This is a genomic window from Flavobacterium cutihirudinis, from assembly GCF_003385895.1.
GTDB lineage: Bacteria > Bacteroidota > Bacteroidia > Flavobacteriales > Flavobacteriaceae > Flavobacterium > Flavobacterium cutihirudinis.
In genome coordinates, this window is the sequence record NZ_QRDQ01000007.1 from 1,038,087 (window position 1) to 1,095,757 (window position 57,671).

The following is a 57,671-nucleotide window of genomic DNA, read 5'->3' on the forward strand; positions in this document are numbered from 1 at the left end:
TGTGTTTCCTGACTGCAGCTGCCAGATCGTTTCTTTTGAGGAAAGCAGAAATACTTTTGCAATATCAGGCTCCAGCTTATAAATGGCACCTTCGTTGATGACGGCCGAGGCTGTATTTGCGGCTTCAGGATAGGATTTGTTGTAAAGATAAGCTCGGGAAAGAAGAGCTTTTACTGTGAACTTATTGGGTCTTACTCTTTCGCTGCCATTGTAATCCACAGGTAAAAGGGAGGCAGCATCTTCCAAATCATGTATAATGAATTCATAAATTTTCTGAACAGGTATTCTCGTTACAATACTATTCTGCTTAAAATCAGTCTGAGTAATGTAGGGAATATCCCCAAAGAGGTTTACAAGGTAAAAATGCAGAAGTGCACGAATAAAGAGTGCTTCGCCCTGCAGCTGCTGTTTCTGTTCGGTAGTCAGGTTTTTGCTTTTTTGGGCGCCTTCAATTATGGAATTTGCAGCATAGATCTGATTGTATGATGTATTCCAATATAGGGCGACAATAGAATTGGAAGGAAGAAGGGCGTTGTTATAGAAAAGCAGGCTGGCATTATTGGGTTTGTCCACGCTTATTATTTCGTCTGTATAATTGCCGAGCGTGTTGGAAATGCCGGTGCTGGCTCCTGTAAAGACTCCTTTGGTCCTAATATTGGAAAAGATATCTGTAAGTGCTGCACTTGCAGTGGCATAATCTTCAAAAACTGTTTCATTTATTAGCTGTGACTTTGGCAAGTCGACTTCTACGAATGAATCGCAGGACTCTGTCAGCAGCAGGACAAAAAAACAGATCAGTTTTATAGCTAAAGAATTTATTGTTTTCATTTCTCTTAAATTAAAATGTTAATTGAACTCCGGCCGTTATTACTTTGAGAGGGGGCAGAAAGCCGTATCTCTTGAATTCCGGATCTCCATCCTCGTATTTTGTGAATGTCAGCAGGTTTTGGCCCTGCAGCATAATTTTGCATTTGGTTTCCTTAAGATTCAAAGGGAGTTCATAGGAAAGTGCAATGTTCTTTAGTCGGATATAGGAAGCATCTACGATGGAAGCAGTACTCTGCGAGAAGAGATCGTATCCTGTCAGCGCAGTACCATTTGACCCCGTGGTATAAATTTGATACAGCCCAGGATCCTCAGCACTGATCCAGCTGTCTGTCATTCTTGCCTGCTGATTGGACATCATTCCTGCCGCTTCCATCGGATAGCTATAATTTTTTTGTTTCACGAACTGAAATAAAAAATCAAGTGCAAGGCCTTTATAACTAAGCTGGTTTTGGATTCCTCCGTAATATTTCGGATTCAGGTCTGCGATTATCTGCTGATCATCAGGAAAAGATATCTTTCCGTCTTTATTTATATCCTCAAAACTATAGACGCCATTTTGTGGATTCACACCATTGAAGCTGTACAGCAATTCAATATTGAGAGGCTGGCCAATTCTGTACTGCTGGCTGTATGAAGAGCCTTCAAGCCCAGGAAACTTTAGAAGAGTGTTGTGCTCAAAGGTCACATTTAAACTGGTACTCCAATTAAAAGAACCCTTGTTAAAATTCAGGGTACGCATGGTCAGTTCCAATCCTGTATTTTCGACTGTTGCATCCAAATTAGACTGTATGACTGTAAATCCCGTAGAGCCGGGAAGCGGAATTCCCACTAATTGGTTGGAAGAGCGGTTCTGGTACCATGCACCGGTCAAAAAAATGCGGTCTTGCAGAAAACCAAGCTCCAATGCGACTTCTAATTTCTTGTTGATTTCCCATCCAAAATCGGCATTATACAGCCGAGTTGGCTGCAATCCTGTATTTCCGGCATAAATGGCACTTGATACTGTATAAGTATCAAGAAACTGATAGTCCCCGATTTGGTCACTACCGGTTGTTCCGTAACTGGAGCGGATTTTTCCAAAACTTAGCCATGAATATTTTTTTAGGAAACTTTCATTGGAGAATACCCACGCAATTCCAGCTGCTCCGAAATTTGCAAATTGATTTCCGGGTCCAAACCTGCTGGATCCGTCTCTTCTTGCAGTAAGGTTTACAATATACTTCTGCTGCCAGTTATAGTTGAGCCTTCCAAAAAAGGCTTGATACTTATACAGACTTTCATCATTAAGAACAATTTTGACAGTTTTTGCCGCGGCGATATTGTATATCAGACTGTTTGATGTAAATCCAGTTGCCGACAGATACAATTTTTCAGTGGACTGATTTTGAAATGTGGATCCTAACAAGGCATCAAGTTTTCCGCCTCCAACTTCCTTGACCCAATTGATTTGAGGTTCTATAATCCAGGAATTGCGCTGCGTATTATTTAGATAAATGGCCGATGTTGCGCTGCTGACATTATAGATAGGATTAGAAATAGTGGAAGGCACGATTCGGGTTTCTTTTGTGTCCAAGTCAGTATATCCTAAACTGCTTTTGATTGTAAAACCTTGCCACAGCTCATAAGAAAGCACAGTATTGGCAAGCAGATCATTTGTTTTCGACTCAAATTTAGTGTTGAGATTTGCCAATGGGTTCTGCCATGTATCATTCTCCCAATTCAACTGGCCGTTGGAGTCATAAAGAGCCGGAGCATTCGGGGGAAGCGAGCGCGCGTCATAAGTAAAATCAAACGATGGCTGATTGTTGTCCTGAAAATTATATGAGCCTGAGAATGTCATTTTAAACTTATTGTCCATAGAACGATGATTCAGGCTTAGCTGGCTTCCTGCTTTTTTATAAAGAAAATCTCCCGGAAAGACTGTCGATTCTCTATGTGAATTCCCACTTATAAGAAACTGCGTATTATCAGATCCCCCTGATATAGTAGCCTGTATATCGGAAATCTGCGCTGTACCCCCAGTAAGTTCACGCTGCCAGTCGGTATATCGATTCTGGTCCCACGTACCGTTAACGTCATAATCGGCTTCACCATATTGGGTAATTCCATCGTTTATAAATGCCTGTCTTCGCATCGCAAGATACTGCTGGGTATTCATAAGTTTAAGGTGTCTGGTGACAGTTGCGGCACCCGTGGATGCATTCACACTGAAAGTGGTTTTGCCTCTCTTTCCCTTTTTTGTCGTAATTAATACCACGCCGTTCGCTCCTTTGGAGCCATAAATTGAAGTGGCATCGGCATCTTTTAATACCTCGATGCTTTCAATGTTTTCAGTATTGATATTATTAAGCGGACTAGCCACAGAGGGAAAAGCCGTAGCTGTCTGATAAGATCCGATAGGATCGGAAGCATACGGAACTCCGTCGATGATATATAGAGGTGCATTGGCATCTGTGCGTATGCTGTTCTGACCTCTTATCCTGATATCGAAACCGCCGCCGGGAATACCGGTCTGCTGCACTACATTAACCCCTGCCATACGGCCCTGCATCGTAGCCAATACGTTGGAAACTGGCTGTGTCTCAATATCTTTGGACGTAATCCGGGCAATACTTCCCGTACGCTCGCTTTCCTTCACCGAATAATATCCTGCATTTACCCGTACTTCCTGCAGTGTTGTGGTATCGTATTCAAGTTTGATATCAATAGTAGTCCGTCCTCCAATGGGAATCATTACAGTTTTAAATCCGAGAAAAGAAACAATTAGAACCTCATCACCCGCAGCAGAAATACTGTAATGACCATTATAATCAGAAATAGCGGCAACATGACTTTTGTTTTTAATGGAGACTGTAACACCTGGCAAGGGATTACTTCCATCGGTAACTGTACCCTGAATCTGCTGCTGCAGGATTGAAGAAAGATTCCGTCTGGGATCTTTAGCTTGAAGTGATGAAAAAGACAATATAAAGCCAAGAAAAATTAGGCAATAAAGAGTTCTTCCATCCTTGTAAAATGAAAAATTATTCATAATATTGGATTGGTTAGTTTAAACGTTAGTTTGATTGGCTAAGGTCCTCTATGTTAGTTTGGCGACGAGATAGAGGGCCATTTTTATGTATTAAGTAAACGACTTAATTACATAATTGAAAGTTTTTATTTAGGACATAGCTGATGATGTTTTAAAGATTCGATTTCTTTTGAATGCAAAACTTTAAAAATACTAAGCAGATTGGCTAAGAATGATAAGAGAGTTATAATAAAAAAGGCGCAGAACTCAGCTTATTGACTTGAGGTACTGGAAATACCGAGGAACAATAAGTGAGCCCACGCCATAGGCGTGAGCATCTTACTTATCCTCTCGTTCCTTTTAAATTTCCAGTTTTCAAGTCGAGATTCTAAGCGAATGCTTCAAATATTTTTTATGAAGAATCGCAAATGTATACAATTAGTTGCAAATATAACAAATTTATTCTTTGTGGTGTCAAAAACCCACACTTATTTTTTTGATTCTACTGAAATTGCTTTTACAAAAAAAAGTATGAGTAGTATTATAAAAAAAACGGACTTTCAAATATTCTTTGGAAAACAAGTTGAAAAGTTTAGAATAGAACAAAACTTCAGCTATAGACAATTAGCGCAGAGATGTGATATAGATCACAGTAATATTAGTAAGATTGAAAAAGGTGAAATAAATATTCAACTATCTACTATTTTGCAACTTTCTCAAGGCTTAAATATTCATCCAAAAGAATTGTTTGATTTTGATTTCGATTTAGAAAAATTAGATATTCACAGATAAGAGGCTTTTAGCATCTTTTTTTATGATCATAAATTTTAAAAACAGGTATATATACTGTAATGATTTCTATTTTAAAGAATTATTTTGCCTGTTTAAATCGTCAAATAAAATTTATGTCATTTTTCCCTCCACTATCAGTTGCCGACGCAATAGAAAAGATAGATTATAATCAATATTTATTGCCTGCTATTCAAAGAGATTTTGTTTGGTCTAGTTCAAAAATTGAGATGCTTTTTGATTCATTGATGCAAGGCTATCCAATTGGCTCAATGCTTTTATGGCGCGTAAACGGCAAAAATACCGAAAATCAAAGATTTTATGGAATTTTGAAAAAATATCGTGAACGTTATTTAATAAGGTCAGAGGAAGTTTCTACTAAAAATATACCAAGTTTTGAAGTAGTCTTAGATGGACAACAAAGGTTAACAGCTTTATATTTAGGATTAAAAGGATCATATGCTTTTAAAGGCTATAACTTGGCATGGAAAGATACGGAGTATTCAATACCAACTAGATATTTGTATTTAAATTTAAAATATAAAAAGAATAAACGAAATGACTTAAATGACAGTGATGATGACAGAATGTATGAATTTACGTTTTTAAAGCCTGAAGAAATATTAAATATTGATGAAGATAACAAATGGTTTAAGGTAGGAGATATTCTTGGAATAAAAGGCACATCACAATTAAATACATATTTCAAAAATAATAATATAATTTGTGATGAAGCTCAGGAAATATTAAGCAGACTTCATGATATTGTCCATTTAGAAAAATTAATTCACTATTATCTTGAGGAAAGTTCTGATTTCACTAGAGCTTTAAATATATTTATTAGAGTTAATTCAGGAGGGATTTCACTTAGTTATTCTGATTTAGTGATGTCTACTACGATTATGGGATGGCAGAATCTAGATGCAAAAAAAGAAATAAATGGACTAGTGGACGAATTGATAAAGGAATATGGTTATGCAGTAAATAAAGATTTTGTGCTACGCACTTATTTAGTACTTTACAGTGATGATATTAAATTTAGAGTTAAAAACTTTTCTATAAAAAATGCAAAAGAATTTGAAGAATATTGGAAAGAAATAAAAACTACTATTAAAGAAGTTTTTCAACTTGTAACTGACTTTGGTTATGCACCAAGTACTTTGACATCTCTAAATGCACTGCTTCCAATTGTATATTATTTGTACAAGACAGATAGGGTAGAAGGCTTTTGCCAGAAAGTTAAGTATAAAAAAGATAGAGAATTGATAAAAAGATGGTTGCATGTCGCTCTATTACATCAAATATTTGGCGGACAAGCAGAAGGCGTGTTAAAGGCAATTAGAGATACCGTGAAAAAAGACATTCAGAAAGGAGCTGAAATTTTCCCTGCACAATCAATAGCTAGCCGATTATCCAAAACTAATAAGTCAATTACAGTGGATGAAGAATTTATAGACTCACTTTTATTTACAAGTAAAGATAGTAGGTATGCGTTTCCCATCTTAGCTCTGCTATTTCCTCACCTGGATTACAAAAACAGAGATTTCCATTTAGATCATTGTCACCCTATTTCGCATTTTAATGAAAAAAAACTAAAATCAAAAGGTATTTTACTTACTGATAAAAATAAAGAATATTTTACGGAATCGGATTATTTTAACTCTATACTTAATTTGCAAATGCTTGATGGAAATGAGAACAAATCTAAAAATTCAAAGGATTTGAAAATATGGATTAACGAAAATAATATTTCTTTAAAAACATATCACTTACCAAAAGAAATAGATCTTGTTGACTTTCCAATTTTTTTAGAAAAAAGAGGTGAATTATTACGTAAAGTTTTGACTGAAGAATTGACATTTTAAATTTATATATAAAGCAATTTTTTCTAAAAAATAATTAAATGAATTCATCAGAAATAATTGAACAAATTAAAATTGGATTAACTAAAGGATATAATCAAAACTTACTTTTATTAAGTTCATACAGTGATTTTATCGAACAGGTTCGCGAATATTTACTGACAGTTAATGTTGCTCAGCAACTTTTAGAATGGAATAAATATCATAATTATAAAATCCAATTAGAATATCCCATTTTGCAATTTTATAATAATGCGTTTCTTACTCATGACTTAGACGTTACTGACATATTTAATATGGTGTTACTTCAGCGCCAAACTGGACATTCACCGACTAATAAATTAAATCAAAAAATTGATATTGCGATCACTCGAGAAGAAACAGATTTTCAAGCATTTTCACAGGACCGTACTATTTGCGGAATAGAATTAAAAGCGATTAATAAAACCGACAATGAAATCATAAATGATGCAAAGAGGATGGGTAGTGCAATGACACTTACAGACAATATTTCTTCAAACAGTATTCAATATTGTTTTTGTGGTTTTCTTCGAAGATTTGATAAGTGTGAGGAATTAGTGACAGACACTTTTATAAAAACTAAAATAATTCAAGAACAAAATCGCTGGGATAGTACCTGTGCCAACTTGTCAATAGAATTTCCTACACTTAATTTTTCTGTAGAAAAGTTTGATGTAGTTAATACTTCTCTGGAATTAATAGCTGATATTCATAATAAAATGGGTAGCGACTTTTCGGAAGTAGCAAATGCAACAGGAATTATTGTAGGTTATATTTTGACTATTAGCCGAAAATAAAAGGGGGGGGGGGTAAATTATCTAATACTCTCATCAACAATCTGTAGCTTAAATTATTTAATATAGAAACTGATAATACTTAAAACTTTAATAAAACTATATTTTATAAATCGGAAACAAGTTTCTTTTTTTCGTTATTTTGTATAATTAGAATAAATCCATATTAAATTTAAAATGATTGAAGAAAAACAAACTATAAAATTCACTTTTTCAGGACATGACACATTTCATTGTCGTCATTTATGGTTAAAGAAAGGATATGATTTTGTTAAGAATGGGAATAAATTTTCTCAATTAAACGCTGTTTTAGAATTGGGAGTGGGTAAAAATATGGTTTCTGCTATCAGTTTTTGGATGAAAGCATTTGGTTTATTAGACAATGAGGGGCATCTAACAGAGTTGGCGAACTATATTTTTGACGATGAAATGGGAAAAGACCCATACATTGAGGATGAAGGTACTTTATGGCTTTTACATTATATATTAGTAAAGAATGACAATGCATCCATTTATAATTTAATATATAATGATTTTAGACGTGAAAAAATTGAATTTTCGAAGGAACATTTTATTGCATATGTTTCAAGAAAAATTGATGAGAATAACTTAACTCAAATTAGTAAAAATACGATTGCTAGTGATTTTGAAGTATTTGTAAAAATGTATACAATACCGGAAAATATTAAAGATAAGGAAGAGAATCTGACAGGACTATTGGCAGAACTTAATTTGTTACACAAAGAAAAATTAACCTTTAGTGTAATCAACGATGAAAAAAATAATATTCCTGATGAAATATTACTCTTTTCTATTCTTGATAATGATGATTTTAGTAATTCGATCAATTTATACTCATTAGAGCATGAAAAAAATCAAATAGGTAGTGTCTTTGCAATTAATAGGGCAGGAATTGTAAATAAAATTGAAGGAATTGCTTCTGATATTAATTTTAAAAAGTATGGCATTACTTATAACGATCATGCTGGAATTAAGGAATTGCAATTTAGAGATAAACCAAACAAATACGAAGTATTAAACATATATTATGCTAAATAAATTTACAACATCTGTAAATATTATACGAGATGAGGAGAAGGAAATAAATTATATCCCAACTCATAATGCTATACGTTTAGCATCACAAATCGTAAGTGATTTTAAAAAAGGTATTCGTTCCTTCAATATTATTGGTTCTTACGGGACAGGTAAAAGTTCATTTTTGCTTGCTTTTCAAGAGAGCTTATCAAATAGAAAAAAATATTTTAATGTAGCTTTTCTACCAAATCAGGAATACGGTAAAATCAACATCATTGGAGAATACAGGTCTTTAATAGATGTTTTCATCGACTTATTTGACTTAGAGTCAAAAAACACTACTGCCGAAACTATATTTTCAGAAGTTTTTAATAGATATTATGCTTTAGGGCAAAATCCATTGTTAATCGTAACAATTGATGAGTTTGGTAAGTTTTTAGAATATGCTTCAAAAAACAACCCTGAAAAAGAATTATTTTTCTTGCAGCAGTTTTCAGAATTTGTAAATGATACTTCTCATAATATAGTTTTACTAACATCTGTACATCAAAATTTTGATGCTTATGCTTTTTCATTAGATTACACTCAAAAACAAGAATGGACAAAAGTTAAAGGCCGTTTTAAAGAAATTACTTTTAATGAGCCAATCGAACAATTATTGTTTTTAGCTGCAGAACATCTAAACAAACTGCCATCTTCAGACAGAGAAAATACACAAATTAAGGAAGCTAACAAGCTTTTGTATGATTCAAAAGCATTTAACTTTAATGAAGATTATATTAGCGAAATAGCAGAAAAATTGTATCCATTAGATGCAATTTCTGCTTACGTAATCACTCAATCTCTGCAAAAATATGGACAAAATGAGAGGTCTCTTTTTACATTTTTAGAGTCTACCGATTTTGCAGGTTTATTTCAGTTCAAGCAATTGAAAAAAGGTTTTTATTCATTGCCAGAGATTTATGATTATTTAACTTTTAATTTTTACTCTTTTCTTAATTCGAAGTACAATCCTGATTTTAATTCTTGGAAGTCTATAAAGAATGCGTTAGAAGTTGTCGAAACTTCATTCGAGACAAATTTAAGTGACTATTCAAAACTAATTAAAAGTATAGGAGTTTTAAATATTAATACCGGTGCCGGTGCTGTTTTAGACAGCGGTTTTTGGGAAAAATACTCGGAGAAAGTTTTATCAGTTAATAATTCAAAAGAGCTACTAAAGAATCTAGTTGATAAAAAAATAATAGTTTACAGAAATTATTTGAAGAGATTTATTCTTCATGAAGGTACAGATTTAGATATTGAGCTGGCATTGCTGCAGGCAGAAAATAAGGTTGATAATATCACTGATGTTGTTACTATGCTAAACAAGTATTATAACTTGCATCCTGTTCTAGCAAAGAAGGTAATGTTTGAAGTTGGAACTCCAAGATTATTTGAATATAAAATATCACATTTTCCTATTGATGAGATACCTCAAAATGAAATTGACGGATTTATTAATTTAGTTTTTAATGACAAAGATATTTTAGATGAAGTAAAAATAAAATCTGCCGAAAGCCAAGAAGCTATTTTATATTGTTATTATAAAAATGCTAAACAAATAAAAGAGCTTTTATTTGAAATTGAGAAAACGAGAAAAGTGATTGCAGAAAATGAAAATGATAAAGTTGCAACTAGAGAATTAAATAATATCGTTCAGCATCAAATTAATCTTTTAAATCATAAAATTCTAAATAACTTTTATGGAACAAATTCTGAGGTTGTTTGGTTTTATAAAGGGAGCCAATTAGAAATTAAAAGTAAAAAAGATTTAAACAGTAAGCTCTCTGAAATATCGGATGCAGTTTATTGCAACTCACCGATTTTTAAAAATGAGTTGGTAAATAAACATAAGATATCGACATCAATACATGTTGCAAAAAAAAATTACTTAAAAGCATTAGTTACTAATTGGAATAAATCACAATTAGGATTTCCAGAAGACAAATTTCCTGCAGAAAAAACAATTTATTTATCTCTGCTTGAAAATAATGATATATATCTATATTCTGATAAAATTAGTGATATAATAAAGCCTAACGAAAGAAATAGGTTCAATTTTTTATGGGACGAATCCCTTAATTTTCTTGAAAGTGCTAAAATCGGAAGAAGAAAAGTAAGTGAATTTGCTGATGTTTTAAGTAAAAGACCTTACAAACTAAAACAAGGTCTTATTGATTTATGGATTCCTACTTTTTTGTTTATTAAGCGTGACGATTTTGCGTTATTTAGCAATAACGGATATATTGCGAATCTTAGTGATGAAGTACTTGAGTTGTTAATAAAAAAACCAGAAGATTTTGAGATAAAAACATTTGCGATTGAAGGCGTTAAATTAGATATTTTTAATAGATACAGGATTTTTTTAGATCAGACAACAAAAGAGAAAATATCAAATGACAGTTTTATAGAAACTATAAAACCGTTTTTAACTTTCTATAGAGATTTACCTGATTATACAAAAAATACTAATCGTTTATCTAAAGAAGCTCTCGGAATTCGAAGCGCAATTTTTTTAGCAAAAGATCCTGAGCATACATTTTTTGAATCATTTCCTAATGCATTAAATTTTAAAATTCAACAGATTCAATCCTCTGCAGAGAAGTTACAATCCTTTTCGATCAAGCTGCAAGATTCAATTAAAGAAATAAGAAATTGTTACGATGAATTAATCAATAGAGTAGAAGATTTTATAAAAAGTGATATTGTAGGAGAAGATTTTGATTTTGAAGATTATAAAAACAGTCTACAAACTAGATATAAAAAATTGAGGCGACATTTATTATTGCCCAGCCAAAAAATATTTGTTCAACGATTGGATTCTCAAATTGATGATAAAAAAGCATGGCTTAATTCATTAGTCCAATCACTCATCGGTAAGACGTTAGATAAAACTACAGATGAAGATGAGCTTTTAATATATGATAAGTTTAAGTCTATGATTATGGAATTAGATAGTTTAACTTCACTTTCTAAATCTGATTTTAATGAAGAAAAGGAAGATGTTTATGATTTACAAATTAATACTTTTTTTAAAGGTATAAGTAAAAAAATTATTCGTTTACCTAAAGAAAAAAAAGAAGAAGTTTTTAAAATACAAAAAGAGTTAGAAAATGTTTTGTCAAGAGATAGTTCTTTAAATATTGCAGCATTGACTAACCTTTTAAAAGAAATGCTTAAAAATGAGTAAAGTAAGACATGTGTTAGGAATATCGGGAGGGAAGGACAGTGCTGCTTTGGCTATATATATGAAAAAAAATTATCCTGAATTGGATATAGAATATTATACTTCAGATACAGGCAAAGAATTACAAGAAACTTATGATTTAATCTCGAATTTGGAGACTTTTCTTGGAAAAAAAATAACTGTTTTAAAAGCGGTAAATGACAGTTCTGAAGATAATCCCTTCGATCATTTCATAAAATTATTTAAAGGATATTTACCATCATCAAACGCAAGATGGTGTACTAAAAAATTAAAGCTTGATCCTTTTGAAAATTTTGTAGGTGATGATCCAGTTATTTCGTATGTTGGGATTAGAGGAGATGAGGATAGGGAAGGCTATATTTCAAAGAAAAGTAATATTCAATCCATCTTTCCTTTTAGAAAAAGTATATGGAGTGAGGACGTTATTTCAAAAGTTCTTTCTAATAAGAATATATCATTTACCAGTAAAATACTATTATCGCAGCCAAAAAATGACAAAACCGAAAGAATTTTAGAGCTTATTAATACTGAAATTTCAACAAGTTTTTCTCAAAGTCAAAAACTTAATTCATTGTTAGATTTAGGAATAAAAGAATTTAACTCAATTGTTTTTGAATTCTTAAAGAGTACAGAATATCCTTTATCCACTGAAGAATTATTTCCATTAATTAATAATGAAGACATTCTCGTTCGAGATGATATATTTAAATTACTTGAAGATTCTGGAGTAGGAGTTCCAGCTTACTATAAAGAAGTAGAATTTGAAATCAATGGTGAAAAATCATCTTATGCAAGAAGTCGTTCAGGTTGTTTTTTCTGTTTCTATCAACAAAAGATCGAATGGATATGGTTATATGAACAACACCCGGATTTATTTTATAAAGCATTGGAGTATGAGAAAGATGGCTATACTTGGATGCAAGACGAAAGTTTAGAAGATATTATTAAACCAGAGCGTATAGCTAAAATTAAAGAAGATCACTTAAAAAGAACCAATAAAAAAGCACTAAATAAAAAATCTCCTTATCTTCTAGATTTACTAGATGATGCAGAAGGGGAAGGATGTGCATCTTGTTTTATATAAATATGAAGACTAAAGTATATTTAGCTGGTGGAATGAATGAATCAAACTGGCAAAAAAAAGTAATTGAAACGATTAATAGTGAAAATTTTGTGTTCTATAATCCAAGAGAACATGAGTTAACCAATAGTGCTGAGTATACATTTTGGGACTTGTTTTATGTAAAACAATCTGATATTCTGTTTGCTTATATGCAAAACGATAATCCGTCAGGAATTGGACTAACCTTAGAGGTTGGCTATGCTAGAGCTCTCGACAAATCAATAATTTTAATTGATGAAAGATCAAAAAATGATGAGATATTTGCTAATAGATTTAAAATTGTTAGGGAAAGCTCAACTATAGTTTTTGATAACCTGGAAGAAGGTATTAACTTTTTAAAAAAGATCAAGAATGGTATTATTAACGTGTGATCACATAGTTAATTTTTTTACTGAAAAAAAAGAAACGTCTTTAGATTGGCTAACTATTTTTACAACTGTCAGTCCAATTATTATTGGATTAGTAGCACTTTTGCTTTCATATTTTCAAATGGTAAAAACACTCAATGCTAAAAAGGAAGATGAAGAAAGAGCTGAAATAAGAAAAAAATTAGATGAGTTTTACGGACCTATATTGCAATTAAGAATGAAAAGTAATTTACTTTATCAAAAGTTCAACGAGGAATACAGAGCAGTAGATTCTAACTTTTCAACACTGATATACCTCTTAAATAGTCATGTATTTTCTGGAAATAATAAAATATTGCTAGAAGAGATCATTAAAATTGGTGAGTTAACAGAAAAATTAATTCATGAAAAAGCTGGTTTAATTGATGATACAAATTTAAGAACAATAGTTTTACCTAGGGCAACCACTCACTTTTTGTTAATTAGGTTGGCTTACGCAGGTGCTCTTACTGGTGACTTAGATAGATTTAAAACTTTAACATTTCCAAAAGATTTAGATCTCTTATTAGAAAAAAAGAAGAAAGAACTCGAAGAAAGATTAAAAAAATTAAATAGCTAATTGCAAAATATAAATAGAATATAATTAAATTATTTATCTGCTGATTATTACTATGTCAATCAGCTACTATCTTACATTTATGAAAGTTAAACTAACTACTTGGAAAATCTCTACTTTATTTAAATTAAAAGACAAAATTAATCCACAGCCACCGTATCAAAGGGGTGAGGTATGGAAATACAGAAAAAATGCTTTATTAATTGACTCGATTTTAAGAGGCATTGATATTCCAAAAATATATCTAAGAAAACTTGAAAATGCGGCACATGACTATGAAATTGCTGATGGACAGCAAAGATTAAATGCTATTTTTACTTTTTTAGAAAATGATTATTCTTTATTAGAGGATGAAGAAAAAGGTTTAAATCTTAAAACAATTAATCAACTTATAGTAGGCGGTAAAAAATTTAGAAGTCTAGATCCAGAACTAAAAGATAAACTTACTGATTATGAGGTTAGTATAGCTATAATTGAGGAGGCGGATAATTACGAAATTAGAACTTTATTTGGTAGATTACAGGAAGGTGAGCCATTGGTACCAGCAGAAAAAAGAAATGCAATTATAAGTAAAGCTGGGACAATTATTGATAATTTTGTATTAAATAATAAATTTTTTGCTAATAGTAAGATACAACCTGCCAGGTATAAAAGACAAGATTATTTAGCACATGCATTAGCGTTGTTTTTTTATAAAAACACAAAACCACTAAAAGCATCTTTATTGCTTGAACTATATCTTGATAAAAAATTAGATTGCTCACATGCTAATCAGAAACTTATTTCAGATATATTGGATGCGATTTATCAACTAGATCAATTATCTCAAACAAGAGTTTATAAAAAATTTCATTTTATTGATTTGTTCCTATTTTTGATGAATAATTCCGAAAAAATAAAAACTATAAATTACAAAAATTTTGCTAGAGAGTATGATTCGCTAGAAGTGAAAAGATTGAAAATAAGAGATCCAAAAACCTTACTTTCCGGTAAGGATGAATCTGAAGAAAATAAAATTTTATACGATTATTATATGGCATTTAAATATGCAGGTGCAGAGCCGGATAGTATTGAAAAAAGAAATGTTTCATTTAACCTAATATTTAAAAATATTTTTAATTAGTCATGGCAAAAATAGATTTACCAAAAGAGCTTTTAGAATCTTTTTCAAAGGATTTAGGTGTGTTTTTTGTTGGCGCTGGATTGTCAGTTGGTGCAGGTTTTCCTGATTGGTCAAATTTGTTAAAGCAACTTATAGAAAAAGGAGAGCAAAATGGTCGAATAAGTAAAGAAAAAAAGACTGAGTATGAAACATTGTCGAAAGACCCTGGTAAATCCTTAATGCTTGCAGAAGAATTAAAGCTTGATTTAGGATCGCTGTTTAACAGACACATGGAAGAACTTTTTCAAAGCTCTACTAATAAGCCCACAATAAATCATGATTATATAGTAAAGACTAAGGGTAGTATGGTTATCACAATCAATTACGATAATTTACTTGAGAAATCTTATAATAATGTTTACCACGATCATCCTAATATTTTCATTTATTCACAAAGTAGGGAAGCAGCTAATAATTTTTGGAAAGGTAGATTTTTTATTTTGAAAGCACATGGAGATGCGCAGAGAGATGTAGAAACCTTAATTTTATCTCAAAGAGATTACAGAAAAACTTTGTACAAGGAAGCTGGTTACAGAAGTTTATTGCAAACTATTTTTACAACTAAATCTATTTTTTTTGTAGGTGTATCAATGAATGACCCAGAGTTTAACCAATTGCTTGATTTCTTGCATGATTCTTATCATGGGGGTGGTCCTACACATTACTTGCTAATGGATAAAAAAGATCATCTTTCTACTTATTCAAGAAGATACTTAGATGATTTTAATATACAAACTATAACATTTGAAAATGCCAAAGGTGATTATGCAAACTTAACTGAGGTTTTAAAGCTTTTAAGCGAGGAATGCCCGAGAAATATATCATAAAATTGTGCTTGGTAGAAAAGCTTATTAGTTTTTTAAATTTGACGATTCAATTCTAATTTTCTTTATAGTGAATGCGAGTAACTATTTTAAGTACCTTACTGAGTGATTTTAATCGCTGGTATATATTGAACAAACTTTTCTAAAAACAAAAAACATCAGTCTTGATTTATTTCAAAATTGATGTTTTTATATTTTATTTTATAAAATTCAAATATTTATTGAACCGAATTATCAAATGGACTATCATTATCTGTTGATCCGAAAATCCAAAATCCTTTAAACAATTATAAACAAGTTTTGGCTTTAATTAGTTTCGGATAAAGTATAAAAAGCTTGGTTTCTAAAATAAATAACTTTATTCTTCTAAAGCTCCCATCAGCTGTTCCATGCCAAAATTCAATAAGAAATCACTATAATAGCTATCAAAGACATCCATTATGTATTCATCAATAGTTACGTCTACATCAATACCATCTTTTAATCTAGTCATAGTGTAGTTTCGTCTTTTAGTTATCATGTATAGAAATAGTGTGTGAAAATAAACGGAGGAAATATATTTTCGCTGTGCTGTGACAATTTGGTCTTCATTCTTCAATTTAGAACGATGACTTAAGAAGACATGACTGTCTAGATTAATGAAAATTTCTTCCAATTTGTCGCCCTCCGAAGAAGGATACATGACAGTTTTTCGATCCATAGTAATTCCTCTTTCCTCTAATACAGTCCAGTCTTTTTCATATATTTTTTGAAGTTTTGGTAGTCCAATTTGATCAAGGTCCTCTTCTGGTTCAGGGACAGCTTCTTTGGTAGATTCTCTATCAGTGATCTTAACTAAAACAATTTCTTCAAATATTTTTCCTGGGGACGTTAAAGAAGCTCTAATTTCTATTTCATCTCCTATATTAATATTGTTAGTTGGCTCAAGAGTAACTTTAATTGTTCCATTATTAGGACTGCTTTTAGTCACATTAAGCAATCCTGAAGCTTCGGTACTTACTCCAGCTTGGTCACCTCCATCTTTTTTATCTCGTTTAATTTTTAAAAAAGATAATTGTAATTCACCAGGTTCATCTGTTCTGTCAAAATAGTCGTTATCTATATCTGAATCAAATTTTATAATTTTCTCACCATTCTTTGGCAGACTAATTATATTAATTCCTTCCTTTTTATGGAATAAATCAAATTTGGTCGGAAATCTTTGAGGTAAAAAAGGCTTTTGTTCTATCTTAGGTTTGGATATATTGGATGAGATTTTTTTGACTTCTTCTTTTTTTTCATCTAATTTTAAAGTGTTCTGAAGTAATTTAAAAAGCTCACTGTCCTTAGGTAAATTTTTAGCAAAAGATTTAATTAATTCGGAAGTATCTTCACTTTCTAAACCGATAGTTTCTTTTCTTCGTCTGTTAATTTCATCTAGCTGACTTTTTCGTAATTTTTTACCTAAATAATCGCGTAAAGCATTAGCTTCTTCGCCATGTTTTAGTCTATCACGAGAAGCCATAAATAATTCTTCTCTAAAATCTGGATTCATACTGGTACAATCAACATGAATTAATAGATAATCTTTTAATAGATTGAATTTTAGAGTTCTTGTAATAAACTCAGAAGAATAATTTCCATGGACTTGTCCGTTTATAGAAAACATTACGGACATATTATTTTTAAAAAACCTGCTCCTAATAATATCTTTACTTTTTTTTAAGTCATGTTTATCTGTTTTAGGTTTAAAAACATAACAGGTAACCTTAGCACTTCCAAATAGTTCGTCATCATAATCTTCTGAAAAATAAGTATCTATGTAATCACTTTGAGAATCTTCAAGTCTTCTCTTCAACCCAAATAAATCAAGTTCCAAAACTTTATTGTTTGGATATCGATCTTTATTGTCAACTGTCAGGATAGGCAGTACCGGTTCGAAAAGAAACTCATTTAAACTTTGGTTCAAATCTTGAGCAAATCCTGAATAACCAACAGGAAACTGGTATGAATACATTTTAATTATTGTACCGGTTTTAAATTTTCTTCCATTTAACTTTAAATCTAATTCAGTAATTGGAAAATTTGGAATTTCATTTTCGATTTTTAAAAATTCAAAATGACTTGAACGTCTGTTTTCACCAGATTCACTGATTCTTCTCTGCCTAATTAGTGTAAATCCAAAATTACCTGAATTATCAAATCGTTTGGAACCTATAAGTTGGTATCTTCTTTTCCCGCAGAAAACTAAAGCACCGCTTCCTCCCATATTATATTTACCTTGTACAAATTGAATATTAATTTTATTTCCCCTTACTAAAGAAAGAAAAGTATTTTCAAATTGATTCGGATGCTGGCCTTCTCCATTATCATAAATAATAACAGAAGTGTTTTTTGGTGGTCCATCGGCAATAATTTGAATGTCTTCTGATTGTTTTCGTCTATTTTGTTTTAGATCCCAATTTTTATAGTCAGGATAAAACATTTTTATGGCTTGCTCCATTGATTGTGGAGCATCATTAGAGACTGGAGAAATATCTTTTTCTAAGCACTTTTTTGTTAAAATTGCATCAATTGAATTTGTTACCTTCTCTACTAAAGCCGCGATAGGGCTAGATTGCTGGTTTCTAACAATACCAAACATATTTTCATTACCACCAAGGGGAGCCCAATTTTTGTCAGCAAATTTATCAGGATATTTATGTAATAATTCTTCAACCTTATCTTCAGTAGAACATAGATACAGTTCTTGAAACAATTTCTCGTTACTAATTTCTCCCATAAATTAATTTGCTAATTGGATTAAAGTTTCTTTAATACTACTAATAACAGTCAATATTTCTTGCTCAGTGTTTTTATTGCTCAGACTAAATCTGATAGCAGAGAATGCATCTGTATCATTTAGGCCCATTGCTAATAAAACATGTGAGGGTTCAAATAAAGCAGAGGTACAAGCTGAACCGTTACTTACTGCTATTGTTTGATATCTATCTATAAACATGTTGGCATCAAAATTTGGAAAACAGGCATTTATAGTATTATAGAGACGATGCTCTTTACTACCATTAATAAAGACACCTCTGATGTTAAGTAATTCTATTTCCAGAATATCCCTCAATGATTTAATATAAGTGGTATTCTCTGTCATTTCTAGAGATGCAATTTCACATGCTTTAGCAAAACCAACAATTGCTGGAACGTTCAGAGTACCACTTCTAAGCCCACGCTCATGTCCTCCGCCATGTTGTATAGGGAAAATCTGTCTTGGTGAAACTGTTTCTTGATTAATATATAATGCTCCTATTCCCTTCGGGCCATAAAATTTATGCGCAGAAAAACATAATAAGTCTATATGATTAAATTCAGTAATGTTAATTGGTAATTTACCAACTGCCTGAGTAGCATCAGTCATTAACAATACTTTCTTAGAATTAGTAATTGTACTAATTTCCTTAATTGGTTGTATAACTCCGGTTTCATTATTTACCCACATGATACAAACTAACAGTGTATCTTGCCTAATTGAAAGAATAAGATTCTCAATATCTATTAATCCATTGGGATTGACGGGAAGATATTCAATTTCAAACCCAACAGTTTCTAAAAATTTACAAGTGTCTAAAACTGCCTTATGTTCAGTTTGCAAGGTTATTATATGTCTTTTAGAATTATTGGGATCTAATGCGATTCCTTTTAATGCAATATTTATACTTTCTGTGGCACCTGAAGTAAAAATAATTTCTTTCGGATCGCTATTGATCAAAGATGAAACTATTTCTCTGGAATTTTCTACAATTTTTTTTGCTGCAAGTCCAAAATGGTGTGTACTTGATGCGTTTCCATAATTATTTTTAAAATAGGGGTACATCGCCTCAATAACGCGATCATCAATAGCAGTTGTTGAATTATTATCAAGATATATTAATTCGTTATTCATTTTAAGTATATAAATTTTGTTTCTAAATTAACTAAATTATTTAGAAAAGTCCGAAGTGTTTTTATATTTTCTAAAAAAATATTAGTTTTTTATTTACAAAATATTAGTTTATTAGTTAGGCAAATAATATTCGGAATAATTTTCAATTCATTATGTTCAGTTTGGCAAATTAGGGTACTATAAAACTCGGTACATAAAGTATGAAAAGACTAATAATGGATTAATTTTTAGTACAATGAAATTTTGAGTTTAAACTTATCCCTTTCTTTTAATCTGTTCAATAAAAAAAAATGTGGGCATTCCAGTTTTACTTTTAAAAGCTTTTACAAATCTTTGCGTACTGCTAAAGCCGACTTCTGCCGCTAAAGCTTTATTCGTATAGTTTCGTACAAGTTTATCATTATAAAGTAAAGACATGACATAATCTATTTTGAGATCATTGATATATTCAGTAAATCCCTTTTCTTTGTAATGACGGATAATTGAGGAAAGATAAGTTGGATTGGATTTAAATGCAGCAGACAATTTTGAAAGACTCCAGTCCTTTTCTAAAAATTTCTTATCTATTTCAAATTTTTCCAGCTGATTAAGTATAAGTGAGACAGTTTCAGGATTTATATCTGATAATACTGGTTTTTCAATTTTTTGCCTTTGTTTAGTTTTATTCTCTGACGCAGAAATCTGTAACATCTGCTCATCAAATTTTTGACGATATATTTTTCGGTTCTTATAATATCTATACGTCAAGACAACAAAAGACAAGAAAAGGAGGGAAGTGAAACCGGTTAAAACTGAATACTTAAAATTTTTACTTACCAGCTCATTTTTCAAACTTTGCTTCTCAAACATTAATTCCTGGGTATTGTATTCCTTGTTGATTTTTCCAACCAAATATTTGAAAGTCTCATTAAGTACTTTATCGGCCTTAAGTAATTGATCAATGTAATATAATTGCAAATCCCGATTTTCTTGATTTTTGTAATATTTAATAAGAACCTCGTACATTTCCCTTTGATCAGTACGCAGATAGCCTCTCGCATTAAACAGTTGATCCACTTTTTCAAAGTAAGGAAGAGCTTTTTCATATTGTCTGACTTCCCAATAGCTTTTTCCAATATAAAAGTAGCCTACTGATTCATTTCCAAAATCTTTTTTTTCTTTTAATTCTTCAATTGAAGATTCAATGCTTTTAATTGCAGATGCATAATTTTTTTGAAAGAAGTCGTTGATACCCTGAGAGTGGATAAAATAAACTTCCATTTCCCTAATATCCAATTTCTCGCATTCAACGAGTCCCAAAGCATTTGTTTGGGAGCATAATCCATAATTTCCGAGTCTGTTATAACACAGTCCCAAGGAATGCAGAGAGTTTAAGTAAGCCCTTGAATTTTCACTTTTAAAATAGAAAGTACATTCTCTAAGCAATGAAATTGCTTCGTCATAATAACCAAGATAGTACTTTACCAGAGCAATATGATACTTGAGTTTGTAAATAAGGTATTTGTCAGTTGTCTGTGATATGTAACTGTCAGCAGTAATAAAGTTGTCAAGTGCATTATTTTGCTTCTTAAGTAAATAATAGACTATTCCTTTTGACAAGTAAGCGGATCCGATTAATGCCTTATCGTTTGTTTTTTTCGCAGTATATATCATACTGTCGGCATAAATTAACCTCATACTATGAGGAGATTCATGAAGAAGATTCTGATATCCATTAATAATTTCCTTATAATTTTTTTCAAATTTTGCCTTTCGGAGATATTCAAACATATAGACTGACGACCTGGCGCTATCATTTCGAAGTTCATATATTTTGTCATCAAGATATTCATAACTCTTTCTTTTTAAGGAGTCAGGATGTTTTTGAAAATTTTTCTGTGCTTCACACCATGAGAAAACGCAGATTAATACTAACAGGAAATGTTTTTTACTCATAATATCAAGGAGTTTGGGGACTGAATTTCTCAATAAAGTTACCGCCAACTGTCCATCGGAGCTGTACTAATAAATTTACAAAAGATTAACTCAAAAATAATATAAACATTTGAATTTTAGTGAGTTATTTATGAAAAAACGAGTATGGATTTATTGAAAATCCATACTGTATTTACGGTAAATCCATACCCAAACGGTTGTGAGAGACTTTTCAAGGAGATAGATTTGCTTCGAATTCAATAGCGAAAATGTTTGGCATGGTGCCGAATTAAAGTTCCGCTTATCCGGATGAAATGAACTGGGAAGTAATTCTCATTCACATTCATACACCCATTACAATGAAAAATCTATTATTATGCACTGTATTAGTATGGTTCTTTAATTCATGTTCTACAGATTCAGAATTTAATCAATCTGAATTCACTTCAAACGCAGAATCCAAATCTAAAGTCGCTTCAGCGTTTCCAATGAACTCAGCTAATCCTTTCGATTATAAAGGCAAGAGGTATTACGATGAACTCCGTAATTATTACCAAAATAATTCAACTCCAAATTCGGCCGCAGAACTTCGGGACCAAATTAGATTTATGTCAAATAAAATGGGAAAGGCGCATAATTCCTATAAAAATATAATTTTATTTAATAACACTATTGTAGATTCTATAATGGCTGACCCTGACAATATGTTAATTTTTATTGTAGAGAATAGTCAATTAGCATCAACTGCAAAATCCAGTCTTACGATTTTTTTACAAGGCCTATTGTCAAAACGAGGATTAGAATTTACGATTGTTTATGATTACGTAGTTGCATATGAGGACTCTATTCTCGATAGTAACAGCCTTACTGAAGATGAAAAGGACACAATTCTAACAGTCACATCTATTTCTCGATACTCGCTTTACTCTGCATCTGAAAGAAAAGACAGGGATTGGGAGTCATCAGCGGGGAACAAAAATGTCAAGCCCCTATTTTCCGCAGATGAAATCGCTGTTATTTCTATAATTGCACTGCTAAAAAACATTATCTAAAATTTATTCCGATTAATCTTGATCTCTTTTGAAATGAAACCACGTACTATTCTTTATCTACTATTGGTCATTTTTAATCTTGTGAGCCTTTATTTCATCATATCATTATTCAGTTATGATGAAATAGTGGGCTACATTATTACGGGTGGGAGAAAAAGCAGTGACCCTAGAAAATTGGCGTATCTGTTATTTATTACTTGCCTGTTGAACCTTTATTTTTTGTCATTCATAATGATCGAAAATTCCTTTAAGGATAAGATCTAATCTACATACAAGATCATTATTCTTTTCCATAATTAGCTTAACTATGATATTATGATGAAGGATTTGATAAATATTGAAATGAAGAATTTGCCTATTTCTGGACTTGATGTACATATTATTAAAAAGTACATTGTAAAAACTGCGGCAGATGATTCCTTTCTCGTAAATAATTACTCAATTATATTGATAAAGTCTGGACAATTTAAAATACGTCTTAGTGATTTTACACAGGAATTGCTGCCACATGATTTGTTGGTAATCCCAAAAAATTCGTTCTGCACTATTATGGAAGTCAAAGGGAGACTGCAGTTACTGCTTCTCTCTTTTACCTCAGACTTTGCTTTTGAAAACTGCTTAAAAAAAGAATTAGTTGATTCATTTAATTTTCTCCTTGGTGAACCTTCGTCAAAAATAGCCCTTGGTGATAAAGATTTTTTGGTATTGTCATTAATTTACAAACTAATCTGCTTTGTTAATAAAGATGCAGTAGGCAATGGACAGGACCTAGAACTGCAACGCATAAGTTTCAACCTTTTCTTATATGAGCTTAAATTTATTTTTAATAGATCAGATTTACAAACGCAGAACAGTTTTACCCGGCAGGAAGGTCTTACGATTAAGTTTCTGACTATTTTGACAATTCACTGTAAAAAGCAGCACAGTGCCAAGTTCTATGCAGGTGTGTTATTTGTTACAAGAGGTTATTTAAATCGAACTGTCAAACAAATAACAGGAAAGACCGTTAAAAGCCTCATAGATGTGGCAATTATAAATGAAATAAAGAATCTTCTTGAAAATTCACAATCATCCATTGCCGTCATTGGACAAGATTTTGAATTTAGTAATCTGGCGAACTTTAGTGCCTTTTTTAGAAAACACACTTCGCTTTCTCCTTCTGAATATCGTCAAAAGACTGTTGGGAGATTTAAAACGTCAGATTTTCGTTGACTAATTTAAATTAAAACTACTGTCATGATTACTATATATCCTTTAGAATGGATAGATTCATTGATATTGCTTACCCTAAATCCTAATAAATCAAATATCGGTAATCTGTCACAGAGTGATTTGGTTTTTATAACTGAGAATCTTTCTAGAGAATCTCATAAAATTCAAATCCAGATGAAAAATGAAATTTTTGCTCTGCAGAAAAAGAGGCAGATCCGTCTTCTGGTAAGAAAATATCATTCAACCTTAGTTTATCTCCTTGATAATATTATTGAAAATCAAAATAATGAAGCTCTCAAAGGCGGATTTTTTTTGCGTATCAGTGAATCTATAATAAATACATTGGACGATTTATTATATTTTATTGAAAATCGTTATCCTAACTATTTGAATCTTGATGAGCGTGTTCCTGTCCCATATTTATTAGTTTCAAGAAAGGAAATACTTTTAAAGATAGGAAGACTATCAAAGAAAAAGACAACTATCACTGATACCAACCAAGTTCTTCAGATCGTTATCGATGCTATAACTGTGTCAAATCAAATTAACGCAGGAAACAAAATTACATACAGAGAAGTATTATATCAAAAAGAGCTTTTAAAGAAATTGGAGATGCAACTGGCAAGTGAAAGCAAATCAAACTTTTATTCTGCCGTAGACGAGTTATTGATAGAAGTAAATTTTAATGACAGTTTTTATATTAGTCATTTTATTAAGAATATAGTGAATCGTCTTAAATGCCAGGAAACATTGGCTGATAAAATTGGTGAATTGTTATTCTGTTATAAAGAGTTCAGTCAATTATCCTCGAGCGAAAGAATAGCATTTGATCCTTCAAAGCAGAATATAAATTTTATGCTCGAAAATTGGTTTAAGCACGAAATAAAATATCTTGAAAGAAAAAAGCAACTTTCTGCAGAATTCGATGAAAACAATGCAGCCTCTGAATCAATGCAAATAGGAGAAGATAAAGTTGAATGTACGCTTTCAACTGATCAAATGGCATTGATTCTCAGAGCTGGTGATGAATCAAGAGTTTTGAAAGCTAAATCAATGAGTTTGGTTTTTAAAACTATAGTTCCATTTCTTTCGACTCCTTTCAAAAAGAATCTTTCTTATCAATCGGTAAGAAGTAAATCGTATAATGCTGAAGACAGGGATAAAGAAATTGCTATTCAAACCTTAAAAAAAATTATAGAAAAGATCAAGTCTTATTAATAGCCGCAAAACTTTTAGTATTAAACTTGAAAAGAAAATAGTTATGTTTTCGTAACGAAAACACTGAAAAGTTGTCTATTAATATACAATCACTTACTCAAAATCATCATCAAATAATATAATTATGATTCTAATTGCAATCTTACTACCGTGGCTCTCTTTTATATTAAGAGGCAAAATATTTACTGCTGTCATTTGCCTCATTTTGCAGATAACTTTAATTGGCTGGCTACCGGCAGCAATTTGGGCCGTAGTATCCCTTCAAAATGCTAGAGCTGATAGGCGAACCAATAAACTTATAAGAGCTATGAGGAGATAATCTTCCCCGCGGCACCACATTTTTAGTGAATCCATATTAGAAGTATTTAGTCTTCTAATATGGATTTTTGTTTTAATTCATTTGTAAAACCTAGGGGTACAATGGGGTACAAAAAAGTTGTACTTGTAGAGGCAGTATCGTAGTTGTTTCTTTGACCTTTAAAATAAATCATGTCAAACATTTTGAAGATTTATTTAGTAGAGAGATGAATGTTGAATAATAAATGATGATGCTATGTTTACAAATATTTCATGGAGCAGTTATTTAACTGTTTTAGGTGTGGTGGTCTTGATCTGGTATTTTATAATACTATTAAAGTTTTATTGGAAAGATCTTTTGAGTTTCTTTTCAGGAGAAAAGAAACTCAAGTTTGCTTCACTTAAAGGTATAACCAAAAAGAATGGTCAAGACGCTGAAGAGCATAAATCTTTGTCTTCGTCATTTTCAGAATCATTCGACACTTTGGAAGACGCTGAAGAACTTTCTGTCCGAATACTTCAGACTTTGGAAGAAAGTAATGAAAAGGACTTTTCAAAAGAGCACTTTCAAAATTATTTAAGAATGGTTCTCGAAGAATATCCGTATGTGAAGATTTCTTCACTGCGACAAAATATTAATAAACTAATGGTAACTGAATCTTCAAAATATCCAAATCTGCTTTTGACTTTAAGTGAAGCTGACAGCTTATGGGAAGGAACTGTTTTCTAGAATTCAGCGGAGGAATAATCCCTGTTCTCTCTGGTGCGGTATGGCTTTATGTGACAAGGAAATAGAGCTGCAACAGTGATATTCCTCTGCTTTTTAAATAAGTGTATTGAAAACTTTAAAATGATGGTTATGAAAAATTGTGGATGGAAATTAAAGGAATTAGATGAGGAAAAAGTATTGTCTTACAGCATACTTGTATTGTTGTTGGTATATGAAACAAAAATTTATGCCCAAGATGGTGTAGCCGGAATTAATGAAGCGAATCAAAAAGTGAGAAGCTATTTTGATGCAGGAACAGAATTAATGTATGCTGTAGGCGCAATACTGGGCTTAATAGGAGCAGTTAAGGTTTATCAGAAATGGAATGCAGGTGATCCGGATACCGGCAAAGTAGCAGCGGCGTGGTTTGGAAGTTGTGTCTTTCTAGTGGTAGTGGCAACAGTAATTAAATCCTTTTTCGGAGTTTAAACACAAGAACTAATGAGTAACAGTGTTTACCAGATCAACAAAGGAATTAATCAAAGTATAGAATTTAAAGGCTTAAAAGCTCAGTATATCTGGTATTTGGGAGGAGGTGTTGTATCTCTTATGATCATTTTTGCAATCCTTTATATCATTGGGCTTCCTTCGCTATTATGCGTTGGTCTCGTTGGGATTGCTGGTGCTTTTTTAGTTTTTAAAATATACAAAATGAGTAATCAGTATGGAGAATTCGGCATGATGAAGGCACTAGCCAAGAAGCAGATTCCAAAATGTATTAAAGTTTATAGTAGAGGTATTTTTTTAAAGATATAGCTATAGAACGTTAATAGTAAAAATGAAGAGGAGATGGACAAGAGGATGAAAGATTTACTGCCGATTATGGCAGTCGAGCATGACTGTATTTTGTCAAAGCATGGTGATGTTACGGTAGCATTCAGAGTAGAATTGCCTGATATTTTTACATTATCGGATCAGGAATATGAGGCTTTTCATCAGTCATGGATCAAGGCACTAAAGGTATTACCTAAGTTTTGTGTTTTTCACAAGCAGGATTGGTTTTTAGAAAAGAAATATAAAGCTGATTTCACAAGTGATGACAGTAGTTTTTTGACAAGAAGCAGTGAACGATTTTTTAATGAAAGACCTTTTCTGGAGCATTCCTGTTATATTATGCTTACCAAGAAACCGCAAGGAAGGAAGAATTCAAGTTCTTTATTTTCCAGTCTTATAAGAAATAAATTAGTTCCTGAGGAAACTCTGAATACACAGCTGTTGCAGGACTTTATTGACTGCACCGGACAGTTTAAGAGAATATTGGAAGACAGCGGTTTTGTTAAACTTATCCGATTGAAAAACAATTCACTCAGAAGTGAAAGCAGAAAAATTGGTCTTATTGAGCAGTACTGTTTCTTATCAGATAACGAAGATTCATTTATTTATAAAGACATTAAATTTGATGAAGGACTTGCAGTAGGAGACAAATACTGCCAGCTATTTACCCTCGGTGATGCGGCTGACCTTCCAGGCCTTTGTGGATCTAGAATTAATTTTGACCGATATTCAACTGATAAAACCAAATTCAGTGTAGGATTTGCATCAACTTTAGGGCAGCTTTTGTCGTGCAACCATATTTACAATCAGTACATTTTTATTGAAGATGCACAGAAAACTATACAAAAGCTGGAGAGTAAAAGATTAAGACTTCAATCACTGTCGGCTTACAGCAGGGAGAATATGATTGCCAGAGATGCCACTAATGATTTCCTGAATGAAGCTGTATCTCAGCAAAGACTTCCAGTAAAGGCACATTTTAATGTGCTGGCCTGGAGTACTCATAAAGAAGAACTGAAAGATATCAAAAGCAAAGTATCGTCAGCACTTGCTCAGATGGATTCAGCAGCCAAACAGGAAACGGTTGGAGCTCCACAGATTTATTGGGCTGGAATACCGGGGAATGAAGCGGATTTTCCAATGAATGATACTTTTGACACTTTCACAGAGCAGGCAGTATGTTTTCTAAACATGGAAACAGGTTACAGGTCTTCTTTAAGTCCAACGGGTATCAGACTTGGAGATCGATTAACGGGCAAACCCGTACATGTGGACATTAGCGATGAGCCTGTAAAAATGGGAATATGTACTAACAGGAATAAGTTTATACTAGGCCCTTCAGGAAGCGGTAAATCTTTTTTTACTAATCACATGGTAAGAAGTTATTATGAGCAGGGTACACATATAGTTCTTGTAGATGTTGGACACAGCTATAAAGGACTCTGTGATATGGTCGGCGGCTATTATTTTACTTATGATGAAAAGAGCCCAATCCGTTTTAATCCTTTCTATATTTCTGAAGGTGATAATCTGGATACTGAGAAAAAGGAAAGTATTAAAACGCTGCTTTTGGCTCTGTGGAAAAAAGATGACGAAACCTTTAACCGAAGTGAGTATGTGGCGCTTTCCAATGCTCTTCAGCTATATTATGAAAAGCTGGATAATGACTCTAGTATTTTTCCCTGTTTTGATAGCTTTTATGATTTTTTGAAAAATGATTTTGTAAAGATACTGGAAGACGATAGAGTCAAAGAAAAGGATTTTGATGTAAACAATTTTCTCTATGTACTCCGCCCATATTATAAAGGCGGTGAGTTTGAATATCTGCTTAATGCCACTGAGAATCTGGAACTTTTGAAAGAGCGTTTTATTGTATTCGAATTGGACAATATTAAAGATCATCCAATTTTATTTCCTGTAGTGACAATCATTATAATGGAAGTTTTCATAAGTAAAATGCGCAAACTAAAAGGTGTCCGCAAGATGATTTTGATCGAGGAAGCATGGAAAGCCATTGCCAAAGAAGGAATGTCCGAATATATTAAGTACTTATTTAAAACTGTTAGGAAGTTCTTTGGGGAAGCCATTGTAGTCACACAGGAGGTAGAAGATATCATTTCTTCACCAGTAGTAAAACAAGCCATTATAAATAACAGCGACTGCAAAATCCTATTGGACCAGAGCAAATATCAAAACAAGTTCGATCAGATACAGGAACTTCTGGGGCTTACAGATAAGGAAAAAGCTCTCGTACTTTCAGTTAATAAAGCCAATGATCCCGATAAAAAGTATAAAGAAGTATTTATTTCTCTGGGTGGAAGGCTTTCAAAGGTCTATAGGACAGAAGTTTCTTTGGAGGAATATCTGGCTTACACGACTGAGGAAAGCGAGAAGGTAAAAATGAACGCCTATGCTAAAAAGTTTGACGGTGACATAAAAAAAGGCATAGCTGCAATGGCGCAAGATTTAAGAGATGGAATTTAAATGAAAGAGAAAATGAAAGCAAAATTAATTACCTGCATGATATGTCTGCTACTCATTGGCAATCCTGCAAGATCTGCAAATAATACAGTGGCGTTGCCAATACTGGAGATCGTTAAAGCAGTTACTAAGAAAGTTATTAAAGCAATTGACCTCAGAATTCAAAAACTGCAAAATAAGACAATCTGGCTTCAGAATGCCCAGAAAAAAGTTGAAAATGTATTGTCTAAATTAAAACTGGATGAAATTTCTGATTGGACGAAAAAGCAGAAAGATTTATATCAAGGCTATTATGAAGAACTGGCAAAAGTAAAATCTATTATAACTTACTATCAGAGGATAAAGGATATTACAAAGAAGCAGACAAAACTGGTTGAGGAATATGAAAGAGCTTGGAATCTGTTCAAGCAGGATTCTCACTTTAAAGAAAGTGAAATTCAGTATATGGAACGCGTTTATTCCGGGATTCTAGAGGAGAGTGTCAAGAATATTGACCAGATTTTTTTAATTCTGGATTCTTTCTCAACGCAGATGAGTGATTTAAAAAGACTGGAGATAATAAATAAAGCTGCTGATCAAATCGATTCCAATTACGATGATTTGACACTTTTCAATCAACAGAATGTAATGCTTAGTCTTCAAAGAGCAAAAACTGAAGCGGAAGTAAATCAGGTCAAACAATTTTACGGAATTCCGTAATAAAAGTAAATATCATGAAAAAATTAATCATACTGCTTTTCACGGGATTTCTTTTAAATCAAGGAATTCACGCGCAGGCCAAGCAGAGAAAGGAGCTGTTGCTACAGATCGCTGCACTTCAGGTTTACATGGATTATGCTAAAAAAGGATATTCAGCTGTTTCCAAAGGTCTGAATTTCATTGGTGATGTGAAGAAAGGAGAAGTCAATCTTCATGGTAATTATTTCGCTTCACTTTTGAAAATTAATCCCAAAATAAAGAACTATTATAAAACAGCAGAGATTATCTCCTTGCAGTTTAAGATAATGAAAATGTATAAAAGGACTTATACTAAACTCAAGACTGATGATTTATTTCAGGGAAATGAGCTCGATTATATTGAGCGTTCTTTTGAAAGACTACTAGAAAGCTGCAATGAAACATTAGATCAGCTTCTGGTTCTTACTACTGATTCAGAACTGGAACTTAAAGATGACCAAAGGATAGAGCGTATAGATGATCTATATAAAACGATGGTTGGTAATTACGATTTCTGTTTGTTTTTTAGTAATGAAGCAAAGTTACTGTCATTGTCAAAATCTCATGAAAAAAGAAGTGCTGAATCCACACAAAGTATTTACGGACTTAAAAATTAACGCCATGAAAAAGATATTGATTTTAGTATTTCTGGTCTTTTTTGGATTTATCCCAAGCAGTATGAACGCACAGTCGGCAGAAATCCAGCAGTTGATCTTAAACATTGAAAAACTCTCGCAGTTCAAAAAGATTCTTAGCGATATGAAAAAGGGGTATGAACTGCTTTCGGGAGGTTACAAAACAGTTAAAGATATGTCCGAAGGCAACTTTAGTCTTCATAAAACATTTTTAGATGCCCTTATGCAGGTAAGTCCAACGGTCAAGAATTACAAAAGGGTAGGAGATATTGTAAACTATCAAATACTGCTGGTAAAAGAAAGTAAAAAAGGATTAAACAGGTTTTTGAAAAGTGAAAGTTTCAGCCAGCAGGAGATGAACTATTTTGAGAAAGTTTATGGAAACCTTTTGAACCAGAGTTTAAGAAACCTTGATGAACTCACTATGGTAATTACAGCTGATAAGTTAAGAATGTCAGACGATGAAAGGCTTCAAGCAATTGATAATATTTATATGGAGATGCAGGATAAACTTTTGTTTTTGAGAGACTTTAATAAATCATCAAGCATACTGGTACTGCAGAGAGCAAAGGAAAAGAAAGATGTATATGCTTCCAAAGAACTTCTTGATTTAAAAAATTAAAACGATGAACATATATAAATTTTTTAAAACAGTGCTTTTATTAACTGGTGCAATGATAGTACCCTTTGCTGCAAGTGCACAGGGACTCGGCGATAATATGCAGAGTATGCACTCGGTTTTAGATCAGCTTTATGATGAGATGATGCCCTTGTGCAGTAATCTTTTGGCTGTAGGGCAGGGGATAGCTGGTTTTGGGACAATTTGGTATATAGCTTCCCGAGTCTGGCGTCATATTGCAAATGCAGAACCTATTGACTTTTATCCGCTTTTCAGGCCTTTTGTTATTGGATTCTGTATTATGATTTTTCCATCTGTACTGGCACTTATTAATGGGGTAATGAAACCAACTGTTACAGCCACTGCTGCGATGGTGACAGGATCTAATAATGCTGTTGCAGTTCTTTTAAAGGAAAAAGAAAAGGCTATAAAAGAAACCGATCCATGGAAAATGTATGTTGGTTCCACAGGAACAGGAGATCGAGATAAATGGTATAAATATACTCATGATGAGGATCCTTCCGATGAGAGCATGCTTGCAGGTATAGGAAACGACGTAAAGTTTGCCATGGAAAAGGCCTCTTATAATTTCAGAAATTCTGTAAAAGAATGGATGAGTGAAGTACTGAGAGTATTGTTCGAGGCTGCCGCTCTGTGTATTGACACACTTAGGACTTTTCAATTGGTAGTACTCTCCATACTTGGCCCCCTTGTATTTGGCATAGCGGTCTTTGATGGATTTCAGCATACTCTCACCGTTTGGCTGGCAAGATATATTAATATTTATTTATGGCTGCCTGTTGCAAATATTTTTGGAAGCATCATCGGTAAAATTCAGGAGCTAATGCTGAAGCTGGATTTATCACAGGTAGAGTCGACGGGAGATACTTTCTTCAGCAGGACTGATATGTCATATCTCATTTTTATGATTATTGGTATCATCGGATATTTTACTGTCCCATCAGTAGCTAATTACATCGTTCACGCAGGTGGAGGCGGAGCCTTAGGGCAGAAAGTTACTGGCATTCTTAGCAGTACCACTAATTCAGTTATTACAAAAACCTCGCAAGGCGCTGGTATGGTAATGGACTCGATGGGAAATGCTGCAGGCCAAATGTCACAAAGCATGTCCTCATCAGCTGGTAATACTCCGTATTTTAAAGAGAAAGGAAATTACATGAATGATAAGCTTAAAGGAAATTCAGAGTAACCTAAAAAGATAAAAGATGTTTACTAAAATGAAAAATATAGATACTGCATTCCGATATGTGAGAGGATTTACAATGCTGGTAATTACAGGATGTATTATTATCTGCTGTTACACGCTTTATAAAAGCTTTGAGTCTGTAGCTCTGATGCAGGATAAGGTTTATATTCTTGCCAATGGGAAAGCTATGGAAGCATATGCATCAGATAGAAGAGATAATGTACCTGTGGAAGCAAGAGATCATGTAAAAACATTTCATAAATTTTTCTTTACCCTTGATCCTGATGATAAAGTAATTAAAACCAATGTTACAAAAGCTCTTTATCTGGCTGATGACAGTGCAAAGCGAATTTATGATGATCTAAAAGAGAATGGTTTCTATTCTGGAATCATTTCAGGAAATATAAGCCAGACAATCCAGATTGACAGTATAACTATAGATATCAAAGAATACCCGTACCGCTTTCAATGCTATGCCAAACAAAGCATAATAAGAACTACCAGTATCTTGAAAAGAAGCCTTATAACCCAAGGAAGCCTTCGTAATGTATCTAGGAGCGACAACAATCCACATGGTTTTTTAATCGAGAGATGGAATACCATCGAAAACAAAGATTTAACTGTTGAAAATAGAAAATAGACAGTTATGAAACAATTAATTAAAAAGCGAGAAGAGCCATTTATTTACAATAAGTATTACTTATCTGCACAAAATAAGTGGGTGCAAAAAATGGAATCTTTAACGGGCAGACTTTCTAAAAGAGCCATTATTTATCTGCTGGTTCTGTTTACTGTTTTGGAGGGAGGGTATTTTCTCTATAACATTTACGCGGCGTTCTCAAAGAAAAATTCTGAAATAAATAAAAACCCGGCAGCTATTTCAAAAATTAAAACAATCAATTTTAAAAAGTAATGTCATGGAGCAACAAATAATATCACTCAAAGAATCTAAAAGAAGAAAAATGCTTTTAGTTCTGCCTCTTATAATACTTCCTTTTATAACCATATTATTCTACATTTTAGGTGGTGGAAGAATGGAAGCAGAAACGGCCAAACGAGAAATCAAAAAGGGATTTAACTTTAATCTTCCCATTCCTAAATTTAAAGAAGATTCATCACTGGATAAAATGAGTTACTACGACCAGGCAGCAGTCGATTCTATCAAATTGCAGGAACAAATTAAAAAAGACCCTAATTATTCCAATCAAAAAATATTTGAAGGATCAATAGATGATTTTAAAGATAAAGATTTAGGAAGAGGAACCAGTGCTTTTAACTCATCATCTTATCAAGATGCAAACGAACAGAAAGTTTATCAAAAACTTAAAGCACTTCAAAAAGTAATCAGCCAGCCTGCTGTACCTGATAATTATGGTCAGGATATGAGGGAGTTTGAAAACTATGGATCATCAAAAGGTGAATCAGATGCGATAAAAAACTTAGAGCATATGATGTCACAAATGGGCACTTCGCAAGAACCTGATCCAGAACTAAAACAACTTGGTGGTATGCTGGAAAACATTCTGGATATTCAGCATCCATCACGTGTACAGGAAAAGTTAAAGCAAGCTTCAGAGATAAACAAAGGAAAAGTTTTTACTGTTAATCGTAAAAAAGATGTAGATAATACCACTTCACTACAACAAAATATAGCATCTCCAAATCTTTTAAAATCAAACTCGTTTTATTCAATTGATGAAAATTTAGATTCTGAACCGCAGCAGAATTCAATCGAAGCAATAATACATGAGACACAAACTATTGTAAACGGCTCAATTATAAAATTAAGATTAAAAACTGACGTATTTCTTCAGGGCATACTTATTCCTAAGAACACTTTTTTGTATGGCATGGCATCTTTAAAAGGAGAACGGCTGGAGGTTAAAATAAATAATATCCAGTATCAAAATTCAATTTTCCCTGTTGAACTCTCAGTTTATGACTTAGATGGAATTGACGGGATCTATATTCCAGGAGCAATAAGCAGAGACGTAGCTAAGACCTCTGCGGACCGTTCTCTACAGACTTTAGGACTAAATGGTGTTACCGACTCCTGGGGAGCACAGGCTGCGGAGATGGGAATTGAAGCTGCCAAAAGCCTGATGAGCAAAAAGATTAAACTTATAAAAGTTGTGGTAAAGGCTGGATATCAGGTTTTACTCTATGATGAAAAACAAAAGAATTTGAAATAATTAAATCTTGAAAAAATGAAAAATAATAATTGGATGAATTTGGTCTGCCTGCTTTTAAGTGTATTGTCGGGCTATGCACAATTGATAAATAGAGATTTAGATTTCAATCAGGATCAGTTTAAAAACGTGCAGATTGCTTATTCTAAAACAACAAGCATAGTGTTTCCGTATTCGATAAAAAGTATAGATAAGGGCAGTCAGGATATTTTAATGCAAAAAGCAAAAGGAGTAGAAAATATTTTACTGCTGAAAGCGGCAAATCAGAATTTTATGCAGACCAATATTACTGTAGTTACAGCCGACAGTAGGTTATATGTCTTTGTTCTGAATTATGATGAGGTATGCCCGGATTTAAACATTAAGGCGGATAATAGTGCAATTGTAAATAACGATATTTTGTTTTCTCTCGATAATGAAAATCAAAAGAAAATTGAACAGTATTCTAAGCTTGCTTTATTTAAAAAGAAAAAAATAGGCGGTCTAAAGAGGTCAAGATTTGATATTAATCTTAGTGTGAACGGCATATTTATTCATCAGGATGTTCTTTACTTCAGACTTGTTTTAGGTAACGCTTCAAAGATAAATTACGATATAGACCAGCTTCGTTTTTTTATTCGGGATCAGAGAAAATCTAAGCGTACTGCTTCACAGGAAATAGAAATACTTCCGCTTTTTTCGACTTCCAACTCCATGCAGATTCCAGATAAATCTGAAGTGAATTTAGTCTATGCTTTATCAAAGTTTACTATCCCTGAGAAAAAGTACCTTACGATTCAACTTATTGAAAAGGATGGTGGCAGACAATTAGAAATAGACATCAAGAATAATGATCTAATTGATCTTGATGTTCTTAACAGCTTTTAAGAGAATAATAACTTTAAAATAATTTATCATGAATCAGAAAAATTTAGAATTCCTAAAAGATCAGTTGAAATATACTGGATTTGGAGAAACGTTCGATCAGGATCTGAAAGAAAAGATGTTAAAAGGAGAGACAGAGTTTAAGATTATAAAAGAAGGTGTTTATGGAAAAGATGCAATGACTGCCGAACTGAATTTTAAAAAATCCGACCAAAGTGATCTGTACTTTTTTAATTCTTATCATGTGAATCTTAAAAAAGAAGAATCAAAAGAAGGATTAGAACAGACTTTTTATATTAATAGCAACAGCAGTAATATTACCCTTAAAGAAGCTTATAATTTGATGGAAGGTCGTTCTGTAAATAAAGATCTTAAAACGAAGGAAGGTGAAGTGTATAATTCCTGGCTAAAAATTGACTTTAAGGAATCCGAGAGCAATGGAAACTTTAAAATAAATCATTACCATCAAAATTATGGGTACGATTTGGAAGCAAGTTTAGCAAAACATTCTATAAAGGAACTTGAAACACCTAAATACAAAGAAGATCTTTTAAATTCACTTAAAAAAGGTAATCTTCAGTCCGTAACTTTTGTTGTTAGTGGAGTAGAAAGCAAACAGTATGTAGAGGCAAATCCACAATTTAAAACTGTAAATGTTTACGACGATAATTTACAAAGGATTAATCATCGCGAGAGCAAGGACCAAAAGCAGGCGGAATCAAAAGAAAAGTCAGCTTCGAAAGAACAATCCCAGAAGCAGGATAGTGATGATGAAACTGATCAGAGGGAAAAGAAAACTGCTGCCCATAAAAGAAAGGCAGGTAAATCTGTATAGAAATTCTTAACCTCTAAAGTTTAAAATTATGAATAATGAGGTTCATACAAATAGACTGGAGTCAGAGATTGCTGGGTGGAATTCAAAAGAAGACCGACTGAAGAAACTTTTTAAATCAAGTTCATCGTTAGAAAATTCTCTATTAAAAGAGAAACTAAGGTTCTATGAAAGTATTTTATTGAAGTACAAGAATACAAATCAATTAGATGAACGTACTGCATTGCAGATTATAAGAAACGAACGAAACACTTTAATTAAGAAAATTTATCCGGACAGGTTTCGACAGTATTTCTATAAACTACTGAGCAAATTTGTTGTAGAAAGAATCAATGCTCAAAAAGAAAGCAGAGAGGAGCTAAAAAGCAATCAGTTGCTTGCAGATAATCTGGAACGTGCTGGTTTTAAAGATGCATACAATAAAGTTGATAGGTATATGAGGCTGGGGCAGGATAAATTTACTGTTCCAATATCTTATTATCTTAATGAGCACGACCAGATGAATCATTCTCTTCATTTTATAAAAAATGAGCAGGGACATTATGATTTTAAAGGTTTTAACTCTAATCTCCATCATCAGAATGCTAATAACGAGAATAGGCAATACTATTTTAATGTTGACGAGGTAAAAGCTTTTAATTCAGAGCAGGCTTACGAATTACTATCAGGTAGAGCAGTTTTAACAGCAGGGACTTGGAAACAATTAGACTTTAATCAAAAAGGAGTTGATAGTAATTATCAATTAAAAGAATTTCATGAATCATATGGCTTCAACATTGAAAAAAGTGTATCTGAATTATTTCTGAAGACTTCGGATCAATCGGAAATCAATTCTTTAATAGATTCTCTTAAAGAAGGCAGAAGAGAAGCAGTGACTTTAACCAAAGAAGGAAAGGAATGTAAGGTCTATATCGAAGCTAATCCTCAAAATAAGTGTCTGAATATTTACAATGAAAATTTAAGGAAGGTAACAATTGAAAGTTTGTTTAGAGTTAAAAGGGACGTCCCTTTGAAATTACAATCAAGTTTAAAAAGTCAAGATAACAAAGTCAAAAGTAAATGCAGAAAAATATAAAATAAAGGCTATGGAAAATCTGAAAAGCTTACTGGACTTCTTTTCTGCAATTGAAAATGATTTTCGAATTAGTTCCACTCATATTGCAATTTATGCCGCACTGCTAAAGTATAGAGTTGAAAAAGGTTTTGTGAATCCTATACAGGTCTATAGACATGAAATAACTCCTTTGGCAAAAATTTCTTCAGCTTACACTTATCATAAATGTATTCAGGAATTGAGTAGTTATGGATATATAAAGTACGAGCGGTCGTTTAAGAAAACACAAGGGAGTAAGATTTATTTTTTTGAGTAATGTATTAATAAAAAACTAAAGCCCTTATAAGGGCTTTTTTTATATAAAATATTTTTAGAGATGGAAGATGAAGAGGAAAACACAAGAGGGAAAATAACCCCAGAGAAAGCTATGAATATGTTAAACTCTGAGGGTATGAATGTTACAATCGAAGAAGCAACTGAAATTTTGCTATTTTTACGAAAAATGGCTCATGTAGCCGTATCTAAATTTTTGGAGTCATGAGTATTATAGCAGATTTATACATACGTGTAAGCACGGACGAACAAGCAGAAAAAGGTTATTCGCAAAGAAATCAGGAAGAAGTTTTAAGGAAATATTGCTCAATAAATTATATTGAAGTGCGTAACGTTATTTATGAGGATCATTCCGCTAAGACATTTAATAGACCACAATGGAATAAACTTTTACTGAATCTGAAAAAACAGAAAAACACAACTGATCTGGTCTTGTTTACCAAATGGGATCGTTTCAGCAGAAACGCCGGAGATGCCTATCAGATGATAAGTTTACTAAGAAAGTTAGGTGTAGAGCCTCAAGCGATTGAGCAACCTCTTGATTTGGCAATTCCAGAAAATAAAATGATGCTGGCTTTTTACTTAGCGGCTCCTGAAGTTGAAAACGATCGTAGGGCTTTAAATACCTTTCATGGAATGAGAAGGGCGAAAAAAGAAGGTAGATATATGGGTATTGCACCGTTTGGATATGCTAATAAATCCAAAGAAGACGGAAGTAAATATATTGCACTTGTAGAACCTGCCGCTTCTGTTATGCGCTGGATATTTGAAGAATTGGCTAAAGGAATATTCAATACAGAGCAAATATATCATATGGCTTGCAGAAGAGGATTTAAAAGAACTAAAAATAACATGTGGGGCCTAATAAGAAATCCTGTTTATTGTGGTAAAATATTTATACCAAAATATAAAGATGAAGAAAGCAGATTTGTTACAGGGCAGCATGAGCCACTTATTTCTGAAGGCCTTTTTTATAATGTACAAGATATCTTAGATGGAAAATCACGCCTTTACAGACCTAAAATTAAAACTGTCGTTGATTTCCCGTTAAGAGGCTTTTTTATCTGTCCAAAGTGCCAAAAGAAGCTGCAAGGAAGTAAATGTAAAGGAAGACACAAATACTATCATTATTACCACTGTGAAGCGCAATGTAAGTTTAGAATTAACTCTGAAATCGCTAATGAACTTTTTATTGAAGATCTCAGTAAGTATCAGCCAATAGCTGAAGTTAAGAAATTATACAGCTCGATTTTATATGAAACACATCGTGATCTCGCAAATAATGCCGGCGAACAGAAAAGAAGACTTGTAGAACAGATAAAAGATTATGAACTCAGATTAAGCAATGCAAGAGATCTTCTTCTTACATCAAAAATTGAAGCTGATGATTATAAGCTAATGAAAGATGACTATGGTGCACGAATTGCAAACCTTGAACGTGAGCTATCAACAGTCACTAAAGATAAGCATAGTATTGAAGAGCTACTGGTAAAGGGGGTTGACAACCTTATCAAACTTAGTGATTCATATTTGAAAAGGGATTTATCTGATGCAAGAAGCCTAATTGGTTTAGTTTACCCCGAAAATTTTACAATTCACGAAAATAAAGTACAAACCGCTAGAGTGAACAAAATAGTGGAGTCTATTTACCTCATTAATAAACAGTTAAAAGCAAAAAAAAACGGGACAAAAGATGATTTTTATCTTTTGTCCCGAGAAGTGACCTCGACTGGATTCAAACCAGTAACCTTCTGAGCCGTAATCAGATGCGCTATTCAGTTGCGCCACGAGGCCTTTTGTTATCATTAAGCTATTTTTTTGTAGCTTTGTTGATTGCTTATTGCGGGTGCAAAGATAGACATAAATGTGAGATATACAAGAGAAAAATAACATAAAAATAAAAAAAAATGCAGATTGAAAATTATATACGTGATATTCAAGACTTTCCAAAAGAAGGAATTTTGTTTAAAGATATCACGCCATTGCTAAATGACCCAATTGCGAGAAAAGAATGCCTTAAAATTTTAGTAGAATCATTAAAAGGACAAAAAATTGACAAAGTGGTAGGAGCGGAGAGTCGTGGCTTTTTCTTCGGAATGTTGTTAGCTCATGAATTAAATGCAGGCTTTATTCCGGTACGTAAGCCTAAGAAGTTGCCTTTTGACACCATTTCTGCATCTTATCAATTAGAATATGGTTTTGATAGCTTAGAAATGCACACAGATGCAATAAAAATAGGTGATCGCGTTTTGATTCATGATGATGTTTTGGCAACCGGAGGAACCGCGAAAGCCGTTTGTGAATTAGTTGAAAGATTAGGAGGTGAAATTGTACAATGTAATTTTTTAATGGAACTATCTTTTCTTAACGGAAGGGAAAAAATAAATAGCTATCCTATTTTTTCAGCTCTTACTTATTAAGATGGAGTAAGTAAAAAATAAAAAATCCCAATTCTAAAATTATAGAATTGGGATTTTATTTTGGTTGGAGTTTTTTTTATCTTAAAGTTGCTCCAAGTTCAGTTTCAAAAGTCTGCTGTAGTTTTGACATGATTTTGTCAATTTGAGCATCTGTAAGCGTTTTTGTGTTATCCTGAATGGTGAAACTCAATGCGTATGATTTTTTCCCTTCAGGAAGCTTGTTTCCTTCGTAAACATCAAACAGGTTGATGTCTTTTAATAACGATTTTTCAGTTTGTTTTGCCAAATTAAAAATTCGTTCGTATGTAGTGCTCTGATCAATTAATAAAGCTAAATCTCTTCGTACTTCAGGGTATTTCGGAATTTCAGTATATTTAATTTTTCCAGTGATAATTTTCAGAATTAAATCCCAATTAAAATCGGCATAATAAACATCTTGTTTGATTCCGAAATGCTTAATGATCGATTTTTTTACCACACCCATTTCTACCAAAGTGTCATTGTTGTAGCAAATAGCAGTTCCTTCAGAAAAAATATCAGATTGAACCGGCGCATTAGAAATTTTATCAATTCCTAAACGAGCTAAAACTCCTTTTACATATCCTTTTAATAAGAAGAAATCTGTGCTTTTTTGAGGATGTGTCCAACTTTCTTTATTTCTGTTTCCTGAAATCAACAAAGTCAAATGTTTATGTTCTTCGTATCCGTTAAGATATTTATGATAGCTTTTTCCGAATTCAAACAATTTTAAATCCGCATTTTTTCTATTGATATTATAAGATACAGCTTCTAAACCTGAAAACAATAAAGATTGACGCATAGTCGATAAATCACTGCTTAAAGGGTTTAGCATTGTTACATTATGTTCCTCTTTTAATGAAGCTGAAAGTTTTGTGTAAGCAGCAGTCGTCAATGAATTCGCCATCATTTCATGGAAACCTTGCGAATTTAGCTGCGAAGCGATTACATTTTGTACTTTATAATCTTCAGTTCTTGGCGAATTTGCTACTGTTGCATTGAATTTTTTAGAGAAATTAATGTTGTTGTAACCATAAACACGAAGGATTTCTTCAATAACATCAATTTCACGTTGCACGTCAACGCGGTAGGCTGGAATTGTTAATCCTAAACCTGAATCAGATACACTATTTACTTTGATATCTAAAGAAACCAATATTTTTTTAATAGTATCTTTTGGAATTTCCTGTCCAATGATTTTATAAACATGGCTGAAGTTCAATAATACTGAAAAATCTTCTACTTTTTTCGGGAAAACTTCGACAACATCTGAAGTTATTTTTCCACCTGCAACTTCCTGAATCAAAAGAGCAGCACGTTTCAAAGCATATTCCGTAATTGTTGGGTCGATTCCTCTTTCAAATCTAAAAGAAGCATCAGTGTTTAATTGGTGTCTTTTAGCAGTCTTACGAATACTAACGGCATCAAAATAAGCACTTTCTAAAAAGATAGAAGTGGTTCCTTCAGTAACACCTGATTTTTTTCCTCCAAAAACACCTGCAATACAAAGAGGACCTTTTTCGTCACAAATCATTAAGTCTTCTTTGTGTAAAGTTCTTTCTACATCATCCAAAGTAACAAATTTTGTTCCTTCCGGAAGTGTTTTTACAATTACTTTTCCGTTTATTTTTGCTGCATCAAAAGCATGAAGTGGTTGTCCTAATTCGTGTAAAACATAATTAGTAACATCGACGATATTATTTTTTGGAGTTAAGCCAATCGCTTTTAAACGATCTTGCAGCCACGCCGGAGATTCCTGAACTGTAATTCCCGAAATGGTAACACCGCAATATCTTGGTGCTAATGTTGGTTCTTCAACATTTACATCAATTTTTAGCGTACGCATATCTACTCTGAAATTACTTACTGATGGTGTAATCAATTCAATATTAACACCACGTTGAAGCATTCCCGCTCTTAAATCGCGAGCAGTACCAAAATGACTCATTGCATCAGCACGATTTGGAGTTAATCCAATTTCGAAAACTTCATCATTTGCAATTTTAAAAACCTCTGCTGCTGGAGTTCCAGGTACCAAATCAGCATCCAGAACCATAATTCCGTCGTGACCAGTTCCTAGGCCCAGTTCATCTTCGGCACAAATCATACCGTGGCTTTCCTGACCGCGGATTTTTCCTTTTTTTATAGTAAATTCGGCACCATCTTTATCAAATAAAACAGTTCCAATAGTAGCAACCGGAACTTTTTGTCCTGCAGCAACATTGGCCGCACCGCAAACAATCTGTACGGGAGCTTCTTGCCCAATATTTACTGTTGTTACTTTAAGTCTGTCTGCATCTGGGTGTTTCTCGCAGGTCAGTACGTGTCCTACAACAACTCCTTCTAATCCACCTTTTATAGATTGGTATTTTTCAACAACTTCAACTTCAAGGCCTAAGTCCGTTAGAAGTTCTGAAGTTTGTTCTGAAGTCCAGTCTGTTTTAATAAATTGTTTTAACCAGTTGTAAGATATTTTCATGTTTCCTTTATTATTCTTGTATAAGGATACAAATATAAGGATTGCGGATTGGAGTAAGAAAAAAAATATTTGGTTTTTTTGGACTGCTATAAATACATGAAATACGTTTTAATACTGATTAATTGTGAATTTTGCGATTAATTTTTTGTCAAATAAACGTTTTAAATATGCTAAAAAAATGAATTTGTAATTTTTGTGCTATTAGTTGACTGAAATGTGCTATTCTGTTTCAGAAGATGAAAGTAATTTTGAAAGGAATCAAAAAATTACTAGCTATGAGCACAACCACAAAAAGACCTGAATTTAAGGCAAAATATGACAATTACATAAATGGAAAATTTACACCGCCAGTTACAGGTGAATATTTCGATGTAATTTCTCCTATTGACGGAAAAGTATTTACAAAAGCAGCACATTCCGGGAAAGAAGATCTTGAAAAAGCAGTTGATGCAGCACATGAAGCATTCAAAACCTGGGGGAAAACTTCAGTAACAGAAAGAAGTATTTTGCTTAACAAGATTGCGCAAAAAATCGAGGATAATTTAGAGTTTATCGCAACGGTTGAAACAATTGATAACGGAAAACCAATTCGTGAAACACTCGCAGCAGATATACCGCTTGCCATCGATCACTTTAGATATTTTGCAGGTGTAATTCGTGCAGAAGAAAGTTCAATTGCTGAACTAGATTCTCAAACTGTTTCCATCGCTTTAAGCGAACCTTTGGGAGTAGTAGCGCAGATTATTCCTTGGAATTTCCCAATTTTAATGGCTGTTTGGAAAATTGCTCCGGCACTTGCTGCAGGAAATACAATTGTTTTAAAACCAGCCGAAAGCACTCCAATTTCGATTATGGTTTTAATGGAATTAATTGGCGATATACTTCCTCCAGGGGTTTTAAATATTGTTAACGGTTTTGGTGCCGAACTAGGGCGTCCTTTGGTAACCAATAAAAAAGTATCAAAAGCTGCTTTTACAGGTTCAACAACTACAGGACGTTTGGTAATGCAATATGCAACAGAAAATATTATTCCGGTTACTTTAGAATTAGGCGGGAAATCACCAAATATTTTCTTCCCGTCTGTGGCAGATCATGACGATGATTTCTTTGATAAAGCCATCGAAGGTGCAGTATTATTTGCATTAAATCAAGGTGAAATTTGTACTTGTCCTTCACGATTATTAATTCATGAAGATATTTATGACAAGTTTATTGCAAAAGTAATTGAAAGAACCGAAGCGATAATTGCCGGAAATCCTTTGGATAAATCAACTATGATAGGTGCGCAGACTTCTTTGGTACAAAAAGAAAAAATCATGTCTTATATAAAATTAGGAAAAGAAGAAGGAGCTGAAGTTTTAACAGGAGGTGATGCCAACCATTTGGGAGGAGATCTTGAAGGTGGCTATTACATCAAACCTACATTGTTTAAAGGACATAACAAGATGCGCATTTTTCAGGAGGAAATTTTCGGGCCAGTTTTGGCTGTTACCACTTTTAAAACTACCGAAGAAGCGATTGAAATTGCAAATGACACAATGTATGGTTTAGGAGCAGGTGTATGGACTCGTGATGCACATGAAATTTATCAGGTTCCAAGAGCCATTCAGTCTGGTCGTGTCTGGATCAATCAGTATCATTCGTATCCTGCAGGTGCTCCGTTTGGAGGTTACAAACAATCCGGAATCGGACGTGAGAACCACAAAATGATGTTGAGTCAATACCGTCAGACAAAAAATATGCTTATTTCTTATGATAAAAAGAAATTAGGATTTTTTTAATTGTTATTATAATTGGTTGTAAAAGGTAAGTGTGGGGGCTTACCTTTTTTTGTAAACAAATTTAATCAAATCGGTCATGATCAAAAGAATTGAAGCCACACCAGAAGCAATAGAATTAATAAAAATTCTAAAAGAAAAACACGGCGAACTGATGTTTTATCAGGCTGGCGGTTGTTGCGAAGGCACTCAACCACAATGTTTTGAAAAAGGCGGCTATTATCAGCGGACGGGAGATGTGTGTATCGGAATTATTGAGGATACAGAATTTTGGGTAGATAAAGATTTGTTCGAATACTGGAAACATGCCCATTTTACTTTAAAAGTAATTGATGCATTTGGAGTAGGTGGATTTTCATTGGAAACGCCTTTAAAAAAGACTTTTCAAATTGAATATCGAATTTTTACTGAAGACGAAGAGAAGGATTTAGAAGAAGTGAAAATTTTTGAGTAAAAAAGGGAACAAAGAAGCAAAGGAACAAAGATTCAAAACGAAGATTTCCGTAGAGACGCACTGCAATGCGTCTCTTTTATAATCTATTTATAGTATTAAAAATATTGCATGTTGTTTCAAGATCTAAAATAAAATCTCAAAATCTCAGTAACTTAGAATCTCAGTATCTTAATTAACATATAGTAATTGATACTGTTTTGGCGTAATTCCTTCATGTTTTTTAAACAATCGAATAAAGTAATTCGCATCTTCAAAACCGGAAAGGTAACACACTTCGTTAATTTGGATTCCGGGATTTTTGAGTAGTTTTTTAGCATGTTTTATCTTCTCATTCAAAACATATTCTATTGGACTCATTCCTAATTCTCTTTTAAAAAACCGATAAAAAGAAGTTGTACTCATACAAGCTTTGTCGCTGAGAATTTTCAGATTTATATTTTCCTTTAAATTTAATTTAATGAATTCCGTAACTTCAAAAATCGGATTATTGGATTGGTTTGCAAGACCTTCATCAATTGACTTTACAGTCTGAGTCTGGATAATTCTGATCAATAATTCCTGAAGTGTCAAATCAGCGAGAGCATCTTTAGTGATGGAAGTGCTCATGCATTCCTTGATTAATTTATTGATTGTGGTAGCAAGATCAACATTATTATAAAAAAAGTAATTCTGGTAGTTTAATTGCCAGTAAATATCGTTTCCTTCTTTTGGATAACGCTCGTTTAAAAAATTTAATGTTTCGTTTATTTTAGTATTGTCAATCGCTAAAGCCAGACATTGAGTTGGGTTTTCCTTTGAGGCTTCTGGAAAATCAATTTTCATCTCAATATTTGACGGAATTACAACTGTTTCTCCAGGAAGATAGTCAAATCCCGGCTCATCAAAAAGATGCATCACTTTTTTGCCACGAAGCATACTCGTTACAACAAAATCATTGAATTTTAAAGGAACCCGATTGGAAGATTCATAGGTTTCAAAAAGATTTAATTCGCAATTATTCAACGTATAAACACTCCTGTTTTCTACAAGTGTTTTTAATGATTTTTCATTTGATAAATGAGGCGGATGTATTAAAACACGTTGATTTTGCATTTTTATTAAATTTTTGGAAGATGTTTTAAATTTAATAAAAATAAGTATAAAGCCGTTAGATTTAACGTTTTATTAAATCAGTTCTTCGACATGTCTTTTTATGTTTTCAGACATTTTTTTAATTGGTAAATCATTTTCATCATCTCCGAAAGGATCTTCAATTTCTTCAGCAATTAATTCTAAACTTGCCAAAACATAAAAAATAAACATAACAACCGGAACTACATAATAACCTAAACTTAATGAATATCCGAAAGGAAGTGTCATAATATAAAAGAAGATAAATTTCTTTATAAAAGCACTATAAGAATAGGGAATAGGAGTGTTTTTTATACGTTCGCAGGCGCCGCAGATATCGGTAAAAGCAACCAACTCGGCATCTAACGTAATCAGCTGATCTCCGGTTATTTTTTTTGCATCATATAAATCATTGATTTTATGATACATCATTCTTTTTACCTGATTGGGTTTGTGCTTATGATGATCCAGTTCTAAATCAACGTCATCAAAAAGTTGTTTGGCAGTTTCTGAGTTGTTTAGATGTTTGTAAAGTATTGAGGCATATGCAGGAATAAAAGTTCTAAAAAACTTTCGGTCATTCTCATCTTTTAAAATAGCAGAAAGTTTTATTGCAAAATTACGACTGTTATTTACTAAACCACCCCATAATTTTCGGGCTTCCCACCAACGATCATAAGCTGTATTGGTTCTAAAAACTAATAAAAGTGATATTACAAAGCCTAAAATTCCATGCATGAGCGGGATATTTTTGAGATAATCATTTTGATCAACTCCAAAATATATAACCTCCAGATATCCTACCAAACCTGAATAAATACCAATTGCAATCATTATAGGAAACAATTGTCTGATAGTATCGGATTTATGAAAATGAAAGATAAAAGTAAACCACTCCTTCGTGTTGTATGCGATCATTTATATTAGTTTTTAAAACAAATTTACTTTAAAAATTAATATTTCCAGCCAACTCTCTCAAAGCAATTTCAGATAATTTTGCTTGGTATTGAGCATTGCTGTATCGCACTTTTGCGTTTACATAATTTAATTGGGCCGTTCTGAAATCAAGTGTTGTAATAGTACCAATTCTGAATTTATCCAAAGTGATATCCAAATTTTGTTTGGCAATTGTAACGTTATCTTCTTCCAAACCAATTAATTCTAAGTTAGTTAAATACGTTTGGAAAGCAGTATTAAGTTGTGTGTCCAAAATCAAATTTTGCTGATCAATAGCAATTTGAGAATTTTCAATTTCCAGTTTTGCCACTTTTTCATTTCGATGCTGGTTTAGACCGTCAAATATGTTCAATCTTGCATTAAAACCATAGTTAAAACCTTTTGAAGAAGATTCGCTGGTAAATCCTAAACTTGACTGATTCTCAGAAAAATTGTATCCGGAAGTTAGGTTTACTACAGGATAACGATCGGCTTTTATTTGTTTTAGTTGTAATTCGGCGATTCGTTTATTGATAATTTGTGCTTCTACAGCTGGATTTTGTTTGTGTGCAAGATCTGATAATTCAGCCAAATTCATAGCATTATCAACAGTTACTAAATCGGTTACCGTAAAATCAATTTTAGGATCACGCGCCAAATATTGATTCAAAAGAATTTTAGCATTTGCATATGTCTCTTTTTGGCGTAATAAAGCAACTTGATCCGAATTTAAATCAACTTGAGCATTTAAAACTTCTAATTTTGAAGCTTTTCCAATGCTGAAACGATTTTGTGCCAATGCCAATCTTTGTTTAGAAATTACGATTGTAGTATCTAAAGCGGCCAATTGATGTTGTTGCTGAACAAGATCATAATAGGCCGAATTAACCTGTACAATTTTTATTAGAACTGTTCTTCTTAATTCAGAATCACCCAACTTTTGAAGTTCTTTTAGCTGATCTAAACGTGCAAACATTTTCATTCCGTCAAAAACAGTCCAGTTTAAACCAACTCCGTAAGTTAAACTGTTGTTTTTTGCATTGTCTAATGACGTTGTTGTTCCGTCCTGACGCGTTTGTGAGGAATTTGTAACACTATTGTTGTCTGTTACTGTTGCCGCTACAGTTGGCAGTAATCCTGCATTTCCAATTGTAACATTTGTTTCGCTTATTTTTGTGTTATTCTTTGCAATTCTAATTTCAAAGTTATTTTCTAAAGCGATTCTTGTAGCATCTTCAATAGTTAGAACACCTTGTGCATTTGTTTTTGCAATGCAGAAGAAGAGGATTAATAAAGCGCCGTATATATTTTTGATATTCATGTTCGTTTTCTTTTGCTGAAAAACATAAATTTCACAATCAGTAAAATTCATGTTTTAAAAGCTGCTATTTTATACTTTCTTTTTCGTATTCATCAATATGATCAAACTCCGGATAATGTTTTCTTTGTTTAGACCACATTAAATAAATGGCTGGAATTACAAAAAGTGTTAATGCAAGAGAGAAAATAGTTCCTCCAACAATTACAACTCCCATTCCGATTCGGCTTGTTGACGCGGCTCCAAGTGACATTGCAATTGGCAACGCTCCAAGAGCAATGGCCAAACTGGTCATCAAAATAGGACGTAAACGAGCTTCTGAAGCTTCCAGAATAGCTTCCAATTTTGGTTTGCCCTGTTCTCGAAGCTGATTGGCAAATTCGACAATCAAAATACCATTTTTAGTTACCAGTCCAATAAGCATTACCGTTCCAATCTGGCTGAAGATATTCCAGGTTTGATTGAAAAGCCATAAAGAGAATAAAGCTCCGGCAACCGCCATTGGTACAGTTAAAATGATAATAAATGGGTCGATGAAACTCTCAAACTGAGCAGCTAAAATCAAGAAAATTAAAAGCAAAGCTAAGCCAAAAGCGAAAGAGGTATTTGAACTACTTTCAACAAAATCTCGCGATTCTCCAGCCAAATCTGTTGTAAAACTTTCATCTAAAACTTTTGCCTTAATTCGGTTCATTTCTTCAATTCCGTCGCCCATACTTTTCCCTGGAGCTAAACCGGCAGAAACAGTAGCCGACATATATCGATTGTTATGATACAATTGTGGCGGATTACTTTGTTCTTCAACATTTACTACGTTATCCATTTGAATTAATTCGCCTTTATTGTTTTTAACAAACATCGAAGTCAAATCTAACGGTTTTGAACGGTCTTTTTGATCAAACTGACCGATAACCTGATATTGTTTTCCGTTTTTAATAAAGTAACCAAAACGCTGTCCACTTAAAGAAAGCTGTAATGTTTGAGCAATATCCAAAATAGAAATTCCTAAACTTTCGGCTTTTTCACGATTGATACTTACGTTTATTTCCGGTTTGTTGAATTTCAAGTTTACATCTGTTGTAGAAAAGACGTCGCTTTTTCCAACTTCTTCCATAAAAACAGGAATTTTTTCTCGTAATTTTTCAAAATTCGGTGCCTGAATAATATATTGAATTGGCAATCCTCCACGTCTGTTTACAGCAATTGTAGGCTGTTGGATAACTGCAGTTTTTGCTTCAGGATATCTCTTAGTCCATTTGGTTAATTTATCAGCAATATCCTTTTGAGAAGCTTTTCTTTCGTCTGGTTCTTTTAATGAAAGACGTATAAAACCTGTATTGGTTGCCGAAGCTCCAAAACCAGGTGCCGTAATAACCAAACTCACTTTTTTCTCCGGAATAGAATCGTCTACTAATTTGGATATTTCCTGCATGAAACGGTCTGTGTATTCGTATGAAGAACCTTCAGGAGTAGTCATACGCATTGTTACAGAACTTCTGTCATCCAGCGGAGCAGTTTCTTTTGGAAGTATCGTAAAGAACAAATAAATTAATCCAAAACAAGCTATCAAAATTGGAAAGCTGATCCATTTTTTCTCCATAAATTTTGAAAGTGCTTCTGCATAACTGCTGTTCATCTTTTCAAAAAATGGTTCGGTTTTAATATAGAATTTTGATTTTTTCTGTTCGCCGCCTTTCATTAAATAAGCATTCAACATTGGCGTCAATGTCAAGGAAACGAATGCAGAAATTAGTACGGCAGCACCAATTACAACCCCAAATTCCCTAAAGAGTCGGCCTACGAAACCTTCTAAGAAAATTACCGGCAAAAATACGGCAGCCAAAGTAACCGAAATCGAAATTACGGCGTAGAAAATCTCATTAGAACCTTTGATTGCTGCTTCGATAGGAGACATTCCTTCTTCAACTTTTTTAAATATATTTTCGGTTACAACAATACCATCATCAACCACTAAACCAGTTGCCAGTACAATTGCTAATAAAGTCAATACGTTGATTGAGAATCCAAAAAGCCACATGATAAAAAACGTAGCGATCAACGAAACCGGAATATCAATTAAAGGTCGAAACGCAATTGCCCAGTCTCTAAAGAACAAATAAATAATAATAATTACCAGAATGATTGAAATTCCAAGTGTTTCAGCAACTTCAAGAACTGATTTTTTTACGAAAATAGTATTATCCAGCGCAATATTCAGTTTAATATCTTTTGGAAGATCCTTTTTTAAAGCTTCATATTTTTTGTAGAATTCTGCTGAAATATCCAAATAATTTGCTCCCGGCATCGGAACAATAGCCAAACCAATCATTGGAAGTCCTGATTGACTTAATTTCGTTTCAATATTTTCCGGACCTAATTCAGCTCCACCAATATCGCTGAAACGAACAATTTTATCTCCATCAGTACGAATAATAATATTGTTGAACTCTTCTGGTTTAGATAAATTTCCAATTGTTTTTACAGTAAGTTCTGTATTGTTACCCGTAAGTTTTCCTGACGGAAGCTCAACGTTTTGAGAATTTAATGCATTTCGAACTTCGGCAACAGTAACACCATATGAAGCAAGTTTTACAGGGTCGATCCATAAACGCATTGCATAACGTTTTTGTCCCCAAATTTGCACGCCAGACACTCCGGGAATGGTTTCTAAACGTTGCGAAATTACATTTTCGGCATAATCACTTAATTCAAGTGAATTTCGTGTATCACTTTGTACCGTCATCGAAATAATCGCATCACTATCAGCATCGGCTTTTGAAACAACAGGAGGTGCATCAATATCTTGCGGTAAGCTTCTAATGGCTTGCGAAACCTTATCACGAACGTCATTTGCCGCTTCTTCTAAGTCTTTATCTAAATTAAACTCGATTGTAATATTACTGCTTCCCTGATTACTCGAAGAAGTAATATTTCTGATTCCGTCAATTGCATTTACTGCTTTTTCTAACGGTTCTGTAATTTGCGATTCAATAATATCAGAATTGGCTCCGGTGTAATTGGTTCTAATAGAAACTTGCGCCGGGTCAATAGAAGGGAATTCACGAACACCCAAAAAGGTATAACCAATGAAACCGAACAGAATAATCAAAAGGTTCAGTACAATCGTTAAAACGGGTCTTCTTATACTTGTGGTTGATAAACTCATTATATTTTGAGATTTTAGATTTTAGATTGCTGATTTTAGATTTATATTTAATGTCAAATACTGTATCTTAAAATCTATAATTGTTTACTTTGATTGCTTTAGATCTCGAATGTTTATTTCTGAAATCGAAAGTCTGAAATCTAAAATTATTTTACTTTAACTTTTATAGGTGCCTCATTTTTAAGCGACATCACTCCGCTTGTAACTAATGTATCGCCCGCTTTTAATCCGGATAAAATTAAAATTGAAGCATCAGTACGCGTAGTTGCTTCAACCATAACTTCTTTGGCTTTTCCCATATCAGAAATAAAAACTTTTTTACCATTTTGAACCGGAACAATCGCTTCTGACGGTACTACAATGGCGTCTTTAATGATGTTTAAAGGTAGTTTTACATCAGCAAAAGTACCTGGAAAAAGTTTTCCGTCAGTATTGTCGGCAATAGCTCTAATTTGCAAAGTTCTGGTAGCGACAGCAACTTCAGGTTCAATGGCATATATTTTAGCAGTATATACTTTATCTGAACCAGAAACAGTAAAATCGATGTTCGAGCCATTATTTACCTGGTTTGCATATTTTTCAGGAATTGAAAAAGTGATTTTAAGTTTGCCTGTATTTACTAGTTTAGCTACTAAAACTGTTGGAGTAATATAGGTTCCCGGTGAAATATATCGTAAACCTATTTTTCCGGAGAAAGGAGCTTTTACAGAAGTTTTTGAGATTTGTGCTTTTATTAATTGTGTCTGTGCTTTCGCCGAAGCATAATCTGCGTTTGCAACATCAAATTCTTCCTGGCTGATGGCTTCTTTTTGAAGCAATAACTTGGCTCTTCTTTCATTTTCGGCAGCCAATCCTTCTCGGGTTTGAGCCTGACGAAGCTGTGCTCTCAATTCGATATCATTTACCTTAAAAAGTACCTGACCTTTGTTTACATAACTTCCTTCATTGAAGTAAATGCCTTCAACGATGCCTGAAACCTCACTTCTGATCTCTATTTGCTCATTTGCTTCAATAGATCCTGATAATGCTAAATTATTGTCAAAGGTTGATGTTTTAACAACAATACCTGTTACAGTTATTGGTTTGTCTTTGTCTCCCGACTTTTTTGATTCATCATTTTTGCTTTTGTTGGATAGTACTCTGTAAGTAATAAATCCTCCTAAAACAATAATTATCAGGGCATAAATTAGGTTTTTTAGTTTCATAAAATTAGGTCAATGTGTTTTTTAGGTCGATGTTTTTTGTAGCTGACAAATTTAACTTTTTGTTGTGAAATCGAGAGATGTTACAATTTATTTAACATTTGTAGGTACAATATTTAATATTGTTAGACTTACTTATTTAATAATGGTTTAATCTCAAGCGTAAAAAAAGCTCTTCTGGACCATTTAATCTTCTTTTAAAAAGAAATGATCGAAATTATCTCAATACTTGTAAAAAATTATAAGGAATTTATTTATAAAAAACGTAAAAATACTTGTTTTTAATGTAAGTAAAATCTTTATAATTAAAATATTAATGCATTTTGTCTGATTTATCTTTAGGTTTATCGATTTTATTTTGTAACATTGAGTATGTTAAACAAAATGAAGTTTTTTTTTAGCTAGAGTAGGTTTATTTTAGCTTTTAAGTGCTAATTGAAATGCGTTTTTATTGTTTTAAAGTTAAAATTCTTACTTTAAAATTTTTTATATTTAACAAGTGTTTATGTTTTTTTAATTCAAATTCTGGTTGTATATGAAGAAAAAAATACTTCTTACTCTTTGGTTTTCCTTACTGCTTGCAGCTGTTTTTGTTTTATTCTGGAAAAATGAATTTAAATACAGTTTACCAACCCCAATTCCTAAAGATTATCATGCGATAGCCATGGGGAGTAAAATTGATTTAAAATGTTGCACAATGGATCGAAAACCTGTTTTTATTCATTTTTTTAATCCAGAATGTCCTTGTTCTCGTTTTAACGTTCCGCATGTTTCCGAATTGATAAAAAAATATGGCGATCGTATCAATTTTAAAATTGTAGTACTCCATAACGAGAAAAGTGTTACTATTGAAGAAATTCAGAATAAATTCGATGCAAAAATCCCTGTATATTTTGATCCGGCAATAGCCAAAAATTGTGGTGTTTTTTCTACTCCGCAGGCTGCTCTCATTGATGGTTCGCAAAAACTATATTTCCGGGGCAATTATAATAAAACCAGATATTGTACTGATGCCGAAACTAATTATGCCCAACAGGCAATAGAATCTTTATTGAGTCATACAAATGCCCCTACATTTGATGCTTTGGCGCTTAGAGCGTATGGATGTTCGTTACCAAAATGCACTAAATAAATCTAACCTTAACATCACCAGTTTATGAAAACAAAAGCTAGTTTGAATGAGCAGGATTACCTGCACAGTTTTATGTCTACAATGACACAAAAATCGGATACGATTATCAATTATGTTCTTGCTCTTTACTTTCTTTTTGGCATTGCATTATCTTTTAAATATGATACTTGGGAGATTGGCGCAGGAGTAGGGACAATAAATTTACTGGCATATTATTCGGCTAAATTATTTCTTAAAAATTCTAAATTTTATCAATATGTGCTTTCTGTAGTATTGGCTATTTTCATGGCGCAATATATCTATCAAATGCATGGTTTGTTCGAAATGCACTTTACTGTATTTATCGCCAGTACGATTTTGATTATCTACCAAAACTGGAAACTTCAAATACCGCTGACGCTTTTGGTGATACTGCATCACGGAGTTTTGGCTTATCTTCAAAATTACGTTTACAATGATGCAAATGGTTTACAAGTCTATTTTTCTCAGGTAAATTTTGATGTAGAAACTTTTTGGGTACACGTTGTTTTGGCAGGTGCTGTATTTTTTATGAATGGTTATTGGGCTTATTATTTTAAAGAACACAGTCAAAATCATATTTCTAAAATATCTGATGAATATGAACTGGAGAATATAAAACTAGCTTCCGCTAAATACAGTTCAATGACGGCCACAAAAGAATACAATGATTACATACACAAAACAACTATCGATTTGAAAATGCCAGTAAATTCAGTATTAAAACTAATTGATGTTTCAAAAGGACATACAGACAATGATCAGCTTTTGAGCTATTTGGAAATGATGCGTGAAAGCGCTAAAAGAATTGATGATCTGGTAAATGATATTCATTTCAAGTCAACTAGCAATCGAGGTTTACTTTAAAAAAAATAGATAATACTTTATAAAACTTAAACGTATACGCAGATAAATGTATATTAATTTAAAATGCAAAATTTATGGATATCAGAATTACCCGCCCGACTCCATCAGACAGAGAAGTTGACTGGAATAAGAGCAAAGTGCTGCTCAGCAAAACAGATATAAAAGGAACTATTTTATACGCAAATGAAGATTTTATTGATGTATCTGGATATGATGAATTTGAGTTAATTGGTCAACCTCATAATATTGTGCGTCATCCTGATATGCCGAAAGTGATTTTCAAATTTTTGTGGGATAGTCTCAAATCGGGTAAAAATATTCATGCCATTTTCAAAAATATGTCAAAAACGGGCAGGTATTATTGGGTAATTACAGATTTTAAAATTATAGCCGACTCTGATGGGGAAATTGTTGGTTATTTTGGAACAAGAAAATCTGTGCGTGAAGACATTATTGTCAAATTTATTGATCCTTTGTATAAAAAGCTTTTACATATTGAAGAGGCAAGCGGAATGTTAGCAGCCGAGGAATACTTAATTGGTTTTCTCGAAGAACGCAAAAAAACATATATGCAATATATTGATCATCTTATTGCAACAGGAAAAGATGATAAAAATAAAGTTAGCAAAGGATTATTTAACGGTCTTTTTGAAAAGAAAGAGGCACCAAAAAAATAAGTTAAAATAGAGGAAGTAAAGGCTTCACTGTATCATCAGGAATATTCAAATCAAAATTTGCACCCCAACAAATTTAATCACCAAAAAAATAAACGAATATTCTAAACTTGATACAGTGGAGTTTTTTTTTTCTTAAGTTTCTAAGTTGCTAAGTTTCTAAGCTACTAAGTTTTTTAATTCTTTGTCATCTTAGCAACTTAGAATCTTAGTAACTTAGGATCTTAGAAACTTAGAATCTTAAATCAAGAAATATAATTCCAGATATTCTTCTTTTTGGTTAGTTCGATAAAAACGGATTTTAGAATAGCATGTTCCGGTTTTTCCAGCGGACCGTCTTCTTTTAGGATTTTCATGGCATAGTTTCTCGCCAAAGACAAAATTTCTCTGTCTTTTACAATATCAGCGATCTGAAGGTTTAAAACGCCGCTTTGCTGTGTTCCCATTAAATCTCCTGGCCCACGGAGTTTCAAATCGACTTCAGCAATTTCAAAACCATCATTGGTTCCAACCATAGTTTCCATTCTTATTTTACTGTCCGAACTTAGTTTATGGCTCGTCATTAAAATACAATAACTCTGCTCGGCACCACGTCCAACGCGGCCGCGCAACTGATGCAACTGTGATAAACCAAAACGCTCTGCGCTTTCTATAATCATAACGCTGGCATTCGGTACATTGACACCAACTTCAATAACGGTTGTTGCGACCATGATATTGGTTTTTCCTTCTGAAAATCGTTTCATTTCGGCATCTTTGTCAGCTGGTTTCATCTTTCCATGAAGAATTGAAATCGAATATTGTGGTAAAGGAAAATCGCGTGAAATACTTTCGTAACCATCCATCAAATCCTTATAATCCATTTTTTCAGATTCCTGAATCAATGGATAAACAATATAAATTTGTCTTCCTTTTGCGATTTCATCTCTAAGGAATTTCCAGACTTTTAGACGGTTTGTATCATAACGGTGAACGGTTTGAATCGGTTTTCTCCCTGGAGGCAATTCATCGATAACAGAAATATCCAAATCGCCATACAAACTCATTGCCAAAGTTCTCGGAATTGGAGTTGCCGTCATTACTAAAACGTGTGGCGGAATCTCATTTTTCTTCCATAATTTTGAACGTTGCTCCACGCCAAAGCGATGCTGTTCGTCAATTACTGCTAAACCTAAATTTTGAAATTTTACTTTGTCTTCCAGTAAAGCGTGCGTGCCTATTAAAATTTGAAGGTTTCCATTTTCAAGTTCTTCATGAATAATTTTTCTCTCAGAAGTTTTAGTAGAACCGGTTAAAATTTTAATATTTATATTTAAAGTTTGAGCAAATTCAGACAAACCAATAAAATGCTGATTGGCAAGAATTTCTGTAGGTGCCATCAAGCAAGCCTGAAAGCCATTATCAATTGCCAAAAGCATACTCATAAAAGCAACAATTGTTTTTCCGGAACCGACATCGCCTTGAAGCAAACGATTCATTTGAGCGTTGCTTCCCATGTCGGTACGAATTTCTTTGATTACTCTTTTTTGAGCGCCGGTTAAATCAAAAGGCAAATAATTTTTATAGAATTCATTGAACAATTCGCCAACTTTAGAAAAAGGATGCCCTTTTATTTTATGCTTTCTGATTAAATTTTTAGTAATCAATTGAAGTTGGATGAAGAACAATTCTTCAAATTTTAATCGGAATTGGGCTTTCGCCAAAGCATCAGTGCTTTTTGGGAAATGAATATTAAATAAAGCTGCTCTTTTTGGGATTAACTTCAATTCTTCAATTAAGTAAGGAGGAAAAGTTTCAGTAAATAAAGCTTGAGTTTCAATAAACAATTGTTCCATCAGTTTATTGATCGTTCTATTGGAAATGCCGCGATTTGAAAGCGTTTCTGTTGAAGGATAAACCGGCTGCATAGCAGAACGAAGACTTCTTTCATGCTCTGTCAAGAGTTCAATTTCAGGATGTGCCATACTGAATTGGCTTCCGTATAAAGAACATTTTCCAAAAATAACGAGAGGCTCATTCAGTTTTAAACTCTCACGAATCCACTTGTGCCCCTGAAACCAATTCAAATCAATTTGCCCTGTATCATCAACGAAAGTGGCAACCAAACGCTTTTTGTTTTTAGCAAATTCAACAGTTTTAATATTGATTATTTTTCCAATAATCTGAACTTCCGTTCCTGTATTCTGCAGCTCATTAATCTTATAATAGCGCGTTCTGTCAATGTATCTATTCGGAAAAAAATTAACCAAATCTCCGTATTTATGAATTCCCAATTCCTTACGAAGCAATTGACCACGGCTCGGGCCAACACCTTTTAGGTATTCGATTGGAGTTTCAAGAAGATTGTTAGAC

At 32.9% G+C, this 57,671-nt stretch carries 49 protein-coding genes and 1 tRNA gene (2 of these 50 cut by a window edge); 37 read left to right on the plus strand and 13 right to left on the minus strand.

The features are described from left to right. Window positions 1–828: the 5' portion of a RagB/SusD family nutrient uptake outer membrane protein gene (locus tag BD847_RS04505; RefSeq protein WP_223678190.1), read on the minus strand. Its footprint begins 561 nt before the window's first position; the window shows 828 of its 1,389 coding nt (coding positions 1–828); it begins with the start codon at window positions 826–828; its stop codon lies off the left edge, out of view. Window positions 829–838: 10 nt separating this feature from the next. Continuing rightward, complete coding sequence (locus tag BD847_RS04510; RefSeq protein WP_115887065.1) at window positions 839–3,859, minus strand: SusC/RagA family TonB-linked outer membrane protein; 3,021 nt, start codon at window positions 3,857–3,859, stop codon at window positions 839–841. A gap of 393 nt (window positions 3,860–4,252) precedes the next feature. Here BD847_RS04510 and BD847_RS04515 point away from each other — a divergent pair, with 393 nt between their 5' ends. From BD847_RS04515 to BD847_RS04560, 10 genes are all read left to right on the plus strand, one after another. Next, on the plus strand, window positions 4,253–4,630 hold the full coding sequence (locus tag BD847_RS04515; RefSeq protein WP_223678192.1) for a helix-turn-helix domain-containing protein: 378 nt from the start codon (window positions 4,253–4,255) through the stop codon (window positions 4,628–4,630). A gap of 59 nt (window positions 4,631–4,689) precedes the next feature. Then, window positions 4,690–6,492, plus strand: coding sequence for a DUF262 domain-containing protein (locus BD847_RS04520; RefSeq protein WP_223678194.1), 1,803 nt, complete (start codon window positions 4,690–4,692; stop codon window positions 6,490–6,492). A gap of 38 nt (window positions 6,493–6,530) precedes the next feature. Beyond that, the gene (locus BD847_RS04525) at window positions 6,531–7,307 is read left to right on the plus strand and encodes a hypothetical protein (RefSeq protein ID WP_115887067.1); all 777 of its coding nucleotides are present in this window, start codon (window positions 6,531–6,533) and stop codon (window positions 7,305–7,307) included. A 174-nt stretch (window positions 7,308–7,481) separates the two neighbouring features. Further along, window positions 7,482–8,363: a DUF4007 family protein gene (locus tag BD847_RS04530; RefSeq protein ID WP_115887068.1), complete on the plus strand. Its 882-nt coding sequence runs from the start codon at window positions 7,482–7,484 to the stop codon at window positions 8,361–8,363. Next, window positions 8,353–11,574, plus strand: a complete 3,222-nt coding sequence (locus BD847_RS04535) for a hypothetical protein (RefSeq protein WP_115887069.1) — start codon at window positions 8,353–8,355, stop codon at window positions 11,572–11,574. Before BD847_RS04530 ends, BD847_RS04535 begins: the two co-directional genes overlap by 11 nt. Beyond that, window positions 11,567–12,676: a phosphoadenosine phosphosulfate reductase family protein gene (locus tag BD847_RS04540; protein WP_115887070.1), complete on the plus strand. Its 1,110-nt coding sequence runs from the start codon at window positions 11,567–11,569 to the stop codon at window positions 12,674–12,676. The genes BD847_RS04535 and BD847_RS04540 overlap by 8 nt, the downstream gene beginning before the upstream one ends. Window positions 12,677–12,678: 2 nt before the next feature. Continuing rightward, entirely contained in the window at window positions 12,679–13,086 is a 408-nt protein-coding gene (locus tag BD847_RS04545; protein WP_167443819.1) for a nucleoside 2-deoxyribosyltransferase domain-containing protein, read from the plus strand. Continuing rightward, complete coding sequence (locus BD847_RS04550; protein ID WP_115887072.1) at window positions 13,067–13,681, plus strand: hypothetical protein; 615 nt, start codon at window positions 13,067–13,069, stop codon at window positions 13,679–13,681. The genes BD847_RS04545 and BD847_RS04550 overlap by 20 nt, the downstream gene beginning before the upstream one ends. Before the next feature lie 79 nt (window positions 13,682–13,760). Then, entirely contained in the window at window positions 13,761–14,801 is a 1,041-nt protein-coding gene (locus BD847_RS04555) for a DUF262 domain-containing protein (protein WP_167443820.1), read from the plus strand. Window positions 14,802–14,803: 2 nt separating this feature from the next. Continuing rightward, window positions 14,804–15,667, plus strand: a complete 864-nt coding sequence (locus BD847_RS04560) for an SIR2 family protein (protein WP_115887074.1) — start codon at window positions 14,804–14,806, stop codon at window positions 15,665–15,667. A gap of 355 nt (window positions 15,668–16,022) precedes the next feature. On the opposite strand, the gene BD847_RS04565 is transcribed toward BD847_RS04560, so the two are convergent. The 3 genes from BD847_RS04565 to BD847_RS04575 all read right to left on the minus strand — a co-directional run bounded on the left by BD847_RS04565 (window position 16,023) and on the right by BD847_RS04575 (window position 21,515). Further along, window positions 16,023–18,425, minus strand: coding sequence for a hypothetical protein (locus BD847_RS04565; protein ID WP_115887075.1), 2,403 nt, complete (start codon window positions 18,423–18,425; stop codon window positions 16,023–16,025). Window positions 18,426–18,428: 3 nt separating this feature from the next. Then, entirely contained in the window at window positions 18,429–19,580 is a 1,152-nt protein-coding gene (locus BD847_RS04570) for a cysteine desulfurase family protein (protein WP_115887076.1), read from the minus strand. Between the two features lie 255 nt (window positions 19,581–19,835). After that, window positions 19,836–21,515 (minus strand): helix-turn-helix domain-containing protein, encoded by a 1,680-nt coding sequence (locus tag BD847_RS04575; RefSeq protein WP_115887348.1) that lies wholly within the window; start codon window positions 21,513–21,515, stop codon window positions 19,836–19,838. Between the two features lie 338 nt (window positions 21,516–21,853). On the opposite strand from BD847_RS04575, the gene BD847_RS04580 reads away from it, so the two are divergent. From BD847_RS04580 to BD847_RS04675, 21 genes are all read left to right on the plus strand, one after another. Further along, window positions 21,854–22,546 carry a hypothetical protein gene (locus BD847_RS04580; RefSeq protein WP_115887077.1) on the plus strand — a complete coding sequence of 231 codons (693 nt, stop codon included), beginning with the start codon at window positions 21,854–21,856 and terminating at the stop codon, window positions 22,544–22,546. Between the two features lie 315 nt (window positions 22,547–22,861). Continuing rightward, entirely contained in the window at window positions 22,862–23,758 is an 897-nt protein-coding gene (locus tag BD847_RS04585; protein WP_115887078.1) for a helix-turn-helix domain-containing protein, read from the plus strand. A gap of 24 nt (window positions 23,759–23,782) precedes the next feature. Next, window positions 23,783–24,976: a hypothetical protein gene (locus BD847_RS04590; RefSeq protein WP_115887079.1), complete on the plus strand. Its 1,194-nt coding sequence runs from the start codon at window positions 23,783–23,785 to the stop codon at window positions 24,974–24,976. 124 nt (window positions 24,977–25,100) lie between these two features. Beyond that, entirely contained in the window at window positions 25,101–25,295 is a 195-nt protein-coding gene (locus BD847_RS04595; protein ID WP_115887080.1) for a YqaE/Pmp3 family membrane protein, read from the plus strand. A 234-nt stretch (window positions 25,296–25,529) separates the two neighbouring features. Continuing rightward, window positions 25,530–26,003: a hypothetical protein gene (locus tag BD847_RS04600; RefSeq protein ID WP_115887081.1), complete on the plus strand. Its 474-nt coding sequence runs from the start codon at window positions 25,530–25,532 to the stop codon at window positions 26,001–26,003. Window positions 26,004–26,132: 129 nt separating this feature from the next. Next, a complete protein-coding gene (locus tag BD847_RS04605) occupies window positions 26,133–26,471 on the plus strand; it encodes a DUF4134 domain-containing protein (RefSeq protein ID WP_115887349.1) in 339 nt (112 codons plus the stop codon). A 12-nt stretch (window positions 26,472–26,483) separates the two neighbouring features. Then, a complete protein-coding gene (locus BD847_RS04610) occupies window positions 26,484–26,798 on the plus strand; it encodes a DUF4133 domain-containing protein (RefSeq protein ID WP_115887082.1) in 315 nt (104 codons plus the stop codon). A gap of 33 nt (window positions 26,799–26,831) precedes the next feature. Next, on the plus strand, window positions 26,832–29,300 hold the full coding sequence (locus tag BD847_RS04615) for a TraG family conjugative transposon ATPase (RefSeq protein ID WP_115887083.1): 2,469 nt from the start codon (window positions 26,832–26,834) through the stop codon (window positions 29,298–29,300). A 12-nt stretch (window positions 29,301–29,312) separates the two neighbouring features. Continuing rightward, window positions 29,313–29,996 (plus strand): conjugal transfer protein TraI, encoded by a 684-nt coding sequence (locus BD847_RS04620; RefSeq protein WP_115887350.1) that lies wholly within the window; start codon window positions 29,313–29,315, stop codon window positions 29,994–29,996. A 14-nt stretch (window positions 29,997–30,010) separates the two neighbouring features. Further along, window positions 30,011–30,631 (plus strand): hypothetical protein, encoded by a 621-nt coding sequence (locus tag BD847_RS04625; RefSeq protein WP_115887084.1) that lies wholly within the window; start codon window positions 30,011–30,013, stop codon window positions 30,629–30,631. Between the two features lie 4 nt (window positions 30,632–30,635). Then, window positions 30,636–31,271 (plus strand): TerB family tellurite resistance protein, encoded by a 636-nt coding sequence (locus BD847_RS04630; RefSeq protein WP_115887351.1) that lies wholly within the window; start codon window positions 30,636–30,638, stop codon window positions 31,269–31,271. 4 nt (window positions 31,272–31,275) lie between these two features. Next, the gene (gene traJ, locus BD847_RS04635; protein ID WP_262511884.1) at window positions 31,276–32,478 is read left to right on the plus strand and encodes a conjugative transposon protein TraJ; all 1,203 of its coding nucleotides are present in this window, start codon (window positions 31,276–31,278) and stop codon (window positions 32,476–32,478) included. Window positions 32,479–32,506: 28 nt separating this feature from the next. Beyond that, complete coding sequence (gene traK, locus BD847_RS04640; protein ID WP_223678196.1) at window positions 32,507–33,115, plus strand: conjugative transposon protein TraK; 609 nt, start codon at window positions 32,507–32,509, stop codon at window positions 33,113–33,115. A gap of 6 nt (window positions 33,116–33,121) precedes the next feature. Continuing rightward, a complete protein-coding gene (locus BD847_RS04645) occupies window positions 33,122–33,388 on the plus strand; it encodes a hypothetical protein (protein ID WP_115887086.1) in 267 nt (88 codons plus the stop codon). 4 nt (window positions 33,389–33,392) lie between these two features. Beyond that, window positions 33,393–34,667: a conjugative transposon protein TraM gene (traM, locus tag BD847_RS04650; RefSeq protein ID WP_115887087.1), complete on the plus strand. Its 1,275-nt coding sequence runs from the start codon at window positions 33,393–33,395 to the stop codon at window positions 34,665–34,667. A 15-nt stretch (window positions 34,668–34,682) separates the two neighbouring features. Next, window positions 34,683–35,531: a conjugative transposon protein TraN gene (gene traN / locus BD847_RS04655; protein ID WP_115887088.1), complete on the plus strand. Its 849-nt coding sequence runs from the start codon at window positions 34,683–34,685 to the stop codon at window positions 35,529–35,531. A gap of 28 nt (window positions 35,532–35,559) precedes the next feature. Then, window positions 35,560–36,363: a hypothetical protein gene (locus tag BD847_RS04660; RefSeq protein ID WP_115887089.1), complete on the plus strand. Its 804-nt coding sequence runs from the start codon at window positions 35,560–35,562 to the stop codon at window positions 36,361–36,363. A gap of 28 nt (window positions 36,364–36,391) precedes the next feature. Then, on the plus strand, window positions 36,392–37,435 hold the full coding sequence (locus BD847_RS04665; protein WP_115887090.1) for a hypothetical protein: 1,044 nt from the start codon (window positions 36,392–36,394) through the stop codon (window positions 37,433–37,435). 10 nt (window positions 37,436–37,445) lie between these two features. After that, on the plus strand, window positions 37,446–37,730 hold the full coding sequence (locus BD847_RS04670; protein ID WP_115887091.1) for a hypothetical protein: 285 nt from the start codon (window positions 37,446–37,448) through the stop codon (window positions 37,728–37,730). A gap of 60 nt (window positions 37,731–37,790) precedes the next feature. Next, entirely contained in the window at window positions 37,791–37,955 is a 165-nt protein-coding gene (locus BD847_RS20800) for a hypothetical protein (RefSeq protein ID WP_167443804.1), read from the plus strand. After that, entirely contained in the window at window positions 37,952–39,502 is a 1,551-nt protein-coding gene (locus BD847_RS04675; protein WP_115887092.1) for a recombinase family protein, read from the plus strand. The genes BD847_RS20800 and BD847_RS04675 overlap by 4 nt, the downstream gene beginning before the upstream one ends. Here the strand turns inward: BD847_RS04675 and BD847_RS04680 are convergent. After that, window positions 39,468–39,541, minus strand: a tRNA-Arg gene (locus BD847_RS04680). The genes BD847_RS04675 and BD847_RS04680 overlap by 35 nt on opposite strands. A 113-nt stretch (window positions 39,542–39,654) precedes the next feature. Between BD847_RS04680 and BD847_RS04685 the strand changes: the two genes are divergently transcribed. Next, on the plus strand, window positions 39,655–40,167 hold the full coding sequence (locus tag BD847_RS04685) for an adenine phosphoribosyltransferase (protein WP_115887093.1): 513 nt from the start codon (window positions 39,655–39,657) through the stop codon (window positions 40,165–40,167). Between the two features lie 76 nt (window positions 40,168–40,243). On the opposite strand, the gene pheT is transcribed toward BD847_RS04685, so the two are convergent. Next, window positions 40,244–42,664: a phenylalanine--tRNA ligase subunit beta gene (gene pheT, locus BD847_RS04690; protein WP_115887094.1), complete on the minus strand. Its 2,421-nt coding sequence runs from the start codon at window positions 42,662–42,664 to the stop codon at window positions 40,244–40,246. 275 nt (window positions 42,665–42,939) lie between these two features. Between pheT and BD847_RS04695 the strand changes: the two genes are divergently transcribed. After that, on the plus strand, window positions 42,940–44,445 hold the full coding sequence (locus BD847_RS04695) for an aldehyde dehydrogenase family protein (protein ID WP_115887353.1): 1,506 nt from the start codon (window positions 42,940–42,942) through the stop codon (window positions 44,443–44,445). 76 nt (window positions 44,446–44,521) lie between these two features. Beyond that, window positions 44,522–44,896: a DUF779 domain-containing protein gene (locus BD847_RS04700; protein WP_115887095.1), complete on the plus strand. Its 375-nt coding sequence runs from the start codon at window positions 44,522–44,524 to the stop codon at window positions 44,894–44,896. 168 nt (window positions 44,897–45,064) lie between these two features. Here BD847_RS04700 and BD847_RS04705 read toward each other — a convergent pair whose 3' ends face one another. The 5 genes from BD847_RS04705 to BD847_RS04725 form a co-directional block, all read right to left on the minus strand. Beyond that, entirely contained in the window at window positions 45,065–45,988 is a 924-nt protein-coding gene (locus BD847_RS04705; RefSeq protein ID WP_115887096.1) for an AraC family transcriptional regulator, read from the minus strand. A gap of 72 nt (window positions 45,989–46,060) precedes the next feature. Continuing rightward, window positions 46,061–46,924, minus strand: coding sequence for a bestrophin family protein (locus tag BD847_RS04710; protein ID WP_115887097.1), 864 nt, complete (start codon window positions 46,922–46,924; stop codon window positions 46,061–46,063). 28 nt (window positions 46,925–46,952) lie between these two features. Further along, window positions 46,953–48,263 carry a TolC family protein gene (locus tag BD847_RS04715; RefSeq protein ID WP_115887354.1) on the minus strand — a complete coding sequence of 437 codons (1,311 nt, stop codon included), beginning with the start codon at window positions 48,261–48,263 and terminating at the stop codon, window positions 46,953–46,955. Between the two features lie 64 nt (window positions 48,264–48,327). Beyond that, window positions 48,328–51,426 carry an efflux RND transporter permease subunit gene (locus BD847_RS04720; RefSeq protein WP_115887098.1) on the minus strand — a complete coding sequence of 1,033 codons (3,099 nt, stop codon included), beginning with the start codon at window positions 51,424–51,426 and terminating at the stop codon, window positions 48,328–48,330. Window positions 51,427–51,572: 146 nt separating this feature from the next. After that, window positions 51,573–52,631 (minus strand): efflux RND transporter periplasmic adaptor subunit, encoded by a 1,059-nt coding sequence (locus tag BD847_RS04725; protein WP_115887099.1) that lies wholly within the window; start codon window positions 52,629–52,631, stop codon window positions 51,573–51,575. A 532-nt stretch (window positions 52,632–53,163) separates the two neighbouring features. Here BD847_RS04725 and BD847_RS04730 point away from each other — a divergent pair. The 3 genes from BD847_RS04730 (at window position 53,164) to BD847_RS04740 (ending at window position 55,322) form a co-directional block, all read left to right on the plus strand. Next, a complete protein-coding gene (locus BD847_RS04730; protein WP_115887100.1) occupies window positions 53,164–53,760 on the plus strand; it encodes a TlpA family protein disulfide reductase in 597 nt (198 codons plus the stop codon). Between the two features lie 24 nt (window positions 53,761–53,784). Continuing rightward, the gene (locus BD847_RS04735; protein WP_115887101.1) at window positions 53,785–54,645 is read left to right on the plus strand and encodes a hypothetical protein; all 861 of its coding nucleotides are present in this window, start codon (window positions 53,785–53,787) and stop codon (window positions 54,643–54,645) included. 74 nt (window positions 54,646–54,719) lie between these two features. Beyond that, window positions 54,720–55,322, plus strand: coding sequence for a PAS domain-containing protein (locus BD847_RS04740; protein ID WP_115887102.1), 603 nt, complete (start codon window positions 54,720–54,722; stop codon window positions 55,320–55,322). 242 nt (window positions 55,323–55,564) lie between these two features. Here BD847_RS04740 and recG read toward each other — a convergent pair whose 3' ends face one another. Then, window positions 55,565–57,671, minus strand: partial view of an ATP-dependent DNA helicase RecG gene (gene recG, locus BD847_RS04745; RefSeq protein ID WP_115887103.1) — the 3' portion only. 2 nt of this gene lie beyond the right edge of the window; the window shows 2,107 of its 2,109 coding nt (coding positions 3–2,109); its start codon straddles the right edge of the window (only 1 of its three bases is visible, at window position 57,671); it ends in the stop codon at window positions 55,565–55,567.

Bases quoted from the DNA above. Each gene is read 5' to 3' on its own strand.
- BD847_RS04675 (WP_115887092.1), top strand. From the start codon at position 37,952: ATGAGTATTATAGCAGATTTATACATACGTGTAAGCACGGACGAACAA.
- BD847_RS04685 (WP_115887093.1), top strand. From the start codon at position 39,655: ATGCAGATTGAAAATTATATACGTGATATTCAAGACTTTCCAAAAGAA.
- BD847_RS04660 (WP_115887089.1), top strand. From the start codon at position 35,560: ATGAATCAGAAAAATTTAGAATTCCTAAAAGATCAGTTGAAATATACT.
- traJ (WP_262511884.1), top strand. From the start codon at position 31,276: ATGAACATATATAAATTTTTTAAAACAGTGCTTTTATTAACTGGTGCA.
- BD847_RS04615 (WP_115887083.1), top strand. From the start codon at position 26,832: ATGGACAAGAGGATGAAAGATTTACTGCCGATTATGGCAGTCGAGCAT.
- BD847_RS04710 (WP_115887097.1), bottom strand. From the start codon at position 46,924: ATGATCGCATACAACACGAAGGAGTGGTTTACTTTTATCTTTCATTTT.
- BD847_RS04725 (WP_115887099.1), bottom strand. From the start codon at position 52,631: ATGAAACTAAAAAACCTAATTTATGCCCTGATAATTATTGTTTTAGGA.
- BD847_RS04695 (WP_115887353.1), top strand. From the start codon at position 42,940: ATGAGCACAACCACAAAAAGACCTGAATTTAAGGCAAAATATGACAAT.
- BD847_RS04565 (WP_115887075.1), bottom strand. From the start codon at position 18,425: ATGGGAGAAATTAGTAACGAGAAATTGTTTCAAGAACTGTATCTATGT.
- BD847_RS04645 (WP_115887086.1), top strand. From the start codon at position 33,122: ATGAAACAATTAATTAAAAAGCGAGAAGAGCCATTTATTTACAATAAG.
- BD847_RS04555 (WP_167443820.1), top strand. From the start codon at position 13,761: ATGAAAGTTAAACTAACTACTTGGAAAATCTCTACTTTATTTAAATTA.
- BD847_RS20800 (WP_167443804.1), top strand. From the start codon at position 37,791: ATGGAAGATGAAGAGGAAAACACAAGAGGGAAAATAACCCCAGAGAAA.
- BD847_RS04530 (WP_115887068.1), top strand. From the start codon at position 7,482: ATGATTGAAGAAAAACAAACTATAAAATTCACTTTTTCAGGACATGAC.
- BD847_RS04590 (WP_115887079.1), top strand. From the start codon at position 23,783: ATGATTACTATATATCCTTTAGAATGGATAGATTCATTGATATTGCTT.
- BD847_RS04730 (WP_115887100.1), top strand. From the start codon at position 53,164: ATGAAGAAAAAAATACTTCTTACTCTTTGGTTTTCCTTACTGCTTGCA.
- pheT (WP_115887094.1), bottom strand. From the start codon at position 42,664: ATGAAAATATCTTACAACTGGTTAAAACAATTTATTAAAACAGACTGG.
- BD847_RS04545 (WP_167443819.1), top strand. From the start codon at position 12,679: ATGAAGACTAAAGTATATTTAGCTGGTGGAATGAATGAATCAAACTGG.
- BD847_RS04610 (WP_115887082.1), top strand. From the start codon at position 26,484: ATGAGTAACAGTGTTTACCAGATCAACAAAGGAATTAATCAAAGTATA.
- BD847_RS04600 (WP_115887081.1), top strand. From the start codon at position 25,530: ATGTTTACAAATATTTCATGGAGCAGTTATTTAACTGTTTTAGGTGTG.
- BD847_RS04700 (WP_115887095.1), top strand. From the start codon at position 44,522: ATGATCAAAAGAATTGAAGCCACACCAGAAGCAATAGAATTAATAAAA.
- BD847_RS04740 (WP_115887102.1), top strand. From the start codon at position 54,720: ATGGATATCAGAATTACCCGCCCGACTCCATCAGACAGAGAAGTTGAC.
- BD847_RS04620 (WP_115887350.1), top strand. From the start codon at position 29,313: ATGAAAGCAAAATTAATTACCTGCATGATATGTCTGCTACTCATTGGC.
- BD847_RS04605 (WP_115887349.1), top strand. From the start codon at position 26,133: ATGAAAAATTGTGGATGGAAATTAAAGGAATTAGATGAGGAAAAAGTA.
- BD847_RS04560 (WP_115887074.1), top strand. From the start codon at position 14,804: ATGGCAAAAATAGATTTACCAAAAGAGCTTTTAGAATCTTTTTCAAAG.
- BD847_RS04670 (WP_115887091.1), top strand. From the start codon at position 37,446: ATGGAAAATCTGAAAAGCTTACTGGACTTCTTTTCTGCAATTGAAAAT.
- BD847_RS04665 (WP_115887090.1), top strand. From the start codon at position 36,392: ATGAATAATGAGGTTCATACAAATAGACTGGAGTCAGAGATTGCTGGG.
- BD847_RS04510 (WP_115887065.1), bottom strand. From the start codon at position 3,859: ATGAATAATTTTTCATTTTACAAGGATGGAAGAACTCTTTATTGCCTA.
- traK (WP_223678196.1), top strand. From the start codon at position 32,507: ATGAAAAATATAGATACTGCATTCCGATATGTGAGAGGATTTACAATG.
- BD847_RS04535 (WP_115887069.1), top strand. From the start codon at position 8,353: ATGCTAAATAAATTTACAACATCTGTAAATATTATACGAGATGAGGAG.
- BD847_RS04515 (WP_223678192.1), top strand. From the start codon at position 4,253: ATGAAGAATCGCAAATGTATACAATTAGTTGCAAATATAACAAATTTA.
- traN (WP_115887088.1), top strand. From the start codon at position 34,683: ATGAAAAATAATAATTGGATGAATTTGGTCTGCCTGCTTTTAAGTGTA.
- BD847_RS04715 (WP_115887354.1), bottom strand. From the start codon at position 48,263: ATGAATATCAAAAATATATACGGCGCTTTATTAATCCTCTTCTTCTGC.
- BD847_RS04625 (WP_115887084.1), top strand. From the start codon at position 30,011: ATGAAAAAATTAATCATACTGCTTTTCACGGGATTTCTTTTAAATCAA.
- BD847_RS04550 (WP_115887072.1), top strand. From the start codon at position 13,067: ATGGTATTATTAACGTGTGATCACATAGTTAATTTTTTTACTGAAAAA.
- BD847_RS04735 (WP_115887101.1), top strand. From the start codon at position 53,785: ATGAAAACAAAAGCTAGTTTGAATGAGCAGGATTACCTGCACAGTTTT.
- BD847_RS04580 (WP_115887077.1), top strand. From the start codon at position 21,854: ATGAAAAATCTATTATTATGCACTGTATTAGTATGGTTCTTTAATTCA.
- BD847_RS04595 (WP_115887080.1), top strand. From the start codon at position 25,101: ATGATTCTAATTGCAATCTTACTACCGTGGCTCTCTTTTATATTAAGA.
- BD847_RS04570 (WP_115887076.1), bottom strand. From the start codon at position 19,580: ATGAATAACGAATTAATATATCTTGATAATAATTCAACAACTGCTATT.
- BD847_RS04720 (WP_115887098.1), bottom strand. From the start codon at position 51,426: ATGAGTTTATCAACCACAAGTATAAGAAGACCCGTTTTAACGATTGTA.
- BD847_RS04705 (WP_115887096.1), bottom strand. From the start codon at position 45,988: ATGCAAAATCAACGTGTTTTAATACATCCGCCTCATTTATCAAATGAA.
- BD847_RS04585 (WP_115887078.1), top strand. From the start codon at position 22,862: ATGATGAAGGATTTGATAAATATTGAAATGAAGAATTTGCCTATTTCT.
- BD847_RS04525 (WP_115887067.1), top strand. From the start codon at position 6,531: ATGAATTCATCAGAAATAATTGAACAAATTAAAATTGGATTAACTAAA.
- BD847_RS04540 (WP_115887070.1), top strand. From the start codon at position 11,567: ATGAGTAAAGTAAGACATGTGTTAGGAATATCGGGAGGGAAGGACAGT.
- BD847_RS04520 (WP_223678194.1), top strand. From the start codon at position 4,690: ATGATTTCTATTTTAAAGAATTATTTTGCCTGTTTAAATCGTCAAATA.
- BD847_RS04630 (WP_115887351.1), top strand. From the start codon at position 30,636: ATGAAAAAGATATTGATTTTAGTATTTCTGGTCTTTTTTGGATTTATC.
- BD847_RS04575 (WP_115887348.1), bottom strand. From the start codon at position 21,515: ATGAGTAAAAAACATTTCCTGTTAGTATTAATCTGCGTTTTCTCATGG.
- traM (WP_115887087.1), top strand. From the start codon at position 33,393: ATGGAGCAACAAATAATATCACTCAAAGAATCTAAAAGAAGAAAAATG.